The sequence below is a fragment of the Paenibacillus sp. FSL H7-0357 genome, assembly GCF_000758525.1.
In the GTDB taxonomy this organism is placed as follows: Bacteria; Bacillota; Bacilli; order Paenibacillales; family Paenibacillaceae; genus Paenibacillus_AQ.
Genome location: NZ_CP009241.1, coordinates 7333529 through 7391199 on the forward strand (window position 1 = coordinate 7333529; position 57671 = coordinate 7391199).

A 57671-nucleotide genomic window follows, 5' to 3' on the forward strand; every position below is an offset into this window, starting at 1 on the left:
CAGCAGCGGCGCAGGCTCATTAAGATCAACCCCGTATCAGTACAACACTGCAGAAACGGCTGTGCCCATAGGCTACAGCCGTTTTTGCAGTTCCATCAGAGCCCAGAACATCCATTATCGCTGCGGTTTGCTTGCGTCAACGCTTACTTAAAGTGTGTAAATAATATTATTTCATGTTATAATTATCGGGTAGTTCATTTCATAGCTGTAAATACTGCTATAAGATGCTTAAAGCATCATAACTGGAGGGATTAAAGTGAAGCAACTGCGGGACATTCCCATCTCCGTGCTGGATCTCGCTCCGATTAAAGAGGGCAGTACAGCAGCGGATTCATTTCATAACACACTGGATTTGGCCCGTCATGCCGAAGAGTGGGGCTATAAGCGCTACTGGCTGGCGGAACATCATAATATGACTGGCATCGCCAGCTCCGCCACTTCGCTTGTCATCAGTCATGTGGCCGCTGGTACACGCAGTATCCGCGTAGGCTCCGGAGGCATCATGCTCTCCAACCATGCGCCGCTCATGATTGCGGAGCAATTCGGCACACTGGAGTCCCTGTATCCTGGACGCATAGATCTGGGGCTGGGAAGAGCTCCGGGCTCTGACCAGGCAGCCTCCAGAGCGCTGCGGCGCGGCCTGGGCAGCGACGGCAGCGAATTCCCCGAGCAGCTGAGCGAGCTCCGGGCTTACTTTGATCCAAACGGCGCAGGCTCGCGGCCGCTCGGAGTGCGCGCTGTTCCCGGCGAAGGCCTGAACATTCCGATCTGGCTGCTGGGTTCGAGCGGCTTCAGCGCCCAACTGGCGGGGCAGCTAGGCTTGCCGTTCGCTTTTGCCAGCCACTTTGCACCGGATTATCTGCTGCCTGCCCTGCAACTGTACCGCAGCAGCTTCAAGCCATCGGCTGCCCTGTCCAAGCCTCATGTCATGGTCGGGCTTGGAGCTACCGCCGCTGACACCCTAGTGGAAGCCCGAAGACTTGCCACCTCTCAGCAGCAGCAATTTCTGAACATTATCCGTGGACGCACCGGCATGCTCCAGCCTCCGGTAGACAGCATGGACGGACTCTGGTCCATGCAGGAAAAAGCCATTCTGCAGAACAAGCAGAATTACTCTATAGCGGGTGATCCCTCCGCTCTGCAAGAACGGCTTCTGCAGATTGTTGAAGAGACCGATGCCGATGAGTTCATCATCGCATCGCAAATTTTCGACCATTCGGCCCAGTTGCATTCCTATGAGCTCATAGCCCAGCTTTTTAAGGAGAACTAGATCCCGCCATCCGGCACATAATTAAGCAAGGCGATTATTAGGTTGGAAAGCATCGGCTTCCCTTCCTTGTAACCGCCTTGTTTTTTGTATACTCATCCCGAATCGTTCTTTATAAAACGCTATCATTAACAATGATATGGGTAAATAATGAGTAAATCGAAGTAATTAAACGATAACCGGTTATTACATCTTCAAATCGATTGATTTCAACCAATGAATATGTTTTATTCCGTTTTTCTTTATTTACAATTTTGATTATACTGTAGATATTCGTTATAACGAACATACATATGGCTATAAAACTCTGACCACTGTTATCAGGACACTATCGCCTTATTATGTAGTAGTTCTCCATGAAACTACTCTTTATGACAAAAATTGAAGAAACATCAGGGTTAAAGTAAGGATTTGTCGAGAGTACGCTGAGGGCAGGATTACTTTCCGGTAGAAAGGAGCGTGGAAAGTGAAGAAGAGAGTTCAGGCCGGCTTTATAGGCGCCTACATTCTGATCATTCTGGCAGGTGTCATCTGGCATGCCGGGGGTGTAAGCGCAGAAGAGACGATTAAGCTCCGGGTCAATTCCCATACGACGAGCACCGAGATTATGAGCAATATGCAGCCGGGCGACGCAACGACCTCAGATTATACGGTGATCAATGAGGGTCATGAACGGTTTAATTATTTTGTTGATTTCAAATTCACCTCCGGAGACGAGGAATTGTACAATATACTGCAAATGACCCTGCAAAAAGAGGGAGTAATCCTCTATTCAGGAGTGATGAGCGAGGCAGAAGGCAGGGTAGCCATAGGTACACTTACCGGAGGCTCACAGGAAGTGCTCCAGATGGATGTGTCCTTTCCGCTGGAAGCAGGAAATGAATATCAGGGGAAGACAACAAGCGTCGACTTCATCTTCTCCGCTTCAGCCTCACCAGAACCAACAGCTGAACCTAGCGCAACACCGGCCGCTACCGCGACACCAGGTCCAACCAGTGAACCTAGTCCGACAGCAAGTGCTACCGCAACACCGGGTCCAACCACTGATCCTGGCGCGACACCGGCCGCCTCCGCTTCAACGGAGCCGTCGGGTAATCCAACAAGCACACCTAGCAGCGGGCCGACAGCATCCCCTGGCATTACTGCCACACCGGGAACATCGGCGGCTCCAACTGGTTCACCAGCCGTGACAGCTTCACCGGGAACCGCTGTAGTGACTGTAACGGATGAACCTGTGCCAATGGGCGGCACAAACAATGGAACACCGGAAGGTTCGGCCACGCCGACACCGTCTCCGGCACCAAGTGACGACGTCATTATAGATGATGATGAGATTCCGCTCTCCGGACCGGAAGAGGGCGACAAATTGCCAGATACAGCAGAACCTTGGTATAACCTGATTCTGATCAGTTTGGCTGTTGCCATACTCAGTATTATCGTCCTTCGCAGACTGAATTCGAAAAAATAAGCTGAATTAGCCAAAGGTTGGAGGTGAGAGTATGAAGAAGCGTTCCGGGCTATCCATTGCCGTGAAGCTGATCTTCATACTCTCTTTGTGTGTACTGATCTATTCTGTAGTGCAAATCTTAAAAGCACCCGCTGAAGCCCGCCATGCCCTAAACGATTGGGACAAAAAGAGGGAGGAAGCCGTCAGTCTCCAGGTGCCGGAAGAAGAAACTCCGCTGCCCGCAGGGATGGTCAATCTCTCTGGAGAGAAAAGCATTTCCAGAACCGATTATACCGGGGGCGAAGTTATTGGAGAGATTTATTTTCCGAGGCTGGATAAACGGGTGGCGATTCTGGAAGGAACGGAGCGCCCCCAATTGAAAAAAGGCGCAGGGCATTATGAAGGGAGCGCAGCGATTGGCGCCATCGGCAACAGCGTGCTGGCCGGCCATCGCGATACAGTGTTTCGCGGCCTTGGCAATCTGGAAGTCCATGATCTGATCGAGCTGGAGACCGCCGAAGGAAAATTCATTTATGAAGTTACCGGCAGTCTCATTGTAGACGGCGATGAACGGGGGGCGATTAAGCAGAGTGATACACCGGTGCTTACCTTGATCACCTGCTATCCTTTCTCCTACGTCGGCTCTGCGCCTGACCGTTACCTGCTCTCGGCGTCATTGCTCCGGCAGGAGCCGCTGTCCCGCGAAGCGGAATAACATATGCACGCCACAACGCTAAGGATGAGACCTTCTATAGAAAGTGATAATATAGACATACGACCGGAAGAAAAAGAGGAGCTGAACCATTTTGAAAGATGAGCTGATCAAACGTTTTGTGTCTTATGCTGAGATGGATACCCAATCGGATGAAGACAGTGATACCTGTCCTTCCACTCCGGGGCAGATGGTGCTGGCCCGTAAGCTCGTTGATGAGCTTAGCGAACTAGGACTTGCGGAGGTTACGGTGGACGAGCATGGTTATGTCATGGCTACCCTTCCCGCCAACAGCGACAAGGAAGTTCCGACGATTGGCTTCCTGGCGCATTTGGATACCGCGACAGATTTCACCGGCGCCGGTGTAAAACCGCAAATTGTCGAGAATTATGACGGGAACGACATTGTGCTGAACAAGGCGCTGAATGTGGTCCTCTCCACGGAGAGTTTCCCTGAGCTGCCCGGGTATAAGGGACATACCCTGATTACGACAGATGGGACTACGTTGCTGGGAGCAGACAACAAGGCCGGAATCGCCGAGATTATGACCGCGATGGCGTATCTTCTGGAGCATCCGGAAATTAAGCATGGCAAGATTAGAGTCGCCTTCACCCCCGATGAGGAAATCGGACGCGGACCGCATAAATTCGATGTCGCCGCCTTCGGCGCTTCCTACGCCTACACCGTTGATGGAGGGCCTCTGGGAGAACTGGAATATGAGAGCTTTAATGCTGCTGCCGCCAAAATCAGCTTCAAAGGCGTCAACGTGCATCCCGGCACCGCCAAAGGAAAAATGATCCATTCGTCCAAAATCGCCATGGCCTTCCACCTCCGGCTGCCATCCGGCGAGGCTCCTGAATTTACGGACGGCTATGAAGGCTTCTACCATTTGATCTCCATGCAGGGATCGGCGGAGCACAGCAAGCTGCATTACATTATCCGCGACTTTGACCGCACCCAGTTCGAGAACCGCAAAGCGAATATTTCTGCGATTGTAGATGAATTCAAATCCACTTATGGCGATGAGAACATTGTGCTGGAATTGAATGACCAATATTATAATATGCGTGAAAAAATCGAGCCGGTCCGCCATATCGTCGATATTGCCCACGAAGCGATGGAGAACCTCGGCATAACACCGGTCATTCGCCCGATCCGCGGCGGGACAGACGGTTCACAGCTCTCCTACATGGGACTCCCGACTCCGAACATTTTTACCGGGGGCGAAAATTTCCACGGCAAATTCGAGTACGCTTCTGTAGATGTTATGCTGAAATCCGTCCAGGTTATCGTTGAGATTGCCAAGCTGTTTGAGCAAAAGGCATAGCCGAAGGTTTCCCCTTGCGGCTGCACAACCCGCTGCAACAATTCGGCCTGCCCGTTCAAGAGCAATTGCTCTGACCGGGCAGGCCTCTTTGCGCAGGTAGTGAAGCTCCTGCGGCTTATCCGCTTTTATTACCTGCGCAAACTGTGCAAAAATAAAACCCTCTGACCGCCGCAATGCGGGAGTCAGAGGGTTTTTGCTTGGTGAGAGCTTCCGGCGGCAGCCAGACAGCAATCAGTATGGGACGCGGATTTTCTGGAAATCGTTCCTCCGCTGCCAGAATAGACCCCGGGCTTGCAACGGACCCAGCAGCTCTTATTTTCAACTGGAGCATCATTCCGGCAAGCTATCGGACCCCAATGCACTTATGCACGGATATTGGCCTGAAATCCGGCTGCCGAAACGGTAATAAGTGCGCTACGGTCCGTTAGTTCCGTAAAATGCACTCTATAGAGAAAATAAGTTCTCCCCGGTCCGCGGCCGTGGCAACACCTCAAACTTAGCTGTAACGGCTCCGTCTGAGACGAACCAAACGGAGCGGCGGCTGGCTGCTGCCCCAATTAATCCGCAGGCGGCAGTTTTACCGCTGGCGCTCCGATGGATCGGGTTTAGGCTTTGATCGGCATCCAGCCTGGCGTATGGATTAATGCGCCCCATAGCGGGTCCGGTATTACAAGCTCCGCCTGAGCTGAAGGATCAAGTTCTGTCTTAATGTCAGCAGCTCGCCCTTCGGCAACCTTCTGTACCCAGTCCGGATCAATCAGCAGCGGGCGGCCCAGAGCTACCAGGCTGATTCCGGTCTCCAGGCTCTTCAGCGCATCATCGGCCTTATACAGGGAGCCGACACCAATAACCGGAACACCATCTCCTGCACGGTCCACAATCTGCTCAATCCGTGGACGGCTGTCGTCCGTGCCGCGGTGAGGCTTGGACCACAGATCCTGCTGCGAAACATGCAGATAGTCCAGCCCCTCCTCCTTCAGCGCATCAATCAGCGCAAAGGTCTCGGCCATCGTAATCCCCGGCGTTTCCGGCTCCTCGGGTGAGAAGCGGTAGCCGACCAGAAACGGCGACGAAGTATGCTCCTTCACCGCATGTTTGACCTCACGCAGCACGGCGAGCGGGAAAGTCAGCCGGTTCTCCAGGCTGCCGCCCCAGCGGTCTTCGCGTGTGTTGGAATGCGGGGAGAAGAATTGCTGCAGCAAATAGCCGTTCGCCCCATGAATCTCCACGCCGTCGAAGCCGGCCTCTATGGCCCGGCGTGTAGCCGCGCCGAAGTCGGCAATAATGCCGGTAATTTCTTCTTCGCTCAGCGCACGAGGAACAGGACCGTGACCTCCGCGCGGCAGCTCAGCCGGAACATTGCTCGCGCTGACCGTCTGGCCATCCGGAAGCAGCTCAGGAGGACACTGGCGGCCGCCGTGGAAAATCTGCAGAACTGCCTTCGCGCCTGCACCCTTGATTGCTTCAGCCAACTCGCGCAGGCTTGGAATCAGTTCATCACGGTCTGCACCGAATTCGCCGGCAAAACCTTTACCGCCCCGCGTCACATATACACAGGCCGTAATCACCAGTCCCGCACCTTTGGAGCGGCGGGCATAATATTGCAATTCGGGACCGGATACCGTACCGTCCTCATTGGAAGAAAAGTTGGTCATCGGTGCCATAACGACACGATTTTTTAATGAAATCCCGTTTTCGAACCGGTAGGATTCCAGCAGTGGACTATAATCTGTAGACATCTTTGATTTCCCTCCATTATATACTTAGTGCTACTGGCTCCACGCTTGCAGCTTGGACCGGCAGTCTGTAATCTATTGCTAACGAACGTTATCTATCTCCCTCAGGTATATCCTTCCAGATGACATTATTCCCGTAGTTTTTGCCCCAATCGTACATCATACGCAGTACAGGCAGCAGGCTCTGCCCGTATTCCGTCAAAGAGTATTCTACTCTCGGCGGGACCTCAGCATACACCTTTCTCAGCACAAGCTGGTCTTCCTCCAGCTCACGAAGCTGATTGGTCAGCATTTTTTGCGTAATATGAGGAATAAGCTTCTTCAACTCACTGAAACGTTTGGTTCCTTCAAGGCCCAAGTGCCATAAGATGATCAGCTTCCATTTACCGCCGATAACGGCAAGCGTAAGCTCCTTCTCGCAGTTGATTTCCTTCAGATTGATACGGTCTTTAATATCCGTCGCCAAGGTATGCGGCCCCCTTTCGTTCTTTAACATCATACTACAAAACACCCGGGGGCCGCACATCGCCGGCAGGCGCATCGGGGCCATATTCCCTATGTACGCATACAGACCGCAGGCTCGGCCTGCGGTCTGTATGCTGCGTATGCGTTTTATTTGCTGGACAGGCTTCCCTGCAGGCTGGCTGCGCTGAAGTCCGGCTGCGCTTCAATCGTGGTGTCACCCGCTGCTTTGGCTTTTTCCAGTGCTGCATTATAGCGGGTATTCAGATCCTGAAGCTCCTTGTCCAAATCTCCGCCGTCAAAAATATATTTGTTGAAGACATCGACTTTCTTCGTTCCTTCCAGGCGTCCTTCGGTAGTTACCAGCGGAGTTGCCGGATAGATGGCATCAAATTTCGTTGGCAGGAAGTTCTCGATTCCCGGAATATCCGGAGCTTTCGCTGCAGCAGCAACGGAAGGAATAACCGAAACTCCGTATCCGCCTTCCTGATAGGCAATCTGCACCTCATCGCTGTACATCCACTCGATGAATTTCCAAGCCGCTTCCTTCTGCTCCGAATCCTTGCTCATCGCCAGGTAGCTGCCGGAGATAACCTGACTGGCACCGTTTTGCTGGCCGTCTACTGTCGGAGGAAGCGCTGCGGCCCAGCGGATATCGGTCGGGAATTGAGTTTTGTAGACGCTAGGCTCGACAGAATGGTTGAAGTACATCCCGATTTTACCCTGGGCGAATTGCGCACGCAACGGGTCAATATCCAGCGATTCCGAGCCCGGCATCATGCTTCCGTCCATCGTGATCTGCCGCAGTGCTTCAAGGGCCTCCTTATACATACTGAAGTCGAACTGACCGGTCTGGAAGTTGAAGCCCTCTGTACCTGCTGTTTTGCTGAGGGTCGTGATCGGATAAGCAATACGTTCAAAGCCGCTTGCACTTTTGAAATTTCCGGCGAAGCCATAAGCACCGCCGGCTTTACCCGCTTCGGTAATCTTCTTGGCATCCTCCACCATTTCCGCCAGCGTGGTCGGCGGCTCGGTAATGCCAGCCTTCTCGAACAGATCGACGTTATAGATCAGGCGCCAGAACTGGCCGATATTCGGCAGGGTGTAGATTTTGCCGTCCACGGTGTTCTTCTCATTAATGAGTACCTTCTCGAACCGGCTTTTCATTTCCGGTGTAATATAACTGTCGAAGGACTCCAGGTAGCCTTTCTTCACCCAGGTTGGCACGTTCCCCGTATCCACACGCAGAATATCCGGTGCTTGTTTACTGGAGAAGGCAATATCCACCGACTGGGCGTAGTTCTCGGCCATCACCTTCATTTCAATATCGACATCGGGATTGAGGCCCTCATATTCACTGATTTTCTGCTCTATAAAGTCAGAATCATGCCGGTCGATGGTCCAGTAGACCAGCTTTGTTTTCTCAGCGGCTGTATTGTTGCCCTCCGCCTCCGTATTTGTATTGGACGAGGAGCACGCAGCCAGCGAACCGGCCAGCAGCAGCGAAACTCCAGTCAGCATCCACTTATTTCTTTTCATCTAAATTGCCTCCCTTTTCTTTTTGTAATCGCATTCATTTCATATAAAAATTATAGAATGTCCGCCCGATTCTAAGTGAAGGAGAAAACAACTATTCATGGGAGACGAAATCACTGTTTCCGCGCTGCGTGACCGAAGCGTATTTGGAGCGGAAGTCGGTAGGGGTCATGCCGGTATATTTTTTGAAGAGTTCAGTAAAATAGGGGCGGTCCTCATAGCCCAGCGAGACGGCGATATCCTGAACCTGCATGCCTTCCAGCACCAGTTCCTTGGCCTTCTCCATTCTGCGGCTGATAATGTATTGGGCGAGCGTCATCCCCATCTCCTTTTTGAACAGATTGGAGAAATAGCTCGGGCTGAGATGAACCTCTCTGGCACAATCTGCTACGGAAAGGTTGCGGTGCAGATTTCCATTGATATGGGCGATGGCCCGCTCCACCAGCACACGCGCATCACTGGACTGGCGGATTTGCACGTACGCACAGCCCTGGCGGCAAAACTCCCGGATCTGCCTGCGCAGCTCCTCAAAGGAGGCGGCTCCATTCATGTCGGCCAGCTTCTTCTCCAGCGTCTTGACCTCCGAGTCCGAAGCCTTGTCTGAAAAGACACGGTGGATCGAATGGGCCAGTTCAAGACACATTGTCTTGACGATTGCCGGGCCCGGCAGGGTGGGAGCGCTCAGCCATTCATTCCAGATGTCGCCTAGTTGCTCCTCCGCTTTGGCCAGATTGGCCGAACGCAGGCAGTAGAGCAGTTCCTTCTCTTTGTCGTAAGAGTACCTGGGCAGGGCGGCATCCCCCTCCAGCGATTCCACATAACGGTATACGCTGTTCCCGCCGGTCAAAAAAGTATTCGCCAGCGCAGACAACGCCTGGGCATAGGACACGGACAACTGGCCTGCCTCCTCGATTTCCCCGCCGAGTCCGATCGACACCGTCTGGTACGTATGACGGCATACGTTTTCCCGGCATTTCTCCGCGAGCTGCTCCGCATCCAGCTCCGCCGGGGGATTCATGACGATGACGAATTGATTGACGTGCTCGCGGAAGACAAGACCTTGCGTATAGGCAGCAACCGTCTCTTCCAGAATATTCTGCACCGCAAAACGGATCAGCTCGACCTCGGATACTGGCAGGGCGGCCGTGCGCTCTGCAAAAAAGTCTATTTCCGCCACCAGCACACAAAAGTCGCGGCTGTTCATTGTAATGGCATAGAAATCCCACTGCTGGCTGAGGTGCTGCTGCCTGCTGCCATAGCGGATGAGCAGACGCATATACTCCTGGCGCAAATAAGGCATGCTCTCCCGCAGCTTCTGCTCCATCCCCCGCATCTGTTCGGCCTGGGAGCGTTCCCGCTCCAGCATCTCTTTGGCTTTCAGAACCGATTCAAGCACCTGAGGCTTGGTAAAAGGCTTGACGATCAGGTCAAAGGCCCCAAGCTTCACCGCTTCCTGGGCATATGTGAAATCGGAGTAGCCCGTCAGGAAAATCAGCTTGATGTCCGGCTGCTCCGCCTGAATGATCCGCATCATCTCAAGTCCGTCGGTGAACGGCATGCGGATGTCGGTCAACACAATATCAGGCCGGTGCTTGCGGATCTGCATTAGCCCTTCTTCTCCATCGGCCGCTGTTGCTGCAACTATAATGCCGTGCTCCTCCCAGGGAATTCGCTGTGACAGGCCCCGGACAACGGCCGGGATATCGTCAACAATACATATTTTAATAGGTTCAGTGTGGTTCAGGATAAACTCCACCTTCCATTGGAAATGTGAGAACCGCTTCGGTTTCGATAAGTGGACGGCTGCAGAAGGATAATCCGGCCTCCTTGCCGTAATACAGCTGCAACCGGCTGCAAATATTGGACAGGGCGTACCCTCCGCTGCCGACAGGCTCCTTCAGCCGGGCATTCAGCTTCTCCGCATCCATGCCCGCCCCGTTGTCGGTTACCCGGATTACAAGATTGTGCGCCTCCACTGCCACGGAGATCCGAATCATCCCCCCGTTCCGCAGCTCCTTCAGCCCATGCAGAATGGAATTCTCCACGAGAGGCTGAATGATAATCTTCAGCACGGGAAGCTCCAGCAGCTCCGGCCCGGCGGTTATCGTATACTCGAACAGTCCCTCGTAGCATTGCTGCTGGAGGTTCAGGTACTGGCGGACATGCTCCAGCTCCCTGCCCAGAGTCGTAATTTCCTGCCCGTTGTTCAGGCCCAGCCGGAACAGGGCGGACAGAGAAATCACCATCTGCTTCACATCTTCATATTCATCCATTTCGCATTTCCAGAAGATTGTATTCAGTGTGTTATATAAAAAATGGGGCTCAATCTGCGCCTGCAGCGCTTTGATCTCCGCTTTCCGCTTTTCTTTTTCCGTATCCTTGACTTCAAGAATCAGCTCGCCGATCCGGTCCAGCATCTGGTTGAATTTACGGCCCGCTTCCCCGATCTCATCCTGAAACGGACTCTGGAAACGGGCGCCCAGATCCTCCTGCTCCACCCGCGACATCGTTTTCTGCAGCTTCAGCAGCGGCCCAAGCAGCAGTGCGGACAAATATCTCGCCAGCAGCAGCGCGATCACAATACAGACAGCCATGATCATCAGCACCAGCCACTGAATGCTGCGCACAGGCTGGAGCAGCTCCTTCTTCGACTGGTAGCTGACCAGCAGCCAGTCGTCCGCATACCGTGATTCGGCATAGCTGACCAGCATCGGCCCGCCGCCGGCGGAATACTCGAAATTACCGCTTTTTGCTTCAAGCAGCTTGTCCATAAATGCCGCCGAGCGTGACCATTCCGGCCGCTCTTTGTCTCCGAAGACACTTGCCCCCGTCTTATTGATCAGCAGAAACTTTGCGCTGCCGAGGCTGGCACCTCCGCTGACCGTATCTTCCAGGATGTCCTCCTTTACATTGACGGTCAAAAAGACATCCGGCACATAATTCTCCGTAAGCGGCTGCAGCAGCAGGGAAATGACCTGATGCTTTCCGGCGAACAACTCATCCTGGTGGCTCTCCACCCAGTTCGATTCCGGATTGTCCTTGATCCGCTTATACAGCAAAGACTCCATAAATGGAGTCGCTGTTCTGCGCAGATTGCCGGCGGAATAGAAATCCCCGTCCGGCGTACTGATCAGTATAGATTCAATGGAGTTCTCCGTCAGTTCTGCCTGTGTAAAGGGGCCTTGCAGCAAGGAGAAATTGGCGAAAAACCGGTCTGTGTTATGCGCTTGTATGTCCCTTATGGTCTGCTTGTACGCTTCACTCAGCATCATCGTGGAGGAAGCCACAATAATCTGCTTCAGCTTCTGGTCCAGCACGTTGACCGACTGGTTCAGCACATTGCGGTTCAGGTCGATGGAGTTGCGCTCCATAGCCCGCGAAGCAATCGAGTAGGCCCACAGGCCGGTAATAGAGATGCAAAAGACTGTCAGTGCGGTAAACGACAGCCATATTCTTTTCTTCAGCGAGGTCCGGTAAAGCCAGGCCTTCAGCATGGTTCCACATCCTTTGTTGACCGGCCGCCCGGAGAATCGCTGCGTTAGCCTCAGCCCTTTACAGAGCCAGCCGTCATCTGCATGAATGATTTGTTAGCAAAAATATAGACAATAATCATCGGCAGCATGGACAAACATGCGCCGGCAAGCATTAACTGGGGCTGCGCCGCATCCCCGATACCGTATTTCAGCCCGGCCAAACCTACGGTCAGTGTCTGCAAGGCAGGCTGCGTCATAGTAAATACCAGCGGCAGAATATATTCATTCCATGCGCCGCGGAAGGTCCAGAGCGCAGTCACCCCCAGCGCGGGCGTCAGGAGCGGCAAGATAACACGAAAGTATACGCTATAGAAGTTGCAGCCGTCAATAAACGCCGCCTCGTCAAGTTCCTTCGGGATCGCCCGCACAAAACCGATCAACATAAAGAATGCGGTCGCATGGGCACTGATCAGAATGATGATGACGCCCCAGAGCGATTTTTGCAGATGAAGCGATACCATAAGATCAAACTGGGGACGCAGCACGACAGCACCGATAGAGATAAACAGAGTGCAGGACTGAATGATCACATACAGCCGTTTCCCGTAGAAATCAACCCTCGCTACCGCATAAGCGGCCATTGTTCCTATCAATAGAGTGCCTATAGTAGTAAATGTGCTGATAAATACGCTGTTCCAGGTGAAGCGTGCGAAATTCGCTGAAGTCCAGGCCTGCGAATAGTTATCGAATTTCCATTCCTTCGGCAGCAGGGTTGTTCCTGTAGTCAGCTCCAGATTGGACTTAAGCGACCCGAAAAAGGCCAGAACAATCGGGAACACCGCAAAAGCCGCCACCAGAAGCAGGAAAATCCACAGCAGTACCTTGGACAGCAGCGCTTTGGTCTTAACCGAACGCTCAGCTTGTGCCGGAGTCATTTTCGTTTCCGCATGCAATGTGCTCACTGTACATTCTCCTCTCTTTTAATAGATATCATTCAGCTTCTTGGATACATAAAAGTAAACCAGAGTGATCAGACCGACGATAACCGCAGTGGTGAACCCGACCGCGCTCCCGTAACCAAACTGCTGGATGCTCGATCCTCCGCTCGATACAGGGAAAAACAGTTTATAGAGGTACAGATACATAACTTCCGTCTTGCCGTACGGCCCGCCCTCGGTCAGCACCATAATGCTCTCGTAGCCTTTCAGAGAGACGGTAATCGCCAGCATGATGATCATTTGCAGCACAGGTCCCAGCATCGGAACGGTAATGCTCCACATCTTCCGCAGCGGCCCCGCGCCGTCCAGGGAAGCGGCTTCATAAAGATCCTCCGGAATATTCTGCAGCCCGGCAATAAAGAGCAGCATATAGTTGCCGACCGCACCCCAGATTGCGATAATAATCGCCGTGATTAAGGCGTGCTTGGCGCCCAGCCAGTCTATGGGAGCGGATACAATTCCCGCGCCCATGAGCAGCTGATTCACCATTCCGTTGTAAGAGTTGAAAATAACGTAGAACACAATCGCCATCACCGAAGCACTGATCACGGTAGGCATGAAATAAATCGCCCGCAGCAGCTGGCGCCCCTTCAAGGCGCGGTTGAGAATTACCGCCAGTACAAATGACAGCGGGATGGTAATCACAAGTTTGCCGCCTGCATAGATGAAGGTGTTGACCACGGACTGCCAGAAATCCTTATCACGGAACAGCCGCTCGAAATTATCCAGGCCGATGAAAAGCGGTGTGCCGAAGCCCTGATAATCGTAGAACATGTACTTTAAAGCCCAAAAGATAGGGTACACCCCAAAAATCAGCGTCAGAATCAAGCTGGGCGCTACAAAGGTCCAGGCGTTTATTTGACGTTTCGTTTCATTCATTGATTGTTCCTCCTGTCATTGGACTTGCGCTTCTGTCCTAATCATACGTCCCTCTGTGCATACACAGTTAGGGAGAAACCGACTGCGCTAAGGGGGAGAATTTCACTTTTTCATTTAAAATAAGCCCCGAGGTCAAGACGTCACTTTGCCAGGCAGTTTTCAGTCGCTTTGTCCCCTCTGCTTCCTGTTTTTATCCATCCCTGATTCGCTCCCGGGACAGCTATAATTAAAGAAGAAAGTAAATAACAGAACAGGATTACAACTTCACAGGGAGGTTTGATTCTACCAATGAATTCAGCATATAACGGCGCAGCCGAAGCCCGCCCCTTCGGCTGCTATGACCGGGAACAACTGGGGGAAATCCGCAGCAGAATTGAACAGATTCCCGCAATTGCGCAGGAATACGCAAGACATCAGCAACTGTCCGGACAATTTGCCGCCCGCGAGGCGGCCGTTCCGCTTAGCGGCCTCGGTGTATTCCGGGTAGAACCCTTCGTCTTCAAAGTTCCCGCCGGGACCGCCTTCCTGAAGCTGGCTGTTCATGTCCGGGGACAGGGCGTTGCCCGTACCTGCGGCGTGCGCCTGACACATTCCCAGCTTGGACTGCCGGTGGCACTGATAAACGGCAGCTTCGGGGAGGCGCTGAACGGCTGGACCCAAATGCCGGGAAGCGGCAGTACCATTGTGCTGGAGCAACTGTCCGGCAGCGGAAGCGGCCTGCAGCCTTCCGGGGTGACTCCGGCTGGCGGCGTGCCGGAGGACCATGTGCGGAGCGTACGAATCAACAATACAGCGGAGGCAGAGTGGACGGTTCTACGTTATGAGGAGCTCCTGCCTGTATGCGCAGGGGATTATTACGGTATCCAGACAGAGCTTAGTCTGGAAGCCCCTCTTGTTAACGGCGGCATATACACCGGGGTTACTTTTCTCGATTCCGCAGGACAACCGCTTGGACTGGAGCGGCTGTCCCCGCTTTTCAACCGGCCCACGCTGACCAACTGGGCGTATCTGCTGGAGGCTGCCGGTGCGGATGCCAACCTTTATATGGTCTCGGGTGAAGAGCAGTATGCCGGGTTGGCCAAGCGCAAGCTGCAATACATGCTTGCCGATATGCGGCTTGGCATGGATATTTTCCGCCGGGACGGCTGGCATGACGACGATACCTACGGCGCTGTGCATATCGGCCGGGGGCTGGCCGCCGCCTCGGTCATCTATGACCAGATTGCAGGCAGCGGAGCGCTCGCTGCCGGGGAAACGGCGGCACTGCTCGCCGATTTCCGCTATATCGCGGCGATGATGATGGATACCGTCTACTACCGGTTCGACCTTACGACCTTCCCGGACGAGAAGGGCGGCAAGCGCAGCAACTGGAATGCCGACCGGGCAACCGGGCTCGGGGTCTATGCGCTCCTCTTCCCGCAGGAGGCCGAAAGCGGAGCATACCTGGAGCATGCCCGCTCCGTGATCGACTGGCAGCTCGCGGAAGTGGTTGATGCGGAGGGCGCATGGCCGGAAAATGTACGCTATCACGGCGCCGTACTGCACCGTTATTTCCTTTTCTTTGCCCTGCTGAGGCGCCTGAGGGGAATTGATTATTTCCGGCATCCCAAGGTAAAGGCGATGTACCGCTTCCTGATAGGCATCGTGACAGCAGAGGACATTATTCAAGGCGGCCCTTCCGGTGCGCCCGTTCTGCTTACTCCGGCTGTCGGCGATGCCAATGTGCAGGAACAATGGTTCCGCCTGCTCGGCTACGCAGCCCGATTCTATGCAGAGGAAGATCCGCAGCTGGCAGCGGAAATGATCTGGACCTGGAAGCACGGCGGCGCGCCCGTCCAGGATACCGGAGCCTTCCCGCTGCCGCTGGTCGCGCTGCTGTATCCGCAGCCGGATCTTCCAGAGCAGAAACCTACTCTCCGCTCCGTACATTATCCAGGCATCGGCTATGTCATCTTCCGCGGCGGAGAGCAGAACCTGCAGCATTATGCCATTTACGAGGCTTCACCGCTGACCTATCACGCCCATCATGATGAAGGCCATTTCTCCATCTGGGCAGATGGGGTTCCCCTGACGCTGGATGCCGGAACCGGCGGCTATTACAACGGGGACCGCCACTGGTATGTGTCCGGAGCCGCGCATAACGTCGTCCAGTTCACCGGTGAAACGGGAGACATTCTGGACGGTCCGCTGCAAAGCGTCTGCCGGGAGGTCTGCTTCTCAGAGGAGCTGGATTATGCAAAAAGTCTCATTCCCGATGCGCGGGCCGGAGAATATGAGCGGCATTTCTTGTTCATCAAAGCGGGTTTTGACGCTTATCTGGTCTGGGACCGGATTGAGGGTGGGGCAGACAGTGTCTGGAATCTGCATACGCTGAGTACGGAGGCCGAAGTCACGGAGCAGGCCATTGACGCTGTAGGCTTAGGCGGCATGCGGCTGAGCACGCATATCGCCGAGCCTGCCCTTCCGGTCATTACGACCGGAGAGGGTGCCGTAGGCGGAGCGTACCCGCTGGCCGCGCAGCAGCATTTCCGTGTGCACGGCAACGCTGGTGAGGACTATGTGGTGCTGCTGCATCCCCGGGCAGCAGCGGCTCCCGCACTCCGGCTGGAGCCGTTGGAGTGCGAAGAAGCCGGAGAAGGCGTCCGCTTGTATAAGATCGCCCGCGCAGACGGCGTTTGGTGTGTCGCCGCCATCAACGGCTCCACAATGACCCGCCGCATCCGCGTTCCCGGCGGAGTACCGCTCAGGCTGCTCGGCACAGCAGAAACGGCTTTGGCTGGAGGGGCAGTGGCTGGTTACACAGCGGCCCAAGCTGCGGAAGCCGGAATTTCGCAGGCTGGGCTGACATTTCTCGAGGACTCGGAAGGAGACATCCTTTACCTTGAGCCTGGAACAATTCAGATTGCCGCCGCGAGGCCCATCAATTGCACTTGATACAGCAGAAAGACCATAACTTGGCCTAAAAACTGAATCTCCTGCACTTCGTGCAACAGATTCTTAAAAAAAAGGACTATTTCATCCAATACATCCGAAATCAGCTGCATGAAATACAACAGATTGAGTTTTACCGCAGTCTAATACTTATTCTGTTGCATGAAATACAATCATCCTAAGCATCCGGCGCTGCTGCCTCAATTACTGCCCTTGTCAGGCAGCAATTGTATTGCAAATCCAACTATCCTAAGGAGGAAATAGACATGAGCAATCTTGGAGTATGGGAACCGGCGGAGCCGGGCGTCAAACGCTGCATCCTGAATGCGGCAGCCAGTCTGATGATGATGGAGGTTCATTTCGAAGAGGGAGCCGAGGGCTATGAGCACAGCCATCCGCATGAGCAGATGAGTTACTGTCTGCGTGGAAGCTTTGTGTTCCGCATTGATGGCAAGGAGTACTGCATAGGAGCAGGCCAGAGCATTGCCATACCGGGAAATGCCAAACATGGCGTGACTGCACTGGAGGCAGATTCAGCGCTGCTCGATGTCTTCACTCCTATCCGTGAGGATCTGCTTAAGCGCTAGGTTGCAACCATTGGATCTGCGGCAAATTACACCTAAATAAACCACGCCTGTCCGGCTGCCCGGACAGGCGTGGTTTGTTTTATTCCAAGTTGGCATGCTTGCCGAACATCTGCGTAGTGGTCTGGCCGGTCTGCTCCATCATCCGCAAAATCACAGCATCATAGAAGACGAGCAGGGTCTGTTCAAACAAGGAGGCCATAGGCTGGATGGTGGCGCGCTCTCCGCCGTTCTGTTCCTTCGGAGAGCCCGGCAGCTTCACTGTATAATCAGCCAGCTTACCGATCGTCGACTCCGGCGCAATGGTCACAGCGGCAACCGCCGCGCCAAGCGCCTTGGCTTTCTCCGCCATCGCGAGCAGACTCTTCGTTTCACCCGATCCCGAACCAAGCACCAGAACATCGCCCGCTTCGATTCCCGGCGTCACAGTCTCGCCGACTACATAGGCCTCTTTGCCGGCATGCATCAGCCGCATAGCAAAGGCCCGGCCCATCAGCCCCGACCGGCCCGCCCCGGCGACGAATACCTTGCCGGAGCGCAGCAGCAGCGCTGCAAATTCCTCAGCTTCTGCTGCATCAAGCTGCGCTGCCGAGCGCTGCAGCTCCTTCACTATTTCCTGTGCGTAGCTAACGGTATCCATACGAGCCTTAGGCCTGGCTCACAAGGCGTTTCATTTCTGCCGCCGCTGCCTTCTGGTCACTTTCACCGGTGATGCCGCCGCCAACGATAACGAGGTCAGGTCCAGCTGCAATGACTTCCGGCAGTGTGCTCAGCTTAATCCCCCCGGCAATCGCAGTTTTAGCCCGCTTCACTACGCTCTTGATCGCATGGAGATCGGCGAAGGAATTTTTGCCTTCGGCCTGATGATCATAACCGGAGTGTACACACACATAATCCACACCCAGTGCGTCCACTTCAGCGGCTCTTGCCTTGATATCCTTGACGTTGATCAGGTCAACCAGAATCTCTTTATTCGTCTTCTTGGCTTCCTCAACGGCACCTCTAATCGTCGAATCATCGGAAACACCCAGCACGGTAACGATATCCGCACCCGCCTCCACGGCCTTCATCACTTCATAACCGCCTGCATCCATAATTTTCAGATCAGCCAGTACGGTCAGCGCCGGGAAAGCTTCTTTAATGGCCTTCACCGCGTGCAATCCTTCATTAATAACAATCGGTGTGCCGATTTCCACAACATCAATAAATTCGGCCACCTCCGAGACGATTTCCTTGGCTCCGGCGATATCCACAAGATCTAATGCTAATTGTAGCTTCATATGATAAATCTCCTCTTTAGTGTATTTTTGTAAGTGTTGCACTAAGTGTAAGTTCATACAGCCCAAAAGGGAAGTAGGCACTTTATTGTGATGTAGTTACCTGGAGGATACTATTGTGCTGCGCAGAGGCTTAAATGATGCCAATCTTGAAAGAAATTCATCCAATTTTTCATTATTTTCGTAAAAATACTGCATTTTCATAAAAGCTGTGCTAACATACATTTTGTTTGGGACTAAAGCATTTACATTAGTACGGGCAATAAAAATAAGAAGGTGTATTATGGAGCAAGAAAAACATCAAGAGTTCAACCTGATTAAGCTGACCTGGCCGATTTTCCTGGAGCTATTCCTGTTCATGCTCATGGGCAGCGTCGATACATTTATGATCAGTTCAGTATCGGACGATGCCGTATCCGGCGTGGGTGCAGCGAATCAGATTATAGCTATAGCTATTCTAGTACTCAGTGTAATCGGAAACGGCGCAGCCATCGTCGTCTCCCAATATCTCGGTTCGAAGAAACCGCAGGAAGCGGCTAATGTAACCGGAAATGCAATTACGCTCAATCTGGCCGTAGGCCTCATTCTAAGCGCAGTTCTGCTGCTGTTCGGCGGAAGCCTGCTGACTGCGTTGAATGTGCAGGGCGATATCCTCGTCTATGCCAGAATGTATATGAACATTGTCGGAGGCGGTATTTTTCTGCAGGCGCTGCTTAACGCGCTGGCGACCACAATCCGCACGCACGGCTTCACGAAGCAGACGATGATGGTCTCCCTGCTCATGAATATCATTCATGTGGCCGGCAACTACATTCTGATCTTCGGGCATTTCGGCTTGCCTGCAATGGGAGTACAGGGTGCGGCCATTTCCACAGTGCTGAGCCGGCTGATCACGCTGGTACTATTCTTCCTGCTGCTGTACCGGATCGTGGAGGTAAGGGTCAAATGGACCTATTACATCCACCTCTCCAAAAAGTACGTGCTGCAGATTCTCAAAATCGGCATTCCGTCTGCTTTTGAATCCATTACCTATCAATCCTGCCAGCTGGTATTTACGCTGTATATTACGTATTTGGGCGCTGAAGCGATGGCCACACGCCAATACGCGCTGAATATCTCGAGTTATATTTTCTTGTTCAGCGTCGCAGTATCCATGGGCACCTCGATCATTGTTGGACATTTGGTCGGTGCAAAACGCCCCGAGGAAGCCTATTCGCGGGTATTCTCCAGTGTGAAGTGGGCTCTGCTTGTCACCGTAATTATGGATGTCATTGTTATCGCCTTCCGTGTGCCGCTGTTCGGACTTTTCACCGACAATGAGAGCATTGTCCGGATGGGTGCCCAGGTCATCCTGCTCAGCTTCTTCCTGGAGACGGGACGCACCTGCAACCTGGTGATCATTAACTCTCTGCGGGCCTCGGGCGACGCTAAGTTCCCTGTTTATATGGGGCTGATCTCCATGGTCTGCATGAGTCTGCCGCTTGGCTATTTTCTGGTGTTCACGCTTGATCTCGGCCTGGCCGGGGTATGGCTGGCCACCGCTTTTGACGAATGGGTAAGAGCCGTGATTATGTATTTCCGCTGGAAGAGCAGAGCCTGGGAGAAACACGGGCTGATCCAGCATGATGCAGAGACACCGGTTACCCCCTCCCCTGCTGCAGCACATTAAGTATTCCGCAAGATGAAACAGCTTATATCTTGAAGAAGGCGGTTCGCCAAGGTCTTTTCGACCTGACGAACCGCCTTTTTTCATTTATAATGATTCCATAAAAATACATAACAGGAGACGAGGCCGCATATGACCACACATTCACCGAAAGAAAGTGAAATTGAACATTTCAATGCCCTGGCCGCCGGGTGGAACAACAGCGAAGAAGCCGTTGCACTGGCACAGAAGGTTGTCCAAGCTCTGGGCATAAAAGCAGGGCAGAGCCTGCTGGACGTAGCTTCCGGCACCGGTGTCATACCCGCTGCGCTGCACAAGCTCGGTATCCGCCCAGGCCGCTATCTGGCCCTCGACATCTCAAGTGCGATGCTGGAAGCGCTGCGGGAAGGCTATCCTGAAGCAGAGACGCAGTGTGTTGACTTCGAAGATCCCTTCACTTGCGAATCCGGCTTTGATTATGTGCTGATCTATAACAGCATTCCCCATTTCGTAAATCTGGAGATGCTGTTCGTCAACGCGGAGCGCAGTCTGAATCCCGGCGGTACATTTATGATTGCCCATTCCAGGACCAGGCAGGGACTTAAAGAGCATCATGCGCGGATTGGCTACAGCAGCATACGTGAACCGATTCCTCCGGATCAGGAACTGATAGAGCTGGCTGGCCAGCATGGTTTTGACGGGATTACGATTGAGGATGAAGAATTATACCGCTTCTCCTGCACACGCGTCAGCCTTTAACAGAACCGGCGGCAATGCCCTCGACTATCCGTTCACTCATAATCAGGAACACCAGCAGAATCGGCAGAATGCTGATCATCAGCGTGGCACCGATCGCCCCCCAGTCTGTAGTATACTGGCCGATAAAATTCTGGACCCCTACGGTTAGCGTCTTGTATTTATCAGAGCTGATGAATGTGTTGACGAAGATGAACTCGTTCCAGTTGTAGATCATATTGATAATGGCTGTTGTCGCCAGCACGGACGAAGTCATCGGCAGCACAATCTTAAAGAACATTCTGTTCACCGAGCAACCGTCAATAATTGCCGCCTCCTCCACTTCCTTCGGCAGCGCATAGTAGAAGCCAAGCAGAATCATAATCGTTGTGGGCAGGTTGAACGCCACATACGACAGAATGATCGACAGCGGATTATCCGTTAAATGCAGCTTCAGAAACATACTGAACAGCGGAATCAATGTGGAATGGACAGGGATCATCAGCCCGACCATAAACAGGCCCAGTACCAGTGATCTGCCCTTCCAGATCATGCGGGTCACGGCAAAGGTGACGAAGCTGGCCAGCAACACCGTAAGCACCAGTGCAACCGCCGTGATCCAGACGCTGTTCAGAAAATACTGTCCTATATTTCCGTTGACCCATACATTTTCATAATTGCTCCAGTGCGGATGCGCCGGAATGGCGAATGGAGCCATGTTGAATACTTCCTGATTGTTCTTCAGTGAGAAAATGAGCAGCCAGACTAGCGGCAGCACCTGGATCACAGCTACGGCGATAAGGGCGAGGTACATAACGCCATAACCGGTTCTGTGCAAGAGCGGTACCCCGCTGCGCTGCCGAATCGGCGGGTAGCCCGCAGCGGCTTGAGTTCTCATGATAGGCTCCTCCTTTCAAGGCGGGCAATATTTAAGAATACTGGATCGTATCTTTCGAAGCAGTCGCCTTACGGATCAGATAAGTGGCCACCAGACAGATCAGCAGCAGGAAGAACCCGACCGCGCTGCCATATCCGAAGTCAAAGCTGCGGAAGGCCTTGTGATACATATAAGATGCCATAACTTCACTAGCCCCGTTCGGTCCCCCGTCAGTCATGACATAAATGAGATCAAAATATTTCAGCGACCCCACCACCGACAGCACCACCGTCACCTTAATCACCTCACTGATCAGCGGCAGCTTGATCCGGGTGGCGATCTGCCAAGGATTGGCCCCGTCTATCCGCGCGGCTTCCATCAGCGATTCGGGAATGTTCTTTAAGGCAGCATAATAAATCAGAATATAAAAACCGGCATATTGCCAAATAATCGGGATAAACAATGCAATCAGCACGATCGAGGGCTCAGCCAGCCAGGACGGCGGATTGTCGACCCCGAGAGAAGTCAGCAGGCTGTTCAGCACACCATTGGTGGGATGATAGATCTTCATCCACAACTGCGCGATGGCTACGGAAGACAGCAGCATGGGGATCAGGTAAATTTTGCGCAGCAGATTTGCGCCCTTGATTTTGCCGGATAAGACCAGAGCAATCCCTAGATAACCGATGAGGCTGATGCCCGAGAACAAAGCAAGCAGCAGGGAATGCAGTGCACTTTGCCAGAAGGCATTGTCCCGCACCAGCTCCTTATAATTGTCCAGTCCGATGAATACCATCTTGCCGATGCCGTCCCACTGGTTCAGTCCATAATAACCGGTCAGGACAATCGGAATATAAATAATGCCCATGATGAGCAGCAGGGAAGGCAGCACATACAGTGCGATCACCAGCTTGTTGGACATCACTTTCGCCATGGCGCAATCCCTCCTTTCCTTCCTGAAATACTCGTATTAAAGGGGGCGGAAGTCCCCGCAGCCAACCTGAGGCTTCCGCTTCACACTCTATTCTTAATTGCCTTTCTCTACAGCTTCTTTATGTTTGGCGGCGAATTGTTCGGGGGTTACCGCCTTGCCGAACAGCGCCTGAATCATATCCAGGTGGACTTGTGCAGCGCCCGGTTTCATTTGCACATCGGCAAACAGCGTGATGCTGCTGGCATTGTTCAGCTCATTCAGCAGATCTACATACAGCTGAGGCAAATTGCTGTTCGCTGTATCGACCTTGGTAGCCGGGATTACGCCGGCAGTGGTAACGGATTCTTCACCCCACTTGGAGACAAAGTACTCCACAAACGCTTTAGCCTCTTCCTTCACCTTGGAGGACTCGGCTACGAACAGGCCGACACCGGGACCGCCCACCCAGCTGTTGATGTTGCCCTTGCCGCCATCAACGGTCGGGAATTTGAAGAAGCCTACCTTGTCCTTGAATTCCTGCGGAATATCAGGGTTTGTCGTAAAGTTCGGAAGCTCCCAGGTACCCATCAGGTACATAGCCGCTTTTTCATTCATGAATTCGGACTTGCCTTCATCGTTGGACAAGCCGTTGACGCCCTTGTTGAAGGCGTTCATGTCAACCAGAGTCTGCACTTCGGCTGCCGCCTTGATGAGGCCCGGATCATCGAAGGAGCCTGTACCGTTCGTAGCTTTCTTCAGCGTGTCACTGCCGGCAATCCGGTCGGCCAGATACATATACCACAGTGAACCGGTCCAGCGGTCTTTGTTGCCGAGGGCAATCGGCGCCACTCCATTATCGGACAGCGTTTTCACAACTTGCTTGAATTCCTCATAGGTGGCCGGTACTTGCAGATTATGTTTGGCGAAGATGTCTTTGTTGTAGTAAATCGGTGAAATGTTCAGCTCAATCGGTAACGCGTAGGTTTTGCCGTCCACCGCATAGGCTTCCGTAGTCCCTGCGACGAATTTATCTTTCAGCTGTGCCCCGCCCAAGATATCATCCAGCGGAGCGAACAAGCCGCCTTTTACATAAGGCTCCATGAAGCCTGCCGCCCATGTAATTCCGACATCGGGAAGCTCGTTGGAAGCGGACAGCACCTTGAGCTTATTCTTATACTGCTCGTTCTCAAGCACCTCCTGCTTGATAGTAACGTTCGGATGCTCCTTCTGGTATTCGTCTATAATCTGTCCGACCAGTTTATTCTGCTGGGCTGAGCTGCCCGCTGGCCATAAATGCATCATGTTAATCGTGACTTTCTGCGCAGGAGCATCGGTAGCCGCTTCTGTGTTCCCCGCTCCCGCCTCGCTGCCACCCGCGGCGTTATTATTCTTCGTCCCGCCGCAGCCTGAGAGAATCAGTGCCAGCGTAAAAGTCAAAAGCAGGCCTCTAGTCAACTTGTTCCTTGGCATTGCTATAACCTCCATTTTTTCAGTTGTGCGGATTCTGTAACCGCTCTCAAACAAATTTTAACATTTCAACCAGAGGTTTATAAGATCACACTCATTGGCAAAACTTCCACTTTTATTGGATTTCCGTCTGCTTATCCCCCATCTGCTGGCGGTAGCGGCTTGGGCTCATGCCTTCAAGGGATTTGAATACCTTGATAAAATATTTGTCCGTGCGGTAGCCTACACGCTCGCCGATCTCCCCGATGGACATTCGCGTCTGCAGCAGCATTTCCTTGGCCCGCTGAACCCTCAGCCGCGACACATATTCGCTGAAGGGAACCCCCGTCTGTTCCTTGAACAGCACACTGAAGTAACTCGCGTTCAGGTGGATCAGCCCGGCCACCTCAGCCATGCTCAGCTGCTCTTGCAGATGCTGCTCCACGTACACAAGCGCTTCTTTCACCGGCTCTCCCATGCCGCTGCGCTCCGGATCCATCTCCAGCAGTTTGTGGTCAACCAGCTTCTCCAGCTTCTCACGCCGCTGCTCCTCTTCCCCGCGCTTCAGGGCAGCTTCAACCACCTGCAGCAGTTCACCCTTGTCCAGCGGCTTGAGCAGATAATTGACTGCCCCCAGCTGCAGTGCCTGCTGCACATATTCAAATTCAGCATAGCCGGAAATGACGATCACCACCGGCTTACGCGTCTGCCCCTCCAGCGAGCGGATCAGATCCAGACCGCTGACCTCCGGCATCCGGACATCGGTTATCAGCAGATGGACCCGCCCGCGTAGCAGCCGTTCACGGGCTTCAATCCCATTATCTGCGGTTTCCACGGTGTATCTCCCTGCTGCCCATACTTCCAGTGTCTGCTTAATGCCCTGCCGGGTCCGCGGCTCATCGTCCACGACCAGAATCATTTTGTTGCCCAGGCTCATAGGTATATCCCCCATTGTTCGGTATTTCAAAGGTAATGGCCGTCCCTTGGGACGGTTTGCTGTCGATCATCATTCCTTGAAGATCCGCGCTTTCCCGGCCATAGTAGAGCTTAAGCCGCCGCTGAACATTTACAAGGCCCACACCGTTTCCCTTGGAAGAGATAGAAGGTCCGCCCTCCAGCGAATTGTAGAGCGCCTGCAACGTGTCCGCATCCATTCCCGGACCATTATCACTTACAGTTATTGTCGTCCAGCCCTGCCGGAGTGACGGCTGGACAACAACGCTGACCAATCCGCTGCCGACACGGCTCTCGACTCCGTGCAGAATCGCATTTTCGGCAATCGGCTGGATCAGCAGCTTCGGCACCGGAACAGCCGCAGCCTGCGGAGCCAGCTCGACATTCCAGGTCAGACGTTCGCCCATCCGCATCTCCATAATCTGCAAATACCGCCGGACCTGCTCCACCTCTTCTCCAAGTGTTACCCATTCATCCATGTTCGGATTGCCGATGATATAACGGAACAGCCGCGACATCACTACGACCAGACCGGCCAGCTCCTCTTCCCCTTTCTCCTCCAGCGACCAATTGAACGCCTCCAAGGTGTTGAATAGAAAATGGGGATTGATTTGCGCCTGCAGCGCTTTGAGCTCCGTGCGGCTTTGCAGCACTTCTTTTTCATAAACTACCCGGATTAAGTCGTTCATATTGGTGATCATACCATTGTATGTGTTGTTCAGCTCCCGAAGCTCCATCGTAGATACAGACTGCAAATTGGGGGTCAGTACCCCTAGCCGCGATTTGCGCATCGCCCGGATCAGATGCATGATCGGCCGCGTAATCATGGTAGACAGCACAAACGACATGATCAAAAATAACATCGTTCCAAGCGCCCCTGAAACCAGCAGCACCGTCCGCAGCACAGAGATCCCCTTCGTCACATAGCTGACAGGCGTAAGCACCAGCAGTGTCCAGTTGGTCTTGTCCGAGCGCAGCTTGACCTGCACATATTCTTTGTCCTGGAAGCTGACGGTCTGGTCCTTGCTGTGGAGCAGCGGCAGCAGATTAGCCACCGGCGCTTCGCTGCTGCCCAGCAGCTGGCCGTCATCACTGACAAGCAGAATCGACTCGCCGCTGTCGCTGCCCGAAAGCGGATCATTCAGCTGAAAGTAGCTCCGCTGGATCCGCGCCATGAGATAGCCGCCCCGTGAGAACCAGCGGTCCATCAGGCTAACCTGGCGGATCGCCAGCAGACTCTGGTCATCATTCGGATCGACGCCAATCCAGACCAGTCTGCCCTTTTGCACATTGGCTTCGCTAATATAGCTGCCGTTAATCCTTGTACTCAGGCTGCCGTCTTTAATCGGGAACAACAGCCGGTAATCAGCAGTATACAGCTCAAGGGAGCCTACACTCGGCATGTAAGCCTGATAGCTGGATACAATCTTTAGCAGCGACTGCCGCTGGTTAAAGGATACTTTCTGGCCGTTCAGCTCTTCAAGCAGCAGCTGCTGGACCGTCGGATGATTGGCCACCTGCTCTGTGAGACTGTCTATCTGGCCGATCAGTGCGTCCAGTCTTCCGTTGGCCTGAACCGCAGTCTGCTGGATATGCCGCTCGGAATTATTTTTCAGCAGCGAAGAGACCCGGTCATACACAAATGCTCCCGAAACGACAATAATGATCAGCATCACAAGCAGAAATCCGATAAAGATTTGATTGCGCAGCGTATTCAGCTCTTTGAATCTTCCGTACACTTTGGCCCCTCCTTCACTGATAGCGCTTCCAGCTCTATTCTCCAGAAGTGCTGCCGCTTGGTCAAGACCTATTGTCATTGGGGGCACTCCAGGACAACAAAAAACCCCTAAGCCAGTCCCCGATTCAAGGGAGCTTAAGGGTATCGACGTTAGAAGAAAACCAGTCAAATCAACCGGAAAGAGAAAACTACGTAATTGTAATTCCCTTCTTTATTTCCTTCATCTCATGATTCGTGTTGACAAGCATAGGCAGGATCTTCATGCTTCGGGTCATTGGTGAATTGCATTGCCAGCAGGTAGGCACATATTGAAAGGCGAAATTATCGCGCATCCAACCGGTGCAGCCTTCTTTGGTGCAGGACCAAATGGCTGTGTCTTCCTGCGGAAGATCCTCCAGCGCTTTTTTACGAAAATACATAAGTACCCCTCCTTAGTTCGTATCCATACGATTCATTACCTTTTCAGGAACGTTAGGACAGGTATGCGTAATAAAAAAAGCTGCCCTCAACTTGTGTTAAGGACAGCTTTGATTTAAGAAATTACAGTTTTACAACGTTTTCGGCTTGTGGTCCACGAGCGCCTTGAGTTACGTTGAACTCTACGCGTTGGCCTTCATCCAAAGATTTGAAACCTTCACCAGTGATTGCGGAGAAGTGTACGAATACGTCGCTTCCACCTTCAACCTCGATAAAACCGAAACCTTTGTCTGCGTTAAACCATTTCACTGTACCTGTTTGCATAATATTACCTCCAATATTTTATTTAACACATGTCCTTTTATTCCTACGTATTGTACGAACAAATAAAAATTCACACATTGGAAAAGGATTCATACGCACAAATGATAACCTTTTACAATATGTGAATTAAGGGTTAAATTTATGATTGACTTCATTGTAGCACATTAATTTACCGAAAGCAAAGAAAACAGCAAACTATTTTTGGAGCAGCTGCCCATGATTCGACGGAGTGAACCATGAGCCGCTCCCAGCCGCAAGGTTTCTAATCAATATACCCTGCAAGCCCCTTGTCCATCAGATAGTCCATTTCTGCATCGAGAATATTCTCGACTGTCAGTTCGTCCAGCTTCACATCACGCTGGGCAGTAACATAATCAACCAGGTCATCGTTGTCTATATCAACTTCGCCTTTGCTGTTGGCTTTGGCATTGTTGATAAAGTTCTGCTCATGCTGCAGCACCAGCTTGATCAGCTTCGGATCAACCTTCGTTTGGGCGGACAGCACCTCCAACAATTCCTGCTCATTTACTTTATCGCTCATAATCGTTAGTCAGCTCCTCAGGCATTTATGCTCCATTATTGTAGCACAAGTCAACCTGCCGGCGCTTCGTTTCGGCTACAGGCTCCATCCAGGGATTTTGTGCAAATCTCCATCCCAGATCTGCACAGTGCTCTTCACCGGAACATCCCGGGGAGAAGATGCCGTCTGAATATAACAGGAGTCAATCCCTACTTCTGCAGCCCCGGCGATATCCGTACGCGGATCATTGCCAATCATAATCGCCGAGCTTAAGTCCGCACCGTAGGTGTCCGTCAAATAGCGGTAAAACAACGGGTCCGGCTTACTCACCCCCGCCTCCGAGGAGATAGCCACCCCATCAAACAAATGCAGGATGCCAAGCATAGTCAGTTCAGCCTCGACGAAGGTTTTCTGTCCGTTGGACAGCAGGAACACTTTTTTGCCGCCGGCTCTTAAGCTCTGGAGAATTTCTGCCACTCCGTCGTACAGGGAGATATGAATCATGGATAACGTCCGTACCCATCTCACCGTTTCATGCAGCCAATCCTCGTTCGGACTTCCGCCCAAATCCCGTGCCACCACCCGGAAGACTTCCTCCATAACGAAATCGGGAAACTCACAGCTCTGTGCAGCAGCGGCAAGCTGGATGTCCCGCTCCGCCAGGAACCTTTCCTGCAGCTCTGTTCCCGTGATGTTCATACCGTGGTAGCTAAAGTGGAGCGCCAGCCGTTCCCATACCTCGGGGCGTTCTTCATCGGTTTCAATATCAATCAGCGTACCGTACAGATCAAAAATATAGGTTTGATACATAAAAATGCCCCCTTATTTCGTTTGTGTCCGGCCCACCGCAGTTAGAATGCCGGATAGAATTCATATTTTCAGTTTACTATAACTATATAAATTGAACCAAGAATTCTTCTATTCTTCTATTCTTCTATTTGGGATTGGCCGTGACTACAGAGAATATTTGGACTTCCGGCCGCTGTTAGGTTTAGATTTCCTGATTTTAACCGCGAATAGCGGTAGAAATCCAAACCTAAAGGCGGACGCTATCGCTCCTCCAGTTCCAAAATTCCCCTCCGCCACTTTTCCCTAAATGTAATTCTCAGAATTCAATCTATATAGAGTACTTATAGATTCAATTCATAATAATTGCAACAAAATCAAAATGATCAACGTTAAGAAGATGACGCACACCTGACACTCTACTCAACTAAAGGAGACTACACACATGAACAAGTCACTGAAAACAAGCGTTGCCCTCTTAACATTGTCATTGGCTCTTACTGCAGGAGTCGTATCGGCCGCACCAGCCACAACCTCCATCAAAAACAACAAAACGCCACAGGCATCCGCCAGCACGGCGGCTAAAACTTTCACTATTGAAATCAACGGCTCGACCCTTTCTGATACCGGATTTCAGTCTTCCAGTACCAAAGAACCCTTGATTCCCCTTCGCACCGTCGCTGCGGCGCTTGGGTTTACCGTCACATGGAATACAGATACCAAAGCTGTTGATCTGAATAAGGGCAACATCTTTACAACCGTGAAGAACGGTGAAGACCGCTATGCCATCAATAAAATGTATACAACACTCGGAACAGCACCGCAGATGAAAGGGAACCAGCTGTATGTTCCGGCTTCCTTTGTAAGCCAGGTGCTGCACCAAACCATCTCCGTGGAGGGAAAACAAATCGTGATTACTCCAGCCGTAGAACATCAGAATGAGAGTGGCGTCATTACTGCCCTTCGCAATGACGGTAAGTTCCAGTCTGTACAAATCAAAGGTACGGGCACCGCAGGTATTGTGCTGAATGTGGGCAAGGATACCGTTATCCAAATGGCTGACGGCACAAAGCTTGCATTTACCGATCTTCAGCTCGGCATGACCGTGGAAGCAGAGCATGCCATGTTCGCCACCCTGAGTCTGCCGCCGCAAACCCCTGCTTACAAAATCACTGTACAGGACTCGAAAAAGCAAGGCACTACGCTGGCGACGCAAGGCACTGTGGAAGAAGTGATCAAAGCTGAAGACGGCTCGCTCAGCATCCGGATTAAAGGCACTGCCCTTAGCGAGCAATCGCCAAGCGAGGTTGTGCTTCGTCTGGCTGAAGATACCGCACTTGTTAATGAAAGCGGCGAGGCTGTAGAGGCAAGCACACTGGTTCAAGGTGCCAAGGTTATCGGATTCTATAGCCCCTTAATGACCAAAAGCCTGCCGCCGATCGGCACAGCCCTGAAGGTCGTTGTAGAGACAGTCCAGGAATAATTGGGCAGAGCGACACAAAGATGATTTATACAGAAGACCACGTTGACTGCCTTTGCAGAAAGTGTGGTCTTCTGTATATTCCTTAAGAGATCTTATCCCTTAATTGCCTCTCTGATTACAGGCTTGCGGCCCAGCGTCACTCTATTCTTGCCGGCAGCCTTCGATAGATACAACGCCTCGTCAGCCTCACGGTATAAATCCTCAAAGGTAATATCACTGTGCTCTGTAAACGCAATCCCGATGCTTACGGTGAGCTGGATGCTGTGTCCGCCGTCCAGTTGAACAATATGCTCGCTCATTATGGCGCGGAAGTTCTCAGCTTCCGTCAGCGCTGCCCTCTCACTGCCGGTAAAAAAGCATACGGCAAACTCCTCACCGCCCACTCTGCCGGCAATGCCGTTATCCTTGTACACCGCAAGTATTTTACCGGAGAGATCGACCAGAGCCTGATCACCCGCTATGTGCCCGTATGTATCATTGATCAATTTGAAATCATCTATGTCGAACAGCAGCAGGGCCATCCCTGCCCCCTCGCGAATCGTGTACTTCTGCACCAGCCGCATGAAATGCTTGCGGTTGTACAGCCCGGTCAGATCATCAACCGTTGCCTGATAGAGCAGCTCCCGCTCGTACCGTTTCTTCTCACTGAGATCGCTGACCACAATAAGCATGCCGGAAGGCCCCGTCTCTCTGCGCCCTGAAGCAATTAGCGACACCCCGTAACAGACGTCCATGGTGCCGGGGGCCTCGACTTCGAACTGCCCTTCAACCCGTTGTCTGTAATAACTGGCGATGTCACCGTAATGCTCCAGCAAATGATGGATGCTCCGGCCTTCCCAGCTTCTTGTCTGCTCTCCAATCAAAGCCGATAACATGGTCTCCGCGACTTTATTGACGTCGATAATGCTGTCATAACGGTCCGTCAGCACGATGCCGTCCTTCATATTCTCAAAGATCTTATTCTTGGCCAGCGGATATAGGGAAAGCCGAGGATCGCGGAACAAGGACAGGTACGCCGCCAGTACCGGAGGCAGATATGTAAATGCCGTAAAGCCTGTAACCGAAATTTTGAGGAGCGGGAGGAAGAAAACAGAAATTACCGGAATTATAAGTCCGGCCAGCAAGAGCAGATTTCTCTTGAAAAAATACTTGGGTGCATTCAGCAGAGATAGGGCCAGCAGATAGACGGCATATATACCAAAGAGCTGGTCGTAGGCTATGAGGATCATACTCAGAACCGTCGGCTCAACCATTATTCCGCTTATCCCCGCTACAGTGGTTATGCCAACTTCACTGCGCATCAGGTGATGAGCGGAGTCCGTGAAAATCAGCACAACATCCAGCACAACCGGAGCGCAAAAGAAGGCAAGCCGCCGGTCTAGCCCTTCCGAAGAACGGGACACATACTCTTTAATCGCCGCGTAAGTAAATATCGTGCTCAAAAACAGCGGAGCCTGCTGAACATTTTTCCAAAACAGCTTGGCCTGAAAAGAAAGGGAGAGGATTTCTCCGGCCGTAGCCGCGAAGATTGCGCTGACAAGCAACATTAAAATCCATAAATAGCGTCTTCCAGGTGTGTTGCGGTGCTTGTATGAACTGACGCCCATGTAGAGACTTAGAACACTGCCCATTAGTAAATAATACGGATAACCCTGCATCCATGGCATGTCATATTTCTCCTAATTTTGAGATAGCTTTGCCTTATTATATCCTACTATTTCGCACAAATGAATCACTCCTTGAAAAAATTACTTTCTTTTCGGGATTGTGGAAACTGAATGTCCAATCGGCAAATGCGCCGGTTACTGCAGAGGGCAGGCCAAACATACAGGAAGACCCTACGGGCAGCCCGTAGAGTCTTCAAAAGGTGAGAAGCGAATTTTTAATTATGCCAGTTTCCAATTGCTAGGGTGCTGTTCCAGAAAACAATCGACGCAATCTCGATTTGGTCTTCCCTTTCAGATAGTACATGGGTTAATCAACTACCTTTCGGAATACACATTCGCATGCCGTTCCATCCGTTAATTGATACCTTCCACTTCCCACCTGCTTATTATTACCCGCTCCCAGCGGCGGCCAAACAATAAACGACAAAAAAAAGAGATCCCGGTCCGCCATCTGCATGACTTCCGTAATCTCCCTGTTTGTCTGAAAAATGTTATTTCTTCTGTGCCAGACGCTGTTTGAACTTGTCCACGCGGCCGCCAGTTTCTGCATCTCTTTGTTTACCTGTATAGAACGGGTGCGATGCGGAACTTGCGTCCACACGAATCACCGGATACGTGTTGCCATCTTCCCATTCCATTGTTTCACCGGATGACTTAGTAGAAGCGCTCAGGAATTTAAAGCCTACGCTGGCATCCAGAAAGATAACCTGGTTGTATTTCGGGTGTATGCCTTCTCTCATTGCAATAACCTCCTTCCCGGGTAAATAATGCTCTATGGTAACATGAAGCCATCTCTAGGTCTATTTAAGCAAAGATACTTAGACGAAGGGAAATGCGTAATTTCTACGATCAAATTACGCCACTCCATCATACGCGATCCCGCTCCCGGAGTCAACCTTTGTCCCGTTTTTATTCCTATTCTCTTCCGGTAAATGGCATTCTATTCCTTCCGTTTCTACGGATTCTACAGCGACTTTACCATGCCGCCGTCAACCAGAAGACATTGTCCGGTAATGTAAGTATTCGCGAAGGACCCCAGGAATACGGCGGCCTTTGCGAACTCCTCCGGAGTGCCTGTTCTCCCAAGCGGAATCTGGCTAAGGGCCTCCTGCTGAACTTGCTCCAGCGGGACAGCCCGGGCTTCGGCGCGTTTGCCGTCAAGCTGCATGATCCGGTCAGTTCCGATGCGCCCAGGTGCAACTGAGTTAATCAGAATCCCCTCCGGGGCAAGCTCGGTCGCCAGACTTTTGGTCAGTGCGTTCACACCAGCCCTGAACACATTGGACAAAATCAGCCCCTGGATCGGTTGTTTAATTGAAACGGAACTTATGCCAACGATACGTCCGCCACCCGCTGCGCGCAAATATGGCAGTGCTTCCCGGATCAGGCGCACCGTACTCATCAGCGTAAGCTCAAAGCCGCTGTTCCAGTCGGCATCCGCCATATCAGCAAACCCTCCACCAGGCGGCCCCCCGGCGTTGGTGACAAGCACATCAAGGCCCCCGGCCTCCTCAGCCGCAGCCTGAACCGCCCGCCGGATATCCTCCGGGCTCGTCACATCCATTTCCAGTATAGCAACCTGCTGACCGGTCGCCTCCTCAATTTTGTCCCGGGCCGCAAGAAGCTGCTGGCGGTTTCGGCTGGAAATGGTCACCTTTGCTCCCTCACGCGCAAATTCCAGAGCAGTTGCCAGTCCCAGTCCCTTGCTCGCCGCCGCCACAAATACCGATTTTCCGTTCAGACCCAAATCCATTCTTCTTCCTCCTTACAATATAGATTGAATTTAAGATTTCCCCATTTGGGCGAGGACGTAACTACGGTGAATATTTGGACTATTATTAGCTTGTCCTGGATTTCCATATTAAACGTCATATTCGAGCTGCTTCTTGGCCTGAACAATGAAATCAAACGGATTCTCGATGGTTTCGGCCTCATATTCCACAGCACCAATCTTCAATCCCAGATTTACCTTGTATTTGGTGGAGAACTCCGTATCGTTTAATTCCTGAAGCTTAAATTTGATCCGTTCAATGACAATCTTAGCGCCTTCCCGGTCGGTAAACAACAGCAGCCCCCAGGTAGCATCGTCCTTATCCAGTAAATACAGCGCATCATTGGTACGGATGCTGGACTGGCTGAGCTGGGATACATCATAGATGGCCTCGGACAATTGGTCATCCGGAATCAGCCGGCGGATCTCGCTCCAATATTTCACCTTGATCACAAGCAGCGTAAGCGGGATCTTGTAACGGGTGGAGATGCCTGTAAAGAGGCTGGCATCCTTCTGGAAAGACACGCTGTTCCGCAAATCGGTATTCTCGTCAACCGTGGCCAAATTGGCGGATTTCTTCATCAGCCGCTCGTTCTCTGCCTGCAGCTCGCGGCTGCTTGTAGTGAACACCCATAACACTACGGTAAGCAGCGGTGTCATGATCAGCCAGAAATAGGTGTCTACACCGATCGTTTCCCCCTGCGATACCGTCTGGTAGACGATAAAGAAACCATAGCCGAAGATAAAGGCGAGATTCAGCGTGAGCCCGGCGGTTACCGTGGTGAAATAGGTGACCAGCGCCAGCAGAAACGCAAGATTCAGAATGATGATATTCTGGATATAGTGATCCGGCGAACCGGAGATAAATACAATACATATGAATATCAGTACCAGAAAGGCCAGAAAGCCCAGGTCGGATACCAGTCCGCTGCGGTTACGTCTCACGCTGATCACCACGTTTCTTGAAATGTTTGCGAAGCAGCAGAAGCAGCGCCACAAGCACCAATGTGACCACAAGCACGACTGCCACCACAAAGCCCAGCACATCGCTGCGGGCTGTAATTTGCTTTAACACCGAATCCTTGGCCGCACCGGTAATCGTCTTGAAGCGGTAAGCGCCGACGTTGCCGTCCTTATCAAGGAGGACCCCGTCGCCATACACCTTCCACTTATCCTTCTCGGTAGAAATCAGCTTGGAGGCCAGGTAATAATCCTCTGAGTTAACCCCGGTTACTGCCAGCAGCCCGCGCCCATTCTCATATGGGGAGTCGACAAGCTGCAAGGTTCCGATTTCTGCACCATACTTCTCTTCAATACTCATCTTCTCATTCGAGAGGAGCGTTGAACCGTCCGTGTTGTAGCGGAAATAGAGCTTGTCGTTATTGTCCCGGATAACCTTATTATTCTTGTAGGATCCTATGGCAATGATATTGTTATTCTTCAGATTATCGGCACTTACATCATCCCTATAGTAGTGGATATCTCCTGTATTGCCGCCGGCATACCGCCCAAGCAGATTGAAGACATTGCCCAGACTTTGATAGGAGTAATCATCCATCTCAGCAGGCAGCACAACGGCAACATGGTTATAAATTTCATCGCGCAGGAATGGATATGGATAGTTATTGAACAGCAGTTCCGTGCGGTCCTTTGTATTTAAATGCATCGCTGATTCCTTGCCGATATAGGCCCAAGGCATTTGCTCCGTATTCGGCGTACAGACGGCACTTGCCATTTCCAGATCAAAAGCGACCGTGACAGAGAAGTTTCCGGAAATATTCAGGCTTTGCGGCACCGATACATTCAGCGTATCGCCGTTAGCCAGCTCCTTCGTCAGCTTCTTGCTGCCAATTGGCGTATTATTAATGCTCACTGTAACCAGGGACCGCTCAAAATCAAGATTCTGGGCATAGCGGAAATCCAGACTGATTTTACCGGAATCGGCAATGGAACGGTTAGAGGGCAAGGAAACAAAATAAGTCCGTTCCTGATGATTAGGTCCGGTCAGCTTGTCCCCCGCTTCGGCAAAGGTTACATTCGAACTGATGGAATAGGCCGGATCGGCAACTTCGGTGGCAGCATCAACTGCCTTCACATCACTGCTGATCTGGCTGAGCAGCTCCTGGCTTGCGAGCAGCCGTCCGGCTTTGATCAGCAGGCTTTCGTCCTTCGAGGTTACCACCAGCGTTGGCCGGGTATCCTTCTGGACCAGCTGAATCAGGGCATGGGTGCTGAGATCCTCAGTGGAGCTTAAGAGCTTCTTCAGTCCGGCGGGAACATGGTCGTACATCGCCACCACGACCACGAAGCCCTTATCCTTGATTGTATCCTCCCGGTAGGGCAGCAGCGGAATCGTCCGGTCTTCCAGCATGTTCCCCTTTACCAATCCCGACAAAGCATAGGTGGCAGACTCCAACTCGGAGCCGCTGGCATTCTCCGGTATGGCAATAAGACTCTTATTGCTGTTTAACGTATCAATCCCGGAGAACCTTTCCGTGAAGTCACTAATGCCTCCGGTTAGTGCTTTCGGGGTGTACACCACTGCAATACTGGAGGTGTTGAACAGATGCAGCCAGCTGCCCTGCTTGTTGTCAACATAGCATATTTGGTCATCTGCTGTCGTAGTCCGCAGATTCCCTTGAATGCTCAGTACGTTGCTGCCCTCTCTCAGGAACCCTTTAGGTGCACTAAGGCTTAGTCTCTGCTCCCCGTTATTCTGCAGTGACGGCCTGAACGAGTAGAATGGACTGCCGTTAAGCGACAGGGTGACACTTGAAATCTGCTCCTCTGTAATTTGCGAAACTTGAAAATGCAGATTGATCTTAAGCTCATCTACATTCCAATAATCCATTATTGTGAAGTTCTGCTGCATGGAGCTGGATCCCGAAAGGGCAGTATCCGTTGCGGTAAAGGATGTCTCATAAGTCAGCCTGCCATCTCCGGGAAGTGCCGGCGCGGCAGAAGCCGCAGGGAGCTGAATCAGGAGCAGGGAGAAGCAGAGCACCCATAACAACATCTGTTTTTTTATCATATTCCGTATCTCCTGTGCATCTTATTTCTCTTGCTCCGGCGCTTTAATAGCGTTCGGTTTTGTACCATTTGGCTTCCCGTTTGAAAATGACGTCCTTAAGATAGTTGTATAAACCGTAAGCGGCGACAACCATCCAGAGCTGGCAGTACGAAACATACATCAGCAGAATGATCCATAGATTAGACAGGCTCATCTCGCCCTTCTCCGTCGTCAGCGTGATGAAGATTCCGACCACGAACAGGATGATGGCAAGCAGCCACAAGAAACTGCTGAGTCCGGCAATCGTAGTGTGAACATAACCCATCGCATGGAGAACCAGCAAGATATCCGATGTCACAAGCGAGATCAGGAGCAGGAAGTAGATCGACAAGTAATACAGGATATCGAAGCGTATTTTGGCAGCCGACTTATTGAAGAGCAGCGGAATGTTCTTGACGATTACATAGATGTTGCCTTTCGCCCAGCGTGTCCGCTGCTTGAACCAGACCTTCACCGTCTGCGGCTCCTGCTCCCAGGTCACCGATTTCGGCTGAAACTTGATCCGGTAGCCCATCATGTAAATCCGGAAGCTGATCTCGGTATCCTCAGCGATTGCTTTGACATCCCAGCCGCCGATGCTCTCCACAATAGACCTGCGCATAATAAAGTTGGTGCCGGGAATAGTGCAAAGCTTGAACAGCTTCCACCGTCCCGCCTGGGCCATCCACTGAAAAGACAACGTCTCAATATTAATAAACCGGGTGAGCAGGCTCGCATCACGGTTGCGGGTTCTGAATTTTCCGATTACCGCACCAAGTGTGGAGTCGTTAATAATCTCCGCCACCAGATAACGCAGCGCCGTCCTTTCCGGTGTATTGTCAGCATCATAAATGGCGATCAATTCGCCCTTGCTGCGGGCAAAACCTATATTTAGCGCATTGGATTTGCCTTTACCTCCCGTGACCGCATCCGTATTAATGATCATCAGATTGCGCTGCGGATGTCTTTTCTGAATGTTCCCCAGCAGCAATGCACTATTATCCGAGGAGTTATCATTAATGACGATAATCTCGTAACGGTCATGCGGGTAATCGAGGGCCAGGAGCGACTCTACGGTCTTGCTGATGACCACTCCCTCATTGTGTGCAGGAACCATGATGCTGACAAAGGGATACTCGCCCTTAATCTCGGGGACATCTTCGTTTTCCGTTGTGATGTAATATAAATATCCCGCGATGATTAAAGCCACATTCACAAGCAGCAGCGACCAGATGCAGATCACCGCGATCACCATCAGCACATCCGATATCGTCATATTGTTCTCCTACTATTGATAAATTTTCTTTATTTCAAATATTTTCTCCGGTACATCCTGTAACCGATTATCAACAGGCTGCCGAACACGAGCAGAGAGATGATGATGACCACAATAAAAAACTGATTTTGCGCACTGAACAGCCGGGTGAAGCTTTTGACCTGCTCCTTCTGATACTGGTAATCGCTGTCCACCACTTCCGGGGCATACCCGACATTAAGTGCCTTGCCGCCCATTCTGATGACCCCGTCTACGGAGGCAATAGTGTTCGTATCGGTAACTACCTTATGGGCTCCCTGCTTATAATCGGCAAAAGAGATCCAGCTCTGCTCCACCGTATGCAGCATGGATTCCAGTCCTTCGTTGTCCTCCGGAAGATCGACAACAACTGCGGTATCCAGCGGTAACTGGGGCATAGCCTTTCCGGTATGCCGCAAACTCAGGAGGAACTCCGGCGTCACACTGTACAGGCTGGAGGCAAAAACCGCCGAGGTGTCGGTCTGCTCCATATACCGGGCTTCTTCATCCGGATACAGCACAGCTGAGTCGAAAAAGCCCATTCCTGCCCCCGCATACTCTTTGTCGTAGGTCCAGTATCCTTCCGCTCCAATGCCCAGCGGTGCTATACCGCCCGCCACCAGCACATTGATGAACCCGTTCATCTTGCCCTTCAGTGAGCGGTCGCTCAAGCTGATAGGCGGTCTTACCGCAGGCGCATTCACCACAATACTGCCGTTGCGGGATTGCACAATTCTCAGCGCCTCCAAATAACGCTCCATCGCCGGGAAGTCGGTGTTGCCGAACACCGGCCGGACACTGGCAATGAACGGAATTCCGTTCTGATAGAGCCGGTCTGCTGTCTTCTCCAGCAGCTCAAAATCCGAGAACGGGTAAATCTCCTTCAGTACCAGATAGGTTTGAGGTGCTGCAGAAGATGGAAGCCAATCCTTCAGTACATAAGCCATTGCGACAGTACTGAAATTGCCTTTCTCCAAATAGGGTACATAAGTATATTGTCCCCGGCTCACGGCATAAGGCGCCTGCAGACTGCCGCCCTGAAATGAAAAACTGCCGTAGGCGTGTGTTGCCTTGCTCGCCGCAATATAGGGCATGTCAGGCACATTCAGGCTGACTCCGGAGAACTCTCCAATAGAAAGGCTGGCATATTGCCCGTGAAATACAGCCGTGGATAGCTGCAGCGACTGCTTCATCTTCACTGGGATGTTATAACCAACATGCAGAACCTTCCCCGGATAATTATCCGCATCTTCTAAGTACGCCTTATTCGTAATGGCAAGATCTTCACTGTTTATGACTGTTATCACGCTGGAGTACGATGCCAGTGTGCCTTGCTTGTATTCATCCAGACTCAGTAGTGTAACTTTGGTGCTGTAGGCGGCCAGCAGCCGCTGAAGCTCCGTGATATTGCCATCCCGGGGCGTTCCTTTCGCCAAGCTGTCGTACAGCAGCAGGGTCTGCTGCGGAGCGGGAGCGGAATGTACGGGAACCGGAGCCGGAAACAGCAGTGCGAATATAACCAGCAGCAAGCCTATGATCCTCTTGCGGTTCAAGCACTCACACCCTTTTCGGCTACGGGATATTCGCCTGCAGGGGCGGCAGGGCTCGCGGGAGTTGCGGTTGAGATTTTCTTTTTCAAGAAGAGCCCCCGTCCAATGACACTTGATACGGTAAAGAAGGTCACCAAGTCAAACGACAACGTAAACAGGAATTCATGCTTGGCAATGTCGGCATCGCCCGCTCCGATAATAGATACAAAGATACCGGACAGCCCCACCAGCATCGTCGCTATAATCAGCAGCAGTCTCTGCAGGCCTCTGAAATTCCCGGCCTTCGCTGCCGTCACAAAGGACGGCGTAAAAATCCCTATAATAACCGCCATCCATAAGAGAATAAAGGCGAAGGTTCGCGGGGCCAGCTTTTCTTTAAGCATACTGTAAAGGGTGAAGAAATGGCTTTGCGCACGAAATTCCTTACCTACTGATTTCTCGTAGTTGCCCATCGCCGCAGGCTTGATAGTATAGGCGCTTTTCGCGGCAGTATCCAGTATAGAGCCCATCTGGGCAGGATTGGCCAGATAATATTTCAGGACCGAGACAAAGCCGTACTGGCTGTAGAAGTCCTTCTCCAGAATGTCCGATTTCACATCAACTGTGCCGTATTGGTCGTAATACGTATTTTCCCTCAGAATCGCGTATTGCTCGTTGATGCCAAAGGACTTCAGAGCCGTTTCCGGATTGTCGGATTGCATCATCACCCCGCGGGTCATGGCATGATATTGGTTAATATTCACGAACTCCTTGGAGATGTTCAAATAGGTTGCCACACCCGTGATCATCATCAGCGCCGCAGCAGCAATAGTAAGCCAGCGGAAGAGACGTTCCTTCCGAATCCAGATAAGCGAAAGCGCGAACAGGGAAATCACCATGCCCACCGGAGCATTCTGCTGCTTGGAGGTCGTCAGGATCAGCGTACTGATCAGAAACACCGCCAGCATGGCATAATCATTATATCTTCCGCGGTAGAGAAGCAGCCATGACGCGAACATGAACAGCATAGTAATCATCACAATGCTCTCGCCAAAGAAGGAATTGAAATACGCCGTATAGCCGGTATCTCCGAAGATAACAATCGCAATGACCGCGGTGATCATCCCCCGTCTGCGGGACATGCGGCAGGTAACAGCCTCTATTAACAGATAAACAGCTGCGACATAAAGAATCAGATAAATGGCCGCCTGAAAGCGGATATCAAAGACCTCTTTGCTGAAGAACAGCTTATTGACGCCGATCGCCAGCTTAATAAAGAGGGATTGGGAGGAGACCAGCATGGAGCTGTTCTCATTATAATATTGATAGATTCCGAACTGTTTAACAAAATAGCCAAAATACTGGCTGTCATAATCCGGCAAGTTGAAATAGAGGCCGTTGCTGTAGATGATGCGGAAAAAGTCGCCGTTATCGGCCATCCCCACATAGGGAGCCGTAAACAAGGCGAAGACTGTAATGAACAGTACGCCAATGGCCGCTGTCAAAGCAGGGGTTACCGTTAAATTAACAGGGATTAAACCTCTGCGCAAAGGTATTTTCATTGTGTTGTCATCCATGCGGGTTCACCTTCGTTACTATTAGATTAAATTAGTAGGAATAAGCGAGTAAGGCCATAAGATTGTCAAAAGAATAGGCTTGTCCCGTCTCAGGATTTCCGAACCCGCCGTATAGGACACTCCCTGTATCCGTAACTCTAAATTCGTTCATTCTTTCTATACTTCTGCTATAAAGAGAGTCGTCGCCGATCTCCGCGCCAATCATTGCCGTAAGGGCATAAATTGCCGTGGAGCGGATATCATTGGCCGGCTGGCCGTCCCTGGTGTATTGCCCGTACAGCGTTCCCGCCTCAACCTGCTCCTTGATATAGCGGATACTCTGTGGTTTCTGCCGGTCCACCTCAGCCAAATTCAGAATACTCAGCAGCGATTCCACCGTATTGATCTTTTCCGAGCTATAGTTACCTGTCTTATAATTAAATCTCGTTTCATAGAACGGGAACTCATCTGACAGATACCCGTCCTCGAGAATTGTGTTCATGTTGTGTAATAAAATTCCGCGAATTTCGTCATTTATCGACAAATTTTGCAAGACATCCAGATTAATATAACATAAAGTAACAAAGTCATTGGTCACCCGGAAATCATTGTCATAGAAATCGTACATATATCCATCTTTTACATTATTGCGGTAAAAAATCTTAGAATATTCGGCTGCTTCGTTCGTGTATTCCTTGTTGTCAAAGGTGTCTCCTGCTGCATATAGCGCGCCGATCAAGCGTAAATCATCAACGGCGGCATTAAGGGGGTAGTGTTTTTGGAGTTTCGGACTATAACGATAGCTGAAACCGCCCTCTGTACTGAACGTTTGCTTCGCCTTTGCCCATTCTGAGGAGAACAGCTCCTTATTGCCGCTCAGTACGGCGATCCTCATCATGAGTGAAGCAGACTCGCTTAGTACTTCGTGGCCAGTGGCTGCTTCTGCCGTCTGGTCGGTGTCCTGCAAATTCGTATAGACGCCATAAGGACCCGTAAGCTGTTTTGCAATGAATGTGTACAACTCCTGTTCCTCTTTATCTATATGGACGGCTGGTTGGCTCTTCAAGGGAGTAGGGGATGAAGGTAAAGAACCCGCGCTAGTCTCCGGGGAAGATATCGGCTGCTCCCCATTGCTCTTGCAGGAGGCCAATAAACATAGAGACAGCATAATAGCCGCAACTTGAATGCTTTTATTTCCCAATCTATCACTTCCTTTAGAGATAGCATTAAGGTTTCGATACTATTATAACGGTAATATAAGTCACCAAATGTAGATTAATGTTGATCATTATGTGTCAAACCAATAAAAAATATCTAAATATTTACATTTTATGCGCCGAATAGACAAAAGCCGCCCTACAGGGCATTTACCGGCCCGGGCAGCTTCATTTTTATGCATATAATGGCTCTATCCTTTAATTCTCCGGTACGTCTCCTCATCCGACACAATATATAATCTGGCATCTTGCGGAATGGGCTGATTAAGCTTGCGGTTGATGCTTAGGTCGCTGTGGTCGGACAACAGGGTTGCCCCCCGCGAGAGCAGATCCTGAAAGGCATCTCCATAGGTTTGCCAAGCGGGATTCCGCGGGATCTCATAAATGTCGTCGCCATGCTGGCGGCTGAGCAGCTGGGTGATGACTTCCGAATTCCCCTCCTGCAGGGCGGAACGCACAGCCAATCTGGAGATGGCATCATGCGACAGCACGAACTCATTCACCTGAACATGCCGGAAATTCTGAATATTCTTCTCCTGCATAATCTCTACAGTAGTATGTACCTGCGGCGCGAGCCGCTCAATGCTCGAAGCGATCAGCAGCGACTTGCCGTCAATCAGCGAAGCTTCGTCGATCCGGTTGTCACCGAACACAATGGCTGCCCTTGCTTCATGAATGTTAGCCTTCTGCAGAATTTCATCACTGGATGCATCGCCGCTGATAAAATGAACCTGTTCCATATGCTCCAGCGGATGACGCCCCGATTCGTCAATAATGACGATCTTGCATTTCGGTGTGTAGCATAGGATCTCTTCGACGGCTGCCTGCGTTTTGCGGCTCCAATTAATCAATACAATATGATCTGCGGCGTGAAAGCTCAAGGTTCCCGCTCCTCTCCTTCTCTGCACCTCTCCCATGGCCTCAACAATCTTTCCGATGACCAAGCTGAGCAGGCCTATGCCGAACACGTACAAAAATATGGTGAACAGCTTCCCCATTACCGAAGTCGCAAAAAAGTCGCCGTATCCAACGGTGGCCATCGTAGTCATGACCCAATAGAAGGCGTTGAACCAGTTATGAAACGTACCCGGCTCCAGAACAAACGCGATGGTTGCGCTCAGAACAATAAAAAAAAGGATTATCAGCCCAATCGACTTCTTCTTTAGACGCATCAGCTTTCCGGATATTCTGAGTAAAAAATGCACCCTTCCGCCCCGCTTCCGATGTTAAATAGGGCTGCCGCACCGTGACCCGGCACGCGCAGCCTTAGTCTGCCGGCCCCTGGAGGGAGCCTGCTGAATTAAATGATCAGACTGCTGACGGCAAAGGCAGTTCCGATGAATACCAGGCAGAGCATTGTGCCTACGGCCACATTCCCTTGCTCCAGCTGTTCGGAAATCCTGAAATTGGGAGTGAACAGTTCAAAGATCCAGTAAGCGGCGATCAGGCAGACGTAACCTACCGCAAACCATAACATCATGTGCCAGATAGAAGTATTCGTATATGCCGCTACGCCCAGTACGATCGCTGTGGCCAGAAATTTGCCTCCCAGCGCCAGAGCTACAGCCACATTGCCTTTCTTCAATTCCTCCATATCCTTGAACGGAGTCATCAAGCCGAATACAACCATGCCAAGCACCTGAAGCAGAATGATAGTCAGAACGCTGACTATCAAATTAATAACAATCGTCAATTGGCCCACCCCCGAAATTTCGCATAAGCCGAATCATAATCGGCAAAATCATGCACTTCCTCCAGCACCACGGAGGCTGTCTTCTCTTTCTCCAGCGCTGTATAACGCTTGTCGTCAATCGGCTGCTTGATCCGGTTGCCGGAAGGCAGCTCAAGCACGGCGAAGTTTCTTGTCTTCTCCTTGAACTTGGTCTTATAGACTCCGACAAGATCCACATCGGTGGTAATGGATACCTTTAGATTCTTCAGATCCTCTGCAGCCGTCTTCTGGTCTCCATACGATTTAAGCGTGGACCAGGCGGACAGGCGGATCTCATTCTTCTGGTCAGCATCCGTAACCAGCTCGGCATCCATGAACTGCAATGTCCAGATCTTATCCCCGGTGGCATAGTTGCCATCGTTCGGGAGCAGCTCGTTATCCGGCAAAACCGTCATGTCGCTGCCGATCAAATCCCCCACTGTGCTCTCCACTACCCGGTAATCCCACGGTACACGGGATACACTGTCCGTCGTTTCCGCTGCAGGAGTACCTGTATGAAACACACTGTCCTCATTGCTTGAGCATGCGCTCAGCAGCACTGACAACAGCAGTATTCCAAGGACCGCGCCCAGCCGAATTACCCCGAAGCGCCCGGTCCGCACCTTTCTACTCTTACTCATCTCCAAGTTCCCTCACTCCTAGCGCGATAAAATGACTGGCATTGCCTGTAATCGGTCCGCCTGCCCGCCCGAGCAGGCCACAAGGTTTCCCGTTAATGACGAACATGCCGGTGAGCAGATGAAACTCCCCTTCCGCTGTCTGAATCCGGGCCAATTCGGCTCTTTTCTGATAGACGGTGGGGAATAGTGTACTGCTGTCAAAACCTTCCTCGTCCTGCAGCTCAAGTGTGCCGTTGTCATCGAAGAGACGTACAGAACCACCTTCACGGCCGAATACTGACTTCGAGACAAAGCTCCCGGAGAATACCGGCTTATTGTAGGTCGGCAAAATATAGCGGGAGATCGCTTCGCGCTCTTCCTCACTAAACAGCAGCCCCAGCTCATACATCCCCCATACCGCTGCAATCAATCCCTTAGACTGCAGTAGGATGCTGTGCGGTCCGTTGAATAACTCCAGCTGTCCACTCTCTACGGCGTAGGCGAGCGCATCGCCGCCTTCGTCTACCGCCATCCATTCCTTGGGATAGAGGGCGAACATCCGCTGAATAACCCGGTCCTCTCCATCCCGTACAGTCCCTTCATCAATCCATAGTTCAAGACAATCCACGCACTTGATATCCAGGCCGCTGTGCTTCACAAGGGCCTCAATCGTGCCGGAGTCTTCCTGATGGGAACCGTAGGCGACACAAGCTGCCGTGTCCGGCCGTTCTGTGCCCCAAGCCGCCGCAAGAAGTCCCTTCATCGCTCCATTGGGGCTGGCGATTCCCGCCTGCTCGCAGATCCAGGGTGTAGCGATGGAGGCCTCCACATAACCGGTAGGCGTATCGGCATTCAATTCAAGCAGCTTAATCGCCCCGTTGTCCGCCACGGCGAAATCGAACCGGGCATAGAGGCTGATGCGGCCCGGCTCCGGCAGCGGGCATTCATCAAGCATCTGCCACAGGACGGGGGGAATGCCGAGCAAATCATATAGATCATGTCTACGGTGGACATAGCGGACTGTTTTGTCCAGTATAGCCCACAGCTTGACCGAGGCTTCTTCAAGTTCCTGGTAAGTCTCGCCGCGCATCACCGCAACGGCATCAAGCCAATATTCTTCATCCTCCAGGTCTGCCCAGGTGAAGCCAAGCTCATGCAGCTTCTCCACTCTTGGCGCCCGTTCCAGACCCGATTGATCCACAAATTGAAAGACACTCTCTGCAGAACTCATCCGCCGAAACCGCTCTTGCTGCTGGAGCTTCTGCCAGCGCTCGATTTTGACGATGAGGAGCTAGATTTACTGCTGGAGCCTAAACCGCTGGATGTGCCCCCAATGCCGCCTTTCTTCGAGGATGTCCCTCTTCTCGTGATGGAGCCGGTGGAGGAAGTAGAGGTTTTCGGTTTTGCCACAGATCCGGCTACCTTTTTGTTCTGGAAGCTGCCGCTGCTGTAGGTCGGCGGCTTGTAGGTAGTCCGAGTTCCTCCGTAATAGGTCGGCCGGTCATTGTACCAGCCTCTGGAGGAGTAGAACGAGCCGCTGTTAAACAGCATGTGGTACAGCAGCATATCATCCCAGCCGAAACCTGAGCTGTAACCGCCGTAATTGTTAATGACGGTTGTCCCGCCGGAGGTTACTACCCCACTGCCCTCCTGCACGGTCTCTTCCACATGCTCTTCCGGGTACGGAATATTCCAGTCTACATTTTTATCAAAATAAGCTTTGACCTCTTCGGTGGACCAGGAGACAAGCTTCGGCTCTTCGCCCGAGCTGCCGCTGGCACCCGCCCCGCCCGGTACAAACAGTGCATTGGCCAGCAGCGCAATCCCTAGCGAGGTGGACAATACCCGCAGCGGCTTGCCTTCCGCATTGAACAATTTGGACACGGCGGGTTCTTTAGTATTTTCATCTTTTCCCAACATGGGCCCCTCCTTTCCTGACAATTTATCCTTCAGCACGCATCGGAACCAGCAAAAGCTCCAGCTTTCCCTCGTCCACGTTCAGCCGTCCTTCCACTGCCTCATACTCCCGGCTGCCCACAACAATATAATTGACATGTTCCAGGGCAGTAATCATATTCATGCTCCAGGTACGTTCCTCGATGACACGCAGATCGCCTTCCGGCATTTTTTCAAACAGGATGACCTTCATTCCATTATCCACTTATTACCCTTCTTTCCTGATAACTGTTATGCTTCTGATACGCTGTAAGCACAATTTCGTTTCATGAGCCGCAGTCCATCCCTATCTATTTTATCTGTTACGGTCCAAGTAAATTCTAGGGTATTGGAATAATCTTGGCAATCGGAAATACGTTAATGGAAGTCTGTTCACAATATGTTCCGAACCCGGCTATTCATTGGCTTTCCGGATGGATGCTATTTTGCTCTGTCTATGGATGGATTCCCTCTGGGGATGGTGTAAGAGATCGTAGTTCCCCTGCCCGGCGTACTCACAATCATCAGACCGGTTCCGTATATTTTGAGCAGCCGCCTCTGGATATTCCTCAGGCCGATGCCTCCTTCGGAGTGCGTTTCGGACAACACTTGTTCAATTCGTCCCGGAGTGATGCCCACCCCATTGTCAGATACCGCAACAACGAGCTGCCCGGCCAGCACCTTAACGGACAGACTGACGGTCCCTCCGGCCATTTTCCGCATCAGGCCGTGGTTGATCGCATTCTCCACCAGCGGCTGGATGCTGAGCGGAGGGACCAGTTCGCGCAGGCCTTCCGGCACATCCAACTCGATATTCAGCCGCTCATCGAATCTCGCCTTCTCCAGCGCAAGATAGGACCTCACCAGCTCCAGTTCCTTTCCGATCGGCACCGTTTGCCCGCGGTTCTGGAAATCAAAGCTGCTGCGCAAGTATTGGCTGAGATCAAGCAGCAGATCGGTCGCCTTATCCGGATCATCGGAACAAACTGAGATAATGGCATTAAGCGCATTATACAGAAAATGAGGTTTGATCTGGGCCTGCAGGAAAGCAATTTCCGTCTGTACCGACGTACGGATGGACTTACGCATATCCAGCAGCGTCTTCACACGTGCCCTGAATTCCCGCAGCTCTACCGGCTTGCTTAAGTAATCATTGGCCCCCGCCTCAAAAACAGCCTGAATATCTTCCGGGCGGCTGCTGCCTGTCAGTACTAGGATCGGCAGTTCAGATAAAACAAACCGCTCGCGAATCGCCTTGCATAACACCAGCCCCGGCATTTCAGGCATTACCCAATCCATAATGATCAAGTCCAGTTCGGGATGATTCTGCATTTGTATAATCGCATCAGGTCCGCTGCCTGCGGTAATCACTTTATGCTGCTCCAGCTGCAGCGCATTGGCCAGCACCTGGAGATTGACAGGATCATTGTCGACAACAAGGATGTAGCAGCATTCCCCTTCAAGGGGAAGCGCAGGCTCTTCTCCTGGAGACTCCAAAGCCGCTGCCGACTCCCAGCCGGTAATCTCCAGATAGTCCTGATCCAGAAACGCTGTTCGTTTCTGCAGTATCGGCATCGTGAAGCGGAATACCGAGCCTTGACCCGGTTCAGACTCGGCTTCGATTCTCCCTCCGTTCAACTCTACCAGCTTTTGGGTGATGCTGAGGCCAAGGCCGTTTTCCCTGTAGGTTTTTTGGGCTGCCGCCCCTTGCGGATCGTACGCGTCAAAAATGGTACGCAGGCGCTCTGGAGCGACCCCTAAGCCAGTATCCGCTACAAGGATAGTAACATACTCTTCTTTAACCTCAGCAGACAGGGTTATCACACCCTGAGGGGTATTATTCACAGCATTTGACAACAGGTTGAATAAGATTTGCGACAGCCGCTGCTCATCTGTTTCTAGCAGCGGGAGAGACTCCGGCAGGTTCAGCTTGAAGACCAGACGGGAATTGCCCGATACATGGCGGGTAACCTCCATTACGGAAGAAGCTACTCTCCGCAGGTCCACCGCCTGCCGCCGCAGAAAGAAATCCCCGTGATTCAGCCTGGCGAAATCCGACATATCATTAATTAATGCAGACAGCCGCCTGCCCGTAGAGACTATCATGGACAATTGACCGGTTTGCTCAGGAGTTAAAGCTCCGGCTGCACCCTCGGCCAGCGTCTGTGCAATGTTTACAATGCCCTGCAGCGGCTTCCGCAGCTCCTGCGAGGTATCTGCCATAAAGTCGTCCTTCAGCCCGTCGAGCGTCAGCAGCCTGCGTGACAGCTGCTCCACTTCCAGGAAGGAGGCAGCGTATTTGCGGGTCATTAGCGCAGCTTGAAAGAATCCGAACAGAATGATCTCGTAGGAGGTAATAACATAGCTGAGGGCAAGGCCGGTAAACGTAAGCAGGTAGCATAAAATGACGATGCTTAAGCTCTCAATACTGACCATCATGAAGAACATGTTTTGCGTGTTTTGTTTCGTACCTTTAACCATGGAATAGAGGACAAAGCTCAAGCTTATGGAGCCCCAGGTCAAGAGCAGCCCCTCAAGATAGCTGAACCAGTAAGCAGGCACAAATATAGCGATAAGCAGCAGGACGACAGTGATCACCTTAGAGGTCTTGATGACCGCCGGAGGCATTGGATAGTTTACCGAGTGGGCAACATATCTGAGCAGATAAAAATAAACCAGCGTGGATGAAGCCAGCTGCAGCTTGAGTACAATATCATAAGGCAGGCCCGGAAGCGCGAAGGAGATCAGCTTCTCCCCGTGGGTTAGTACATAGACAAAGGCCGCTGTGCAAAATAATCCCAGATTTAAAGTGATGCCCCGGCTTTCCTTTACTCTGGAGAACATCAGCAGAAATAAGGAGAGCGCAAAAAAACCAAACAGCGTTGCACCGTCCACAAACAGAGCGAATTCACGGTGCTTCAGAATGTCGGCCTGATAGCCAATCACGATCGGCAGAACAATTCCGCCGGAAGAGTAGCTGTAATTGGCCACCTGGACAATAATCTCCAGCTTGTCGCCGGACACGGCAGCGAATCCCATGTAGGGGTAGTTTTCTTGCCGCCCCTCAGAAGAGGAGGCAGACGGACTTCCACTGCTGCCGATCTCCTGTCCGTTCACAAACACCTTGCTTGCCGTGCGGATATTAGCCGTCCGAAGGCCGTAAATAACATCCTCCCCATAGGGAATCATGGCCTGCAGCCGATAGGTGGCATAACCTCTGGCTTCTGGGCTGCCGGTATCCGACAGATAACGGTTCCATTTGTCCGGCACCTTGATTATGGTAGAAACCGGCACTCCCTCCCCGCCCGGATCAGCTTGGCTGAAATCCCTCGGCGTTAGCAGCGCATCGCGGTATAATTCCCATTCCCCGTTCAGCTTCACCACGCCGTCATGGCGGAAATCCCAAGCCCGAAGATCCATGACCCCTTGGCGGGAGACCGGCATATCTTGCTGGCCCGTAAAAAGATGAAGGACCGAAAGCAGCGGCAATAGGGATACCAGCAGCAGACTCCCGAGAATACGCTGCCAATATTTCAGCATATTTCCTCCCCCTTTCTAAAAAAAGCCGATTCCATTTATTTCGGAACCGGCGGTAATTCTTATTAGAGGTGCATATTGGAATTACTGTGCATCCTGCACGGCGGCAGGAGCTGTATTATCCTGTGTTTTGGATAAGAACAGATTCAGAATGATCGCAGTGAGCGGCCCGGAAACAATACCATTCTGCAGCAGCATTCTGGCAAACTCCGGCAGTTGGTCGAACATGGAGGGCAATACCGCCGAGCCCAGGCCGACAGCGATGCTGCAGGCGGCAATCAGCAGGTTGCCATCCTTGCGCAGATCGACCTCGGAGAGGATCGACATTCCGGAAGCCGCGACCGAACCGAACATTACGATCATTGCCCCGCCGAGTACCGCATTCGGCACGATTGTGGTTAACGCAGCCAATTTAGGCAGCAGTCCCAGCACAACCATGATACCGCCGGCGGCAAAAATCACATTCCGCGTCTTGACACGGGTCAATGACAGCAGTCCGACGTTCTGTGAGAATGCGGTATACGGGAAGGCATTAAACAGCCCTCCAAGCATTATGGCGAGACCTTCAGAGCGGAGGCCGTTGACAATCTGCTTCTGCTCGACCTTCTGGTCTGTAGCCTTGCCTACGGCAAAGTATACGCCGGTCGATTCCACCATGGATACGATATTTACGATAATCATCGTGAAAATGGCCGTAACGTTAAACTCGGGCCAGCCAAAGTAGAACGGCTGGGCCACACTGATCCAAGAGGCAGAACCGACAGTTGAGAAATGTACAATGCCCATAAAATAGCCGATAGCTGTCCCGACAACCAGACCTACCAGTACAGAAACGGAACGCAGGAACCCGGTTGTCAGCCGGTTCACAGCGAGAATCACCAGCAGTGTAATCAAGGCCAGCAGCAAATTGCGGGGTTCTCCGAAATCAGGTTGTCCCTGCCCGCCGGCCACATTATTCATAGCAACCGGAATGAGCGACAGCCCGATAATGGTCACCACAGAGCCGGTTACCACAGTCGGGAAGAACTTCAGCAGCTTCCCATAGACCGGGGCGGCAAATACAACGAACAATCCCGATATAATAATCGCACCATAGGCTGTTGCCAGATTGGAATCCAAGGCGATGGCAATAATGGGACTGACCGCAGTAAAGGTGCAGCCCAGCACCACCGGCAGGCCGCTGCCGAAATATTTGCTGCCCATGACCTGCAGCAGCGTGGCCAGTCCGCAAGTGAACAAATCCGCAGCAATGAGGTAGGCCATTTGTGTTCCATTCAGGTTCAGCGCCCCTCCGACAACAAGCGGCACAATGACCGCGCCGGCATACATGGCCAGCACATGCTGAAGTCCTAATGCGAAGACCTTTTGTTTGCTTAACATCCTGCACTCTCCTTGATCATTTCTTTAATATCAGCAGTATTGTCTATAAAATGAACTTCTCCCGGCGCCATGGAAGCGATTCGTGCCAAGGCATGCACGGGGATTCCTCTTTTCTCCAGCAAACTGCGTCCTTCCTGAAAGCTCTTCTCGATCACGCAGCCCACACCTAGCAGCTCTGCGCCGGATTCCTCCACGATATCAGCCAGTCCCACCAAAGCAGCGCCCGTAGCCAGGAAATCATCGACGATCAGCACTTTGTCGCCCGGGCCCAGATATTTCTGCGAGATGCTGATCCGGTAATGCTCTTGACGGGTAAAGGAATGTACCGGGGCCGAATAGACGTCCTCCGACTGCGTGATGGCTTTCTTCTTCTTGGCATAGATGAATGGCACCTTTAAGGCAATGCCTGCCGCCATCGCAAACTGAATTCCGCTGGCCTCAACCGTCAACACCTTCGTAACCGGCAGATGCCCGAAGATCGTCTTGAATTCCTGCCCGATCTGCAGCGCAAGCTCCGTATCCACCTGATGGTTCAGAAACGAGTCCACTTTCAGCACCGTATCCGACAGAATCAAGCCCTCTTCTCTGATGCGTTCCTCTAATATTTTCATTACTGCGGGTGATCGCTCCTTTGATATGATCTGATGAATTCTTTAAATCGTGACAAGTGGAAACGATAAATTCTTATCTTTAAATAAAAAAGACAGACCCCCTTGAGTGTTTCTCAAGTGAATCTGTCCCTCTGGGTTTTTGTCCCTAAGTGGTGTAACACATAATCAGTGTCCGCATCGCTTGGACCAGTCTTTCTTATGCCGATGCACAAGAAACGGAACCCTAGATGCGCTATTTCACTCATAGTCGGATAATTACAGTGGTTATCCGGTAGAAACTTATGGGCCATATTCCCAAGATTATATGAGTTGTTTATGAAAAGTCGTAGTAAATACCTTGTATATCTTACACGCTCTGTCCGAACCTTACAAGCAAAATTTTAAGCATTATTTCATCCATTTATGACATATTTTCATGAAATACATATGTTTTCAATCGGCCTATTAGGCAAGCGTTTGTTTCTAAGCACACTCCGCCCGTATTGCTCACGATTTCCGCCCCCATGCATTTATGATAAGGAAAACTACTCAGAGAGGAACGATACGGGTGGCCAAACAAAAGGACCGGATTGTCGTTATTATTCAAAAAGGAAAACGGCGGATTGTTACACGGACGCCGCTGGCGGGAGTAGACCGGCTCGTATTTGTCATCAATAATCAATACACCAACGCAGCCAATACCACCCAAATTGCCAGCGGTGCGGGACGAAGCAGCGCAGCCGGAAGCAATGCGGCCATTGCTTCCCCTTATACACGCCAGCAGCAGAGCGTCGGCGCCGGAGGAGATGCCGCTAACCTGGGGAGCAAAGGACGAAACGGAGGCAAACATCCTCTCCCTTTGATCTGTCCGCGCGGCAAGGAGATCGTCGTTGTCATCAACAACCAGACGGTCAAGCTCCCTAAAGGCAGCATGAGTTCATCGGCGACACAGGTAGGCAGCGGCGGCGGAACATACAGTACAGGCGGAACCAACTCTGCCATCGACAGCCCCTATACACGCCAGCAGCAGGCGGTCGGCGGTGGCGCAGGAGGCCATGCCTTGAACAGAGGTTCAGCCAAGCACCGCCAGAGAAGAAGACGGTCCCGTTAACTTTTGTCCGCAATTCATAGAGTAATCTGAGAATAACGCCAGTAAATCCTGTTTTTTTGCGGATTTGCCGGCGTTTTCTCTCGCCTTCCCCTATCGCCTCCTCTCTATTAAAAGTATAATTAAAGGTGATTCGTGATACTAACTAGACAAAGGACGGGCGAGCATGACAATAAAACAACGGGTTTGGTTAGCATCATCTGCCTTTATCCTTTTTCTCAGCAGCATGATTGCTGTATCTATAATTTATCTTGAAGGAGTTCCTCTACTCCTGTCTTTAGCATTCGGTGCAGCCGGCATTATTCTTGGAAGTGGACTCATGATGAGTATCCAGCGGAACATCCGCCGCGGTCTGGATAGAATTATGAAGATATCCGGAGATATTGCGCAAGGCACCCTCGATTCCTCCGCAATCAGCCCTGAAACTGGAGATGATTTCGGGGAGTTGGTATATTCCTTTCACGCTTTAGCCGTTAATCTGGAGCACAAAAGTACAGAAGAACGCAGCCTGCGGCTTCAAGCCGAAGAGCAGGCCTGGATTAATACCCAAGTTACAGAAATGGCCCTGATGCTTCAGGGATCGGTACATTTAGAGACCGCAGCCCAGGTTTTTATCGGCAAGCTGAGCGGCGCTGTCGGCGGAACCTACGGAGCGGTCTATCTGAAGCAAGGGGACAAGCTGCACTTCACCGCCGGTTATGCCTTCGATGAAGCCTCTAGCCGACGCGAACCCTTTGCGCTTGGCAGCGGGCTGGTTGGACAATGCGCACTGGATCAGAAGATGGTCGTGCTGCATGATCTGCCGGAGCATTACATCCGCGTGCATTCCGGACTGGGTGAAGCCGCTCCCACTACGCTGATCCTGGTTCCTGTCATTTATGAGCAGGATGTTGTCGCCGTGGTCGAGCTGGCTACCCTGAACACATTGGCTGACAAAGAATACGAATTGATTAAACGGACCGGCCAGAACATGGGCGTGCTGATCAATACTTTGGCAGACGTGGCCAGAATCGAAGAGTTGCTGGGTGAAACCCAGCTGCAGAAGGAAGAGCTGGAAGCCCAGACGGAGGAACTGCAGGCCCAGACGCAGGAGCTCGAAGCGCAAACCGAAGAGCTCCTGGCACAGACCGATGAGCTGCGTTCACAGACCGAGCAATTGCAGGCGCAGGGAGAAGAACTGCAGATGCAGGCAGACAGCCTGCTGACCTCGAATAAGCAGCTGCAGCGGCAGATGGAATTGACGGAAGAGCAAAAATCCGAAATTGAAGCCCAAGCCGATGAATTAAAGCTGCAGACGGAAGAACTTTTTGCCTCTAACCAGGATTTGCAGAAGCAGATGGAGATTTCTGAACAGCAAAAGGAAGAAATACAGGCACAAGCCGACGAGCTGCTGGCTCAAACCGAAGAACTTCAAGCGCAGACAGAAGAGCTTCAGGCGCAGACAGAAGAGATCTCTGCCGCAAATATTCACCTGCAGCAGCAAATCGAACTGACCGAGCAGCAAAAAGAGGAAATCAAAACCCAGGCGGAAGAAATCTTCATGGCCGCCCAGTACAAATCAGAATTTCTGGCCAATGTATCGCATGAGCTGCGCACTCCGCTGAACAGCCTGCTGATTCTGTCGCAGATTCTTGCCGAGAACAAAGAAGGCAATCTTGGCCCTAAGCAGCTTGAATATGTGCATACCATTTTCTCGGCAGGCAAAGATCTGCTGCAGCTGATCGACGAAATTCTCGATTTGGCCAAGCTTGAGGTAGGCAAGATGACCGCTGTCCTTGAACCGGTATCCTTGCATGATCTAAGCAACCACCTGTTCCGCCACTTTGAGCAGCAGGCCAAGAAAAAGAATATCCGCTTTGATGTCCATTGTGACAGCAGGCTGCCTGATCATCTTATGACCGACAGCCACAGGCTGCAGCAAATCATCAACAACCTGTTATCGAATGCCGTTAAATTCACTCCGGAGCAGGGCTCCGTCTCTCTATCTATCCGCATGAGCGGAAATGAGGCGGTCTTCTCCGTCAGCGATACCGGTATCGGGATTCCCGAATCCAAGCTGGAGAGCATCTTTGAGGCCTTTCAGCAGGCGGACGGCACAACCAGCCGCAAATATGGGGGAACCGGTCTTGGCCTGACCATCTGCCGCGAGCTTTCCACCATGCTGGGTGGAAGAATTGAGGTTGAATCCACAGAAGGCAAAGGCAGCACCTTCTCCCTGGCTATTCCCGCTGTTGAGCCGGAGGGTGACGCTCTTGCCCAGGCAGCTGCGACGTTCGCAGCTGCCGCCAGCAGCGAGCTTCTCAATCCGGACACCAGCAGCCGGGAGAATACCGCCTTCCGTGAATCCTTCGTGCCCGATATTTCCATATCCAATCCGAAGCTGCTGCAGTTCGCAGAAATGGAGGATGACCGGGGAAATCTGCTCAGCGATGACACGCTGCTCCTGATCATTGAAGAAGATGCCGAGTTCGCGGCTATTCTGCTGCAGCTCGCTCGCAGCAGAGGCTTCAAGGCGATCGTCGCCTTTCAGGGCGATCAGGGCCTGGCTCTGGCACATGCCTACAAGCCGGATGCCATCCTGCTCGACCTGCATCTTCCCGTCCTTGACGGCTGGTCAATCATCAGCCGCCTGAAGAGCCGGCCGGAGCTGCGTCATATTCCGGTGCATGTGATCTCGACCGCGGAAGAGAATCAGCAGAGCCTGGCCATGGGCGCACTCTCCTTCTGGAAGAAACCCAGTGATCAGGCCGAGCTGGAGGCTGCCTTCCTGCAGATTGAAACCTATATCAGAAGGCCGGTAAAAAGCCTGCTAATTGTCGAGGACAACAAGGATCTGCGCAGCAGCCTTGTAGAGTTCATCGGGCATCCCGATGTACGCATTGTCGCAGTGGGGACAGGACGGGAAGCATTGGAGCAGCTGGTGAGCCATCATTTTGACTGTATGGTCCTTGATCTGGGCCTGTCGGATATCAGCGGCTTCGATTTACTGGAGCAGGTCAAAACCAACCGCAAACTGCAAACCCTGCCGGTCATCATCTATACGGGCAAAGACCTCAGCAAGGGCGATGAACAACGTCTGAAGCATTATGCCGAGAGCATTGTCATCAAGAACGTGCGCTCCATGGAGCGGCTGTACGACGAAACCGCGCTGTACCTGCACCGCAAGCATGCCGATCTGCCGCCGGACAAGCAGCGCCTGATCGAGAAGCTGCATAATCCGGAAGCGGCTTTTGCCGGGAAGAGCATCCTGCTCGTGGATGATGATATGCGCAATATCTTTGCGTTATCAAGTGTCCTGGAAGGTTATAATATGGATATCAGTTTTGCGCAGAACGGCAAAGAGGCGTTACAGCATCTGGAGCAGCATCCCGAGACCCAGCTTGTATTTATGGATATTATGATGCCGGAGATGGACGGGTACGAGACGATGAAGCATATCCGTGCCATGCCGGAGTATGACCAGCTTGTGATTATTGCCCTGACCGCCCGGGCTCTGGAAGAAGACAGGCTTAAATGTCTGCAGGCCGGCGCTTCTGATTATATTTCTAAACCGATTAATACCACCCAGCTGGTTACTGTACTGAAGGTGTGGTTAATTCAATAATTACCAGACAGACTTCACATTTTAGAAATTTTAACTCGCTGTGGGAGGAAATATGGATTATCCTGTGAATATTTTACTTGTTGATGACCGTCCGGATGAATTTCTGTCCGTTCAGGCGCTGCTTGCAGACACTCCTTATCGCCTGATCGGCGCCAGCTCCGGTATGGATGCCTTGAAATGCCTGCTGGAGCAGGAATTCGCCCTGATAATTATGGATGTGCTGATGCCGGACATGGATGGTTTCGAAACGGCGAAGCGGATTAAAATGCGCCAGAAATCGCGGGATATCCCCATTATATTTCTAACCGCACTAACCTCCGAGCTGGAGAATTATATGATGGCGTACACGGCGGGAGCGATTGATTTTCTGACCAAGCCCTTCCATCCCATTGTCCTGAAAAGCAAAATAGACGGTTTTGTCCGCCTGTATCAGACCCATAAGGAACTGCAGATCAAATCGCAGGAGCTGGAAGCGGCAAATGTCGTCCTTACTGAACTGAAGGAGACTGCCGAGGTTGCCCTGAGGATCAAGAGCGGGTTTCTGGCCATGATGAGCCATGAAATCCGCACCCCCTTGAATGGAATTATCGCAATGTCGGATGTGCTCAGAACTTCAGAGCTGGAGACAGACGATCT

General features: G+C 51.9%; 49 protein-coding genes and 1 riboswitch (2 of these 50 running past the window's edge). Of the genes, 13 read left to right on the top strand and 36 right to left on the bottom strand.

The window, feature by feature from the left end; translation table 11 throughout:
• From H70357_RS32360 to pepT, 5 genes are all read left to right on the top strand, one after another.
• A protein-coding gene (locus H70357_RS32360) for a M56 family metallopeptidase (RefSeq protein WP_038597764.1) crosses the window boundary here: on the top strand, positions 1-23 show its final stretch. 2272 nt of this gene lie to the left of the window's left edge; 23 of the gene's 2295 nt are visible here — the last part of the coding sequence; the start codon falls outside the window, past its left edge; its stop codon occupies positions 21-23.
• Positions 24-256: 233 nt separating this feature from the next.
• Entirely contained in the window at positions 257-1270 is a 1014-nt protein-coding gene (locus tag H70357_RS32365) for an LLM class flavin-dependent oxidoreductase (protein WP_081966042.1), read from the top strand.
• Between the two features lie 463 nt (positions 1271-1733).
• Positions 1734-2735: a hypothetical protein gene (locus H70357_RS32370; RefSeq protein ID WP_038597769.1), complete on the top strand. Its 1002-nt coding sequence runs from the start codon at positions 1734-1736 to the stop codon at positions 2733-2735.
• Between the two features lie 31 nt (positions 2736-2766).
• Complete coding sequence (locus tag H70357_RS34710; RefSeq protein WP_052092376.1) at positions 2767-3429, top strand: class D sortase; 663 nt, start codon at positions 2767-2769, stop codon at positions 3427-3429.
• A gap of 91 nt (positions 3430-3520) precedes the next feature.
• Positions 3521-4753 carry a peptidase T gene (pepT, locus tag H70357_RS32380; RefSeq protein WP_038597772.1) on the top strand — a complete coding sequence of 411 codons (1233 nt, stop codon included), beginning with the start codon at positions 3521-3523 and terminating at the stop codon, positions 4751-4753.
• A gap of 605 nt (positions 4754-5358) precedes the next feature.
• Here the strand turns inward: pepT and H70357_RS32390 are convergent.
• The 7 genes from H70357_RS32390 to H70357_RS32420 form a co-directional block, all read right to left on the bottom strand.
• Positions 5359-6492 (bottom strand): NADH-dependent flavin oxidoreductase, encoded by a 1134-nt coding sequence (locus H70357_RS32390; RefSeq protein ID WP_038597777.1) that lies wholly within the window; start codon positions 6490-6492, stop codon positions 5359-5361.
• An 88-nt stretch (positions 6493-6580) separates the two neighbouring features.
• The gene (locus tag H70357_RS32395) at positions 6581-6955 is read right to left on the bottom strand and encodes a winged helix-turn-helix transcriptional regulator (protein ID WP_038597780.1); all 375 of its coding nucleotides are present in this window, start codon (positions 6953-6955) and stop codon (positions 6581-6583) included.
• Between the two features lie 146 nt (positions 6956-7101).
• A complete protein-coding gene (locus H70357_RS32400; protein WP_038597782.1) occupies positions 7102-8490 on the bottom strand; it encodes an ABC transporter substrate-binding protein in 1389 nt (462 codons plus the stop codon).
• Between the two features lie 91 nt (positions 8491-8581).
• A complete protein-coding gene (locus H70357_RS32405) occupies positions 8582-10243 on the bottom strand; it encodes a response regulator (RefSeq protein WP_052092377.1) in 1662 nt (553 codons plus the stop codon).
• The gene (locus H70357_RS32410; protein WP_038597785.1) at positions 10218-11981 is read right to left on the bottom strand and encodes a cache domain-containing sensor histidine kinase; all 1764 of its coding nucleotides are present in this window, start codon (positions 11979-11981) and stop codon (positions 10218-10220) included. The genes H70357_RS32405 and H70357_RS32410 overlap by 26 nt, the downstream gene beginning before the upstream one ends.
• A 50-nt stretch (positions 11982-12031) precedes the next feature.
• Positions 12032-12895, bottom strand: a complete 864-nt coding sequence (locus H70357_RS32415) for a carbohydrate ABC transporter permease (RefSeq protein ID WP_052092751.1) — start codon at positions 12893-12895, stop codon at positions 12032-12034.
• Between the two features lie 45 nt (positions 12896-12940).
• Positions 12941-13837, bottom strand: a complete 897-nt coding sequence (locus H70357_RS32420; protein ID WP_038597786.1) for a carbohydrate ABC transporter permease — start codon at positions 13835-13837, stop codon at positions 12941-12943.
• A 288-nt stretch (positions 13838-14125) separates the two neighbouring features.
• On the opposite strand from H70357_RS32420, the gene H70357_RS32425 reads away from it, so the two are divergent.
• Both H70357_RS32425 and H70357_RS32430 read left to right on the top strand, forming a co-directional pair.
• Positions 14126-16771: a heparinase II/III domain-containing protein gene (locus tag H70357_RS32425; protein ID WP_038597788.1), complete on the top strand. Its 2646-nt coding sequence runs from the start codon at positions 14126-14128 to the stop codon at positions 16769-16771.
• Positions 16772-17034: 263 nt separating this feature from the next.
• Positions 17035-17355: a cupin domain-containing protein gene (locus H70357_RS32430; protein WP_038597789.1), complete on the top strand. Its 321-nt coding sequence runs from the start codon at positions 17035-17037 to the stop codon at positions 17353-17355.
• Positions 17356-17434: 79 nt separating this feature from the next.
• Here H70357_RS32430 and hxlB read toward each other — a convergent pair whose 3' ends face one another.
• Both hxlB and hxlA read right to left on the bottom strand, forming a co-directional pair.
• Positions 17435-17992: a 6-phospho-3-hexuloisomerase gene (hxlB, locus tag H70357_RS32435; protein ID WP_038597791.1), complete on the bottom strand. Its 558-nt coding sequence runs from the start codon at positions 17990-17992 to the stop codon at positions 17435-17437.
• A 7-nt stretch (positions 17993-17999) separates the two neighbouring features.
• Entirely contained in the window at positions 18000-18632 is a 633-nt protein-coding gene (gene hxlA / locus H70357_RS32440) for a 3-hexulose-6-phosphate synthase (RefSeq protein WP_038597793.1), read from the bottom strand.
• A 280-nt stretch (positions 18633-18912) separates the two neighbouring features.
• Here hxlA and H70357_RS32445 point away from each other — a divergent pair, with 280 nt between their 5' ends.
• Both H70357_RS32445 and H70357_RS32450 read left to right on the top strand, forming a co-directional pair.
• Positions 18913-20298 carry an MATE family efflux transporter gene (locus H70357_RS32445; protein ID WP_052092378.1) on the top strand — a complete coding sequence of 462 codons (1386 nt, stop codon included), beginning with the start codon at positions 18913-18915 and terminating at the stop codon, positions 20296-20298.
• 129 nt (positions 20299-20427) lie between these two features.
• Entirely contained in the window at positions 20428-21033 is a 606-nt protein-coding gene (locus H70357_RS32450; protein WP_038597795.1) for a class I SAM-dependent methyltransferase, read from the top strand.
• Here the strand turns inward: H70357_RS32450 and H70357_RS32455 are convergent.
• From H70357_RS32455 to H70357_RS32495, 9 genes are all read right to left on the bottom strand, one after another.
• Complete coding sequence (locus tag H70357_RS32455) at positions 21023-21907, bottom strand: carbohydrate ABC transporter permease (RefSeq protein ID WP_038597797.1); 885 nt, start codon at positions 21905-21907, stop codon at positions 21023-21025. The genes H70357_RS32450 and H70357_RS32455 overlap by 11 nt on opposite strands.
• A 31-nt stretch (positions 21908-21938) precedes the next feature.
• Positions 21939-22820 (bottom strand): carbohydrate ABC transporter permease, encoded by an 882-nt coding sequence (locus H70357_RS32460; protein ID WP_038597799.1) that lies wholly within the window; start codon positions 22818-22820, stop codon positions 21939-21941.
• 93 nt (positions 22821-22913) lie between these two features.
• Positions 22914-24269 carry an extracellular solute-binding protein gene (locus H70357_RS32465; RefSeq protein WP_038597801.1) on the bottom strand — a complete coding sequence of 452 codons (1356 nt, stop codon included), beginning with the start codon at positions 24267-24269 and terminating at the stop codon, positions 22914-22916.
• A gap of 112 nt (positions 24270-24381) precedes the next feature.
• Positions 24382-25182, bottom strand: a complete 801-nt coding sequence (locus H70357_RS32470) for a response regulator transcription factor (RefSeq protein WP_038597803.1) — start codon at positions 25180-25182, stop codon at positions 24382-24384.
• Positions 25142-26872 (bottom strand): sensor histidine kinase, encoded by a 1731-nt coding sequence (locus tag H70357_RS32475; protein ID WP_442950487.1) that lies wholly within the window; start codon positions 26870-26872, stop codon positions 25142-25144. Before H70357_RS32475 ends, H70357_RS32470 begins: the two co-directional genes overlap by 41 nt.
• A gap of 253 nt (positions 26873-27125) precedes the next feature.
• Positions 27126-27356, bottom strand: a complete 231-nt coding sequence (locus tag H70357_RS32480) for a cold-shock protein (protein ID WP_038597805.1) — start codon at positions 27354-27356, stop codon at positions 27126-27128.
• A 121-nt stretch (positions 27357-27477) separates the two neighbouring features.
• Positions 27478-27678, bottom strand: a complete 201-nt coding sequence (locus H70357_RS32485) for a cold-shock protein (protein ID WP_036722718.1) — start codon at positions 27676-27678, stop codon at positions 27478-27480.
• 262 nt (positions 27679-27940) lie between these two features.
• A complete protein-coding gene (locus H70357_RS32490; protein WP_038597807.1) occupies positions 27941-28219 on the bottom strand; it encodes a hypothetical protein in 279 nt (92 codons plus the stop codon).
• Positions 28220-28294: 75 nt separating this feature from the next.
• A complete protein-coding gene (locus H70357_RS32495; protein ID WP_038597809.1) occupies positions 28295-29008 on the bottom strand; it encodes an HAD family hydrolase in 714 nt (237 codons plus the stop codon).
• A 421-nt stretch (positions 29009-29429) separates the two neighbouring features.
• Here H70357_RS32495 and H70357_RS32500 point away from each other — a divergent pair, with 421 nt between their 5' ends.
• A complete protein-coding gene (locus tag H70357_RS32500) occupies positions 29430-30467 on the top strand; it encodes a copper amine oxidase N-terminal domain-containing protein (protein WP_038597811.1) in 1038 nt (345 codons plus the stop codon).
• A 92-nt stretch (positions 30468-30559) separates the two neighbouring features.
• Here H70357_RS32500 and H70357_RS32505 read toward each other — a convergent pair whose 3' ends face one another.
• The 18 genes from H70357_RS32505 to H70357_RS32590 form a co-directional block, all read right to left on the bottom strand.
• Positions 30560-32134, bottom strand: a complete 1575-nt coding sequence (locus tag H70357_RS32505; protein ID WP_038597813.1) for a sensor domain-containing diguanylate cyclase — start codon at positions 32132-32134, stop codon at positions 30560-30562.
• Between the two features lie 491 nt (positions 32135-32625).
• Positions 32626-32874: a type B 50S ribosomal protein L31 gene (locus H70357_RS32510; protein WP_038597814.1), complete on the bottom strand. Its 249-nt coding sequence runs from the start codon at positions 32872-32874 to the stop codon at positions 32626-32628.
• 224 nt (positions 32875-33098) lie between these two features.
• Positions 33099-33887 carry an SDR family oxidoreductase gene (locus tag H70357_RS32515; RefSeq protein ID WP_038597815.1) on the bottom strand — a complete coding sequence of 263 codons (789 nt, stop codon included), beginning with the start codon at positions 33885-33887 and terminating at the stop codon, positions 33099-33101.
• Between the two features lie 108 nt (positions 33888-33995).
• On the bottom strand, positions 33996-34850 hold the full coding sequence (locus H70357_RS32520) for a diguanylate cyclase domain-containing protein (RefSeq protein ID WP_038597817.1): 855 nt from the start codon (positions 34848-34850) through the stop codon (positions 33996-33998).
• Positions 34840-36936: a cellulose biosynthesis cyclic di-GMP-binding regulatory protein BcsB gene (locus tag H70357_RS32525; RefSeq protein WP_038597818.1), complete on the bottom strand. Its 2097-nt coding sequence runs from the start codon at positions 36934-36936 to the stop codon at positions 34840-34842. Before H70357_RS32525 ends, H70357_RS32520 begins: the two co-directional genes overlap by 11 nt.
• A 43-nt stretch (positions 36937-36979) precedes the next feature.
• Positions 36980-38230: a glycosyltransferase family 2 protein gene (locus H70357_RS32530; RefSeq protein ID WP_038597820.1), complete on the bottom strand. Its 1251-nt coding sequence runs from the start codon at positions 38228-38230 to the stop codon at positions 36980-36982.
• 29 nt (positions 38231-38259) lie between these two features.
• Positions 38260-39801 carry a hypothetical protein gene (locus H70357_RS32535; RefSeq protein WP_038597821.1) on the bottom strand — a complete coding sequence of 514 codons (1542 nt, stop codon included), beginning with the start codon at positions 39799-39801 and terminating at the stop codon, positions 38260-38262.
• Positions 39798-41339, bottom strand: coding sequence for a glycan biosynthesis hexose transferase WsfD (wsfD, locus tag H70357_RS32540; RefSeq protein ID WP_038601102.1), 1542 nt, complete (start codon positions 41337-41339; stop codon positions 39798-39800). Before wsfD ends, H70357_RS32535 begins: the two co-directional genes overlap by 4 nt.
• Before the next feature lie 46 nt (positions 41340-41385).
• Positions 41386-42354, bottom strand: coding sequence for a hypothetical protein (locus H70357_RS32545; protein ID WP_197073636.1), 969 nt, complete (start codon positions 42352-42354; stop codon positions 41386-41388).
• Between the two features lie 387 nt (positions 42355-42741).
• Positions 42742-43755 carry a potassium channel family protein gene (locus tag H70357_RS32550; RefSeq protein ID WP_038597823.1) on the bottom strand — a complete coding sequence of 338 codons (1014 nt, stop codon included), beginning with the start codon at positions 43753-43755 and terminating at the stop codon, positions 42742-42744.
• A gap of 95 nt (positions 43756-43850) precedes the next feature.
• Positions 43851-44243 carry a DUF350 domain-containing protein gene (locus H70357_RS32555; RefSeq protein ID WP_038597825.1) on the bottom strand — a complete coding sequence of 131 codons (393 nt, stop codon included), beginning with the start codon at positions 44241-44243 and terminating at the stop codon, positions 43851-43853.
• Complete coding sequence (locus tag H70357_RS32560) at positions 44240-44902, bottom strand: hypothetical protein (RefSeq protein ID WP_052092753.1); 663 nt, start codon at positions 44900-44902, stop codon at positions 44240-44242. The genes H70357_RS32555 and H70357_RS32560 overlap by 4 nt, the downstream gene beginning before the upstream one ends.
• Positions 44895-46112 carry a glutathionylspermidine synthase family protein gene (locus H70357_RS32565; protein WP_038597830.1) on the bottom strand — a complete coding sequence of 406 codons (1218 nt, stop codon included), beginning with the start codon at positions 46110-46112 and terminating at the stop codon, positions 44895-44897. Before H70357_RS32565 ends, H70357_RS32560 begins: the two co-directional genes overlap by 8 nt.
• Entirely contained in the window at positions 46109-46801 is a 693-nt protein-coding gene (locus H70357_RS32570; protein WP_038597831.1) for a hypothetical protein, read from the bottom strand. The genes H70357_RS32565 and H70357_RS32570 overlap by 4 nt, the downstream gene beginning before the upstream one ends.
• A 22-nt stretch (positions 46802-46823) precedes the next feature.
• Positions 46824-47030: a hypothetical protein gene (locus H70357_RS32575; protein WP_038601107.1), complete on the bottom strand. Its 207-nt coding sequence runs from the start codon at positions 47028-47030 to the stop codon at positions 46824-46826.
• A gap of 227 nt (positions 47031-47257) precedes the next feature.
• Positions 47258-50356, bottom strand: a complete 3099-nt coding sequence (locus H70357_RS32580) for an ATP-binding protein (protein ID WP_052092381.1) — start codon at positions 50354-50356, stop codon at positions 47258-47260.
• 81 nt (positions 50357-50437) lie between these two features.
• Complete coding sequence (locus H70357_RS32585; RefSeq protein WP_038597832.1) at positions 50438-51733, bottom strand: nucleobase:cation symporter-2 family protein; 1296 nt, start codon at positions 51731-51733, stop codon at positions 50438-50440.
• A complete protein-coding gene (locus H70357_RS32590; RefSeq protein WP_038597834.1) occupies positions 51727-52344 on the bottom strand; it encodes a xanthine phosphoribosyltransferase in 618 nt (205 codons plus the stop codon). Before H70357_RS32590 ends, H70357_RS32585 begins: the two co-directional genes overlap by 7 nt.
• A 224-nt stretch (positions 52345-52568) precedes the next feature.
• A riboswitch (purine riboswitch) is annotated at positions 52569-52672 on the bottom strand.
• A gap of 219 nt (positions 52673-52891) precedes the next feature.
• Here H70357_RS32590 and H70357_RS32595 point away from each other — a divergent pair.
• The 3 genes from H70357_RS32595 to H70357_RS32605 form a co-directional block, all read left to right on the top strand.
• Complete coding sequence (locus H70357_RS32595) at positions 52892-53434, top strand: hypothetical protein (protein WP_231578353.1); 543 nt, start codon at positions 52892-52894, stop codon at positions 53432-53434.
• Between the two features lie 163 nt (positions 53435-53597).
• Positions 53598-57035, top strand: coding sequence for a response regulator (locus H70357_RS32600; RefSeq protein ID WP_038597836.1), 3438 nt, complete (start codon positions 53598-53600; stop codon positions 57033-57035).
• Between the two features lie 52 nt (positions 57036-57087).
• Positions 57088-57671 carry the beginning of an ATP-binding response regulator gene (locus tag H70357_RS32605; protein ID WP_038597838.1) on the top strand. It continues 592 nt past the right edge of the window, so only the first 584 of its 1176 coding nucleotides appear in the window; its start codon is at positions 57088-57090; its stop codon lies off the right edge, out of view.

Coding starts and splice junctions, on each gene's coding strand:
- H70357_RS32475 (WP_442950487.1), bottom strand. CDS start 26,872: ATGCTGATCATTATTGTCGTTTCGGGAGCATTTGTGTATGACCGGGTC.
- H70357_RS32390 (WP_038597777.1), bottom strand. CDS start 6,492: ATGTCTACAGATTATAGTCCACTGCTGGAATCCTACCGGTTCGAAAAC.
- H70357_RS32495 (WP_038597809.1), bottom strand. CDS start 29,008: ATGTATCAAACCTATATTTTTGATCTGTACGGTACGCTGATTGATATT.
- H70357_RS32560 (WP_052092753.1), bottom strand. CDS start 44,902: ATGAGTAAGAGTAGAAAGGTGCGGACCGGGCGCTTCGGGGTAATTCGG.
- wsfD (WP_038601102.1), bottom strand. CDS start 41,339: ATGAAAATACCTTTGCGCAGAGGTTTAATCCCTGTTAATTTAACGGTA.
- H70357_RS32400 (WP_038597782.1), bottom strand. CDS start 8,490: ATGAAAAGAAATAAGTGGATGCTGACTGGAGTTTCGCTGCTGCTGGCC.
- H70357_RS32565 (WP_038597830.1), bottom strand. CDS start 46,112: ATGAGTTCTGCAGAGAGTGTCTTTCAATTTGTGGATCAATCGGGTCTG.
- H70357_RS32425 (WP_038597788.1), top strand. CDS start 14,126: ATGAATTCAGCATATAACGGCGCAGCCGAAGCCCGCCCCTTCGGCTGC.
- H70357_RS32515 (WP_038597815.1), bottom strand. CDS start 33,887: ATGGATTTGGGTCTGAACGGAAAATCGGTATTTGTGGCGGCGGCGAGC.
- H70357_RS32430 (WP_038597789.1), top strand. CDS start 17,035: ATGAGCAATCTTGGAGTATGGGAACCGGCGGAGCCGGGCGTCAAACGC.
- H70357_RS32510 (WP_038597814.1), bottom strand. CDS start 32,874: ATGAGAGAAGGCATACACCCGAAATACAACCAGGTTATCTTTCTGGAT.
- H70357_RS32480 (WP_038597805.1), bottom strand. CDS start 27,356: ATGTATTTTCGTAAAAAAGCGCTGGAGGATCTTCCGCAGGAAGACACA.
- hxlB (WP_038597791.1), bottom strand. CDS start 17,992: ATGGATACCGTTAGCTACGCACAGGAAATAGTGAAGGAGCTGCAGCGC.
- H70357_RS32530 (WP_038597820.1), bottom strand. CDS start 38,230: ATGACGATATCGGATGTGCTGATGGTGATCGCGGTGATCTGCATCTGG.
- H70357_RS32465 (WP_038597801.1), bottom strand. CDS start 24,269: ATGCCAAGGAACAAGTTGACTAGAGGCCTGCTTTTGACTTTTACGCTG.
- H70357_RS32450 (WP_038597795.1), top strand. CDS start 20,428: ATGACCACACATTCACCGAAAGAAAGTGAAATTGAACATTTCAATGCC.
- H70357_RS32445 (WP_052092378.1), top strand. CDS start 18,913: ATGGAGCAAGAAAAACATCAAGAGTTCAACCTGATTAAGCTGACCTGG.
- H70357_RS32410 (WP_038597785.1), bottom strand. CDS start 11,981: ATGCTGAAGGCCTGGCTTTACCGGACCTCGCTGAAGAAAAGAATATGG.
- H70357_RS32600 (WP_038597836.1), top strand. CDS start 53,598: ATGACAATAAAACAACGGGTTTGGTTAGCATCATCTGCCTTTATCCTT.
- H70357_RS32575 (WP_038601107.1), bottom strand. CDS start 47,030: ATGAAGGTCATCCTGTTTGAAAAAATGCCGGAAGGCGATCTGCGTGTC.
- H70357_RS32590 (WP_038597834.1), bottom strand. CDS start 52,344: ATGAAAATATTAGAGGAACGCATCAGAGAAGAGGGCTTGATTCTGTCG.
- H70357_RS32485 (WP_036722718.1), bottom strand. CDS start 27,678: ATGCAAACAGGTACAGTGAAATGGTTTAACGCAGACAAAGGTTTCGGT.
- H70357_RS32570 (WP_038597831.1), bottom strand. CDS start 46,801: ATGTTGGGAAAAGATGAAAATACTAAAGAACCCGCCGTGTCCAAATTG.
- H70357_RS32490 (WP_038597807.1), bottom strand. CDS start 28,219: ATGAGCGATAAAGTAAATGAGCAGGAATTGTTGGAGGTGCTGTCCGCC.
- H70357_RS32460 (WP_038597799.1), bottom strand. CDS start 22,820: ATGGCGAAAGTGATGTCCAACAAGCTGGTGATCGCACTGTATGTGCTG.
- H70357_RS32525 (WP_038597818.1), bottom strand. CDS start 36,936: ATGATAAAAAAACAGATGTTGTTATGGGTGCTCTGCTTCTCCCTGCTC.
- H70357_RS32420 (WP_038597786.1), bottom strand. CDS start 13,837: ATGAATGAAACGAAACGTCAAATAAACGCCTGGACCTTTGTAGCGCCC.
- H70357_RS32500 (WP_038597811.1), top strand. CDS start 29,430: ATGAACAAGTCACTGAAAACAAGCGTTGCCCTCTTAACATTGTCATTG.
- H70357_RS32505 (WP_038597813.1), bottom strand. CDS start 32,134: ATGCCATGGATGCAGGGTTATCCGTATTATTTACTAATGGGCAGTGTT.
- H70357_RS34710 (WP_052092376.1), top strand. CDS start 2,767: ATGAAGAAGCGTTCCGGGCTATCCATTGCCGTGAAGCTGATCTTCATA.
- H70357_RS32415 (WP_052092751.1), bottom strand. CDS start 12,895: ATGACTCCGGCACAAGCTGAGCGTTCGGTTAAGACCAAAGCGCTGCTG.
- hxlA (WP_038597793.1), bottom strand. CDS start 18,632: ATGAAGCTACAATTAGCATTAGATCTTGTGGATATCGCCGGAGCCAAG.
- H70357_RS32455 (WP_038597797.1), bottom strand. CDS start 21,907: ATGAGAACTCAAGCCGCTGCGGGCTACCCGCCGATTCGGCAGCGCAGC.
- H70357_RS32585 (WP_038597832.1), bottom strand. CDS start 51,733: ATGTTAAGCAAACAAAAGGTCTTCGCATTAGGACTTCAGCATGTGCTG.
- H70357_RS32580 (WP_052092381.1), bottom strand. CDS start 50,356: ATGCTGAAATATTGGCAGCGTATTCTCGGGAGTCTGCTGCTGGTATCC.
- H70357_RS32470 (WP_038597803.1), bottom strand. CDS start 25,182: ATGAGCCTGGGCAACAAAATGATTCTGGTCGTGGACGATGAGCCGCGG.